This window comes from Pseudaeromonas pectinilytica, assembly GCF_054780855.1.
In genome coordinates this window covers 1-40,638 of the sequence record NZ_BAAGVN010000350.1, presented here as the reverse complement: position 1 = coordinate 40,638, position 40,638 = coordinate 1, and the positions used below count along the sequence as shown (strand labels likewise).

At 56.2% G+C, this 40,638-nt stretch carries 38 protein-coding genes; 14 read left to right on the top strand and 24 right to left on the bottom strand.

Features of this window, described 5'->3' with window-relative positions:
- Window positions 1–168: 168 nt before the first annotated feature.
- The 3 genes from ACYVG7_RS17655 to hpt form a co-directional block, all read right to left on the bottom strand.
- Window positions 169–942 (bottom strand): ABC transporter permease, encoded by a 774-nt coding sequence (locus tag ACYVG7_RS17655; protein WP_460884401.1) that lies wholly within the window; start codon window positions 940–942, stop codon window positions 169–171.
- Window positions 939–1,853, bottom strand: coding sequence for an ABC transporter ATP-binding protein (locus ACYVG7_RS17650; protein WP_460884400.1), 915 nt, complete (start codon window positions 1,851–1,853; stop codon window positions 939–941). The genes ACYVG7_RS17655 and ACYVG7_RS17650 overlap by 4 nt, the downstream gene beginning before the upstream one ends.
- A 142-nt stretch (window positions 1,854–1,995) precedes the next feature.
- A complete protein-coding gene (gene hpt, locus ACYVG7_RS17645; protein ID WP_460884399.1) occupies window positions 1,996–2,526 on the bottom strand; it encodes a hypoxanthine phosphoribosyltransferase in 531 nt (176 codons plus the stop codon).
- A 171-nt stretch (window positions 2,527–2,697) separates the two neighbouring features.
- Between hpt and ACYVG7_RS17640 the strand changes: the two genes are divergently transcribed.
- On the top strand, window positions 2,698–3,312 hold the full coding sequence (locus ACYVG7_RS17640) for a TetR/AcrR family transcriptional regulator (RefSeq protein ID WP_460884398.1): 615 nt from the start codon (window positions 2,698–2,700) through the stop codon (window positions 3,310–3,312).
- Between the two features lie 79 nt (window positions 3,313–3,391).
- On the opposite strand, the gene ACYVG7_RS17635 is transcribed toward ACYVG7_RS17640, so the two are convergent.
- The gene (locus ACYVG7_RS17635) at window positions 3,392–4,036 is read right to left on the bottom strand and encodes a flavin prenyltransferase UbiX (protein WP_460884397.1); all 645 of its coding nucleotides are present in this window, start codon (window positions 4,034–4,036) and stop codon (window positions 3,392–3,394) included.
- Window positions 4,033–5,415: a UDP-N-acetylmuramate:L-alanyl-gamma-D-glutamyl-meso-diaminopimelate ligase gene (gene mpl / locus ACYVG7_RS17630; RefSeq protein WP_460884396.1), complete on the bottom strand. Its 1,383-nt coding sequence runs from the start codon at window positions 5,413–5,415 to the stop codon at window positions 4,033–4,035. The genes ACYVG7_RS17635 and mpl overlap by 4 nt, the downstream gene beginning before the upstream one ends.
- Window positions 5,416–5,595: 180 nt before the next feature.
- On the opposite strand from mpl, the gene ppa reads away from it, so the two are divergent.
- On the top strand, window positions 5,596–6,129 hold the full coding sequence (ppa, locus tag ACYVG7_RS17625; protein WP_460884395.1) for an inorganic diphosphatase: 534 nt from the start codon (window positions 5,596–5,598) through the stop codon (window positions 6,127–6,129).
- Window positions 6,130–6,217: 88 nt separating this feature from the next.
- Here the strand turns inward: ppa and ACYVG7_RS17620 are convergent, their stop codons facing one another.
- Window positions 6,218–6,808, bottom strand: a complete 591-nt coding sequence (locus tag ACYVG7_RS17620) for a glutathione S-transferase family protein (RefSeq protein WP_460884394.1) — start codon at window positions 6,806–6,808, stop codon at window positions 6,218–6,220.
- Window positions 6,809–7,016: 208 nt separating this feature from the next.
- Between ACYVG7_RS17620 and ACYVG7_RS17615 the strand changes: the two genes are divergently transcribed.
- A complete protein-coding gene (locus ACYVG7_RS17615; protein WP_460884393.1) occupies window positions 7,017–7,868 on the top strand; it encodes an endo alpha-1,4 polygalactosaminidase in 852 nt (283 codons plus the stop codon).
- Window positions 7,869–7,934: 66 nt separating this feature from the next.
- Here the strand turns inward: ACYVG7_RS17615 and ACYVG7_RS17610 are convergent, their stop codons facing one another.
- Window positions 7,935–8,285 carry a gamma-glutamylcyclotransferase family protein gene (locus ACYVG7_RS17610; RefSeq protein ID WP_460884392.1) on the bottom strand — a complete coding sequence of 117 codons (351 nt, stop codon included), beginning with the start codon at window positions 8,283–8,285 and terminating at the stop codon, window positions 7,935–7,937.
- Window positions 8,286–8,400: 115 nt separating this feature from the next.
- Here ACYVG7_RS17610 and ACYVG7_RS17605 point away from each other — a divergent pair, with 115 nt between their 5' ends.
- Window positions 8,401–8,943: a YtfJ family protein gene (locus ACYVG7_RS17605; RefSeq protein ID WP_460884391.1), complete on the top strand. Its 543-nt coding sequence runs from the start codon at window positions 8,401–8,403 to the stop codon at window positions 8,941–8,943.
- A 348-nt stretch (window positions 8,944–9,291) separates the two neighbouring features.
- On the opposite strand, the gene cysC is transcribed toward ACYVG7_RS17605, so the two are convergent.
- The 4 genes from cysC to cysG form a co-directional block, all read right to left on the bottom strand.
- A complete protein-coding gene (gene cysC, locus ACYVG7_RS17600) occupies window positions 9,292–9,909 on the bottom strand; it encodes an adenylyl-sulfate kinase (protein ID WP_460884390.1) in 618 nt (205 codons plus the stop codon).
- 61 nt (window positions 9,910–9,970) lie between these two features.
- Entirely contained in the window at window positions 9,971–11,392 is a 1,422-nt protein-coding gene (cysN, locus tag ACYVG7_RS17595) for a sulfate adenylyltransferase subunit CysN (protein ID WP_460884403.1), read from the bottom strand.
- 50 nt (window positions 11,393–11,442) lie between these two features.
- Window positions 11,443–12,363, bottom strand: a complete 921-nt coding sequence (gene cysD, locus ACYVG7_RS17590; RefSeq protein ID WP_460884389.1) for a sulfate adenylyltransferase subunit CysD — start codon at window positions 12,361–12,363, stop codon at window positions 11,443–11,445.
- 65 nt (window positions 12,364–12,428) lie between these two features.
- The gene (gene cysG / locus ACYVG7_RS17585; RefSeq protein ID WP_460884388.1) at window positions 12,429–13,856 is read right to left on the bottom strand and encodes a siroheme synthase CysG; all 1,428 of its coding nucleotides are present in this window, start codon (window positions 13,854–13,856) and stop codon (window positions 12,429–12,431) included.
- Window positions 13,857–14,115: 259 nt separating this feature from the next.
- Here cysG and ACYVG7_RS17580 point away from each other — a divergent pair, with 259 nt between their 5' ends.
- Window positions 14,116–15,096 (top strand): SPFH domain-containing protein, encoded by a 981-nt coding sequence (locus ACYVG7_RS17580; RefSeq protein ID WP_460884387.1) that lies wholly within the window; start codon window positions 14,116–14,118, stop codon window positions 15,094–15,096.
- On the top strand, window positions 15,084–15,548 hold the full coding sequence (locus ACYVG7_RS17575) for an NfeD family protein (RefSeq protein ID WP_460884386.1): 465 nt from the start codon (window positions 15,084–15,086) through the stop codon (window positions 15,546–15,548). The genes ACYVG7_RS17580 and ACYVG7_RS17575 overlap by 13 nt, the downstream gene beginning before the upstream one ends.
- Before the next feature lie 66 nt (window positions 15,549–15,614).
- Here the strand turns inward: ACYVG7_RS17575 and ACYVG7_RS17570 are convergent, their stop codons facing one another.
- Window positions 15,615–16,250: a LysE family translocator gene (locus ACYVG7_RS17570; RefSeq protein WP_460884385.1), complete on the bottom strand. Its 636-nt coding sequence runs from the start codon at window positions 16,248–16,250 to the stop codon at window positions 15,615–15,617.
- 317 nt (window positions 16,251–16,567) lie between these two features.
- Between ACYVG7_RS17570 and ACYVG7_RS17565 the strand changes: the two genes are divergently transcribed.
- Window positions 16,568–18,061 (top strand): AGE family epimerase/isomerase, encoded by a 1,494-nt coding sequence (locus ACYVG7_RS17565; protein WP_460884384.1) that lies wholly within the window; start codon window positions 16,568–16,570, stop codon window positions 18,059–18,061.
- A 184-nt stretch (window positions 18,062–18,245) separates the two neighbouring features.
- Here ACYVG7_RS17565 and ACYVG7_RS17560 read toward each other — a convergent pair whose 3' ends face one another.
- The 4 genes from ACYVG7_RS17560 to ACYVG7_RS17545 form a co-directional block, all read right to left on the bottom strand.
- Window positions 18,246–19,880: a methyl-accepting chemotaxis protein gene (locus ACYVG7_RS17560; protein ID WP_460884383.1), complete on the bottom strand. Its 1,635-nt coding sequence runs from the start codon at window positions 19,878–19,880 to the stop codon at window positions 18,246–18,248.
- A gap of 281 nt (window positions 19,881–20,161) precedes the next feature.
- A complete protein-coding gene (locus tag ACYVG7_RS17555; protein ID WP_460884382.1) occupies window positions 20,162–21,709 on the bottom strand; it encodes an MltF family protein in 1,548 nt (515 codons plus the stop codon).
- Between the two features lie 54 nt (window positions 21,710–21,763).
- A complete protein-coding gene (locus tag ACYVG7_RS17550; protein WP_460884381.1) occupies window positions 21,764–22,573 on the bottom strand; it encodes a MipA/OmpV family protein in 810 nt (269 codons plus the stop codon).
- Between the two features lie 234 nt (window positions 22,574–22,807).
- The gene (locus ACYVG7_RS17545) at window positions 22,808–23,905 is read right to left on the bottom strand and encodes a protein kinase family protein (RefSeq protein WP_460884380.1); all 1,098 of its coding nucleotides are present in this window, start codon (window positions 23,903–23,905) and stop codon (window positions 22,808–22,810) included.
- Window positions 23,906–24,127: 222 nt separating this feature from the next.
- Between ACYVG7_RS17545 and ACYVG7_RS17540 the strand changes: the two genes are divergently transcribed.
- The gene (locus ACYVG7_RS17540; protein WP_460884379.1) at window positions 24,128–26,512 is read left to right on the top strand and encodes a LuxR C-terminal-related transcriptional regulator; all 2,385 of its coding nucleotides are present in this window, start codon (window positions 24,128–24,130) and stop codon (window positions 26,510–26,512) included.
- Window positions 26,513–26,588: 76 nt separating this feature from the next.
- Here ACYVG7_RS17540 and ACYVG7_RS17535 read toward each other — a convergent pair whose 3' ends face one another.
- The 3 genes from ACYVG7_RS17535 to ACYVG7_RS17525 all read right to left on the bottom strand — a co-directional run bounded on the left by ACYVG7_RS17535 (window position 26,589) and on the right by ACYVG7_RS17525 (window position 28,963).
- Window positions 26,589–27,632 carry an FAD:protein FMN transferase gene (locus ACYVG7_RS17535; RefSeq protein WP_460884378.1) on the bottom strand — a complete coding sequence of 348 codons (1,044 nt, stop codon included), beginning with the start codon at window positions 27,630–27,632 and terminating at the stop codon, window positions 26,589–26,591.
- A 253-nt stretch (window positions 27,633–27,885) separates the two neighbouring features.
- Window positions 27,886–28,191 carry a BolA family protein gene (locus ACYVG7_RS17530; RefSeq protein WP_460884377.1) on the bottom strand — a complete coding sequence of 102 codons (306 nt, stop codon included), beginning with the start codon at window positions 28,189–28,191 and terminating at the stop codon, window positions 27,886–27,888.
- 142 nt (window positions 28,192–28,333) lie between these two features.
- Complete coding sequence (locus ACYVG7_RS17525; protein WP_460884376.1) at window positions 28,334–28,963, bottom strand: alpha-ketoglutarate-dependent dioxygenase AlkB family protein; 630 nt, start codon at window positions 28,961–28,963, stop codon at window positions 28,334–28,336.
- A gap of 104 nt (window positions 28,964–29,067) precedes the next feature.
- Between ACYVG7_RS17525 and rlmG the strand changes: the two genes are divergently transcribed.
- Genes rlmG through ACYVG7_RS17510 form a run of 3 tightly spaced genes read left to right on the top strand, consistent with a single transcriptional unit; the run spans window position 29,068 to window position 31,363 of the window.
- Window positions 29,068–30,198, top strand: coding sequence for a 23S rRNA (guanine(1835)-N(2))-methyltransferase RlmG (rlmG, locus tag ACYVG7_RS17520; protein WP_460884375.1), 1,131 nt, complete (start codon window positions 29,068–29,070; stop codon window positions 30,196–30,198).
- An 8-nt stretch (window positions 30,199–30,206) separates the two neighbouring features.
- Window positions 30,207–30,779 carry a YajG family lipoprotein gene (locus ACYVG7_RS17515; RefSeq protein ID WP_460884374.1) on the top strand — a complete coding sequence of 191 codons (573 nt, stop codon included), beginning with the start codon at window positions 30,207–30,209 and terminating at the stop codon, window positions 30,777–30,779.
- Window positions 30,776–31,363 carry a peptidylprolyl isomerase gene (locus ACYVG7_RS17510; RefSeq protein WP_460884402.1) on the top strand — a complete coding sequence of 196 codons (588 nt, stop codon included), beginning with the start codon at window positions 30,776–30,778 and terminating at the stop codon, window positions 31,361–31,363. Before ACYVG7_RS17515 ends, ACYVG7_RS17510 begins: the two co-directional genes overlap by 4 nt.
- A gap of 66 nt (window positions 31,364–31,429) precedes the next feature.
- On the opposite strand, the gene ACYVG7_RS17505 is transcribed toward ACYVG7_RS17510, so the two are convergent.
- Window positions 31,430–32,671: an AmpG family muropeptide MFS transporter gene (locus ACYVG7_RS17505; RefSeq protein ID WP_460884373.1), complete on the bottom strand. Its 1,242-nt coding sequence runs from the start codon at window positions 32,669–32,671 to the stop codon at window positions 31,430–31,432.
- A 390-nt stretch (window positions 32,672–33,061) separates the two neighbouring features.
- Here ACYVG7_RS17505 and ACYVG7_RS17500 point away from each other — a divergent pair, with 390 nt between their 5' ends.
- Window positions 33,062–33,892 carry a nucleoside-specific channel-forming Tsx family protein gene (locus tag ACYVG7_RS17500; protein ID WP_460884372.1) on the top strand — a complete coding sequence of 277 codons (831 nt, stop codon included), beginning with the start codon at window positions 33,062–33,064 and terminating at the stop codon, window positions 33,890–33,892.
- A gap of 73 nt (window positions 33,893–33,965) precedes the next feature.
- Here the strand turns inward: ACYVG7_RS17500 and ACYVG7_RS17495 are convergent, their stop codons facing one another.
- Complete coding sequence (locus ACYVG7_RS17495; RefSeq protein ID WP_460884371.1) at window positions 33,966–34,448, bottom strand: YajQ family cyclic di-GMP-binding protein; 483 nt, start codon at window positions 34,446–34,448, stop codon at window positions 33,966–33,968.
- A gap of 274 nt (window positions 34,449–34,722) precedes the next feature.
- On the opposite strand from ACYVG7_RS17495, the gene ACYVG7_RS17490 reads away from it, so the two are divergent.
- Window positions 34,723–35,661, top strand: coding sequence for a ketopantoate reductase family protein (locus ACYVG7_RS17490; protein WP_460884370.1), 939 nt, complete (start codon window positions 34,723–34,725; stop codon window positions 35,659–35,661).
- 27 nt (window positions 35,662–35,688) lie between these two features.
- Window positions 35,689–36,255, top strand: a complete 567-nt coding sequence (locus ACYVG7_RS17485) for a DJ-1 family glyoxalase III (protein ID WP_460884369.1) — start codon at window positions 35,689–35,691, stop codon at window positions 36,253–36,255.
- Window positions 36,256–36,315: 60 nt separating this feature from the next.
- On the opposite strand, the gene ACYVG7_RS17480 is transcribed toward ACYVG7_RS17485, so the two are convergent.
- The 3 genes from ACYVG7_RS17480 to ACYVG7_RS17470 all read right to left on the bottom strand — a co-directional run bounded on the left by ACYVG7_RS17480 (window position 36,316) and on the right by ACYVG7_RS17470 (window position 40,102).
- Window positions 36,316–36,840 carry an MltR family transcriptional regulator gene (locus tag ACYVG7_RS17480; RefSeq protein ID WP_460884368.1) on the bottom strand — a complete coding sequence of 175 codons (525 nt, stop codon included), beginning with the start codon at window positions 36,838–36,840 and terminating at the stop codon, window positions 36,316–36,318.
- A 94-nt stretch (window positions 36,841–36,934) separates the two neighbouring features.
- Window positions 36,935–38,089, bottom strand: coding sequence for a mannitol-1-phosphate 5-dehydrogenase (locus ACYVG7_RS17475; RefSeq protein WP_460884367.1), 1,155 nt, complete (start codon window positions 38,087–38,089; stop codon window positions 36,935–36,937).
- A 63-nt stretch (window positions 38,090–38,152) separates the two neighbouring features.
- Window positions 38,153–40,102, bottom strand: coding sequence for a PTS mannitol transporter subunit IICBA (locus tag ACYVG7_RS17470; RefSeq protein ID WP_460884366.1), 1,950 nt, complete (start codon window positions 40,100–40,102; stop codon window positions 38,153–38,155).
- Between the last annotated feature and the right edge of the window lie 536 nt (window positions 40,103–40,638).

Below are 40,638 nucleotides of genomic sequence, written 5' to 3'. Positions count from 1 at the left end.
ACACCTCCAAGTCATCCCATCACCACCACGGTGACCGGATAGCGCCTGTCACGGCGCTGCGCGCCATGCCCGGCGCACATAAATAACAATGGGGAGCATTAAGCTCCCCATTTTTTTGTCCAAAATTTACGCATAGTTCTTTTTAAGAAGGCACAAATACCACTGCAATTAATGGCGTAAGCCGATTCCACGCGTGACTAAAAAATGGGCAACCCCGTATAGCACGACAATAAACCCGATGATAATGCCAAGCGCCAGACTCATGGGCACATCGCTGAGCCCCAAGAATCCGTAGCGAAACGCATTGACCATGTAAATGATCGGATTGCCGTGGGACAGCATCTGCCAGAATGGTGGCAACAATTGAATGGAGTAGAAGACTCCGCCGAGATAGGTCAAGGGTGTCAGCACAAAGGTGGGGATGATGCTGACATCATCGAAGCTCTTGGCAAACACCGCATTAATCAATCCTCCGAGCGAGAACAGGGTGGCGGTCAGCACTAGAGTGACGACTACGGCCAGCGGATCATGCACCTGTAAAGGAACGAAAAAGAGCGACACCGCGGTAACAATAGCCCCGACACAGATCCCCCGGGCAACGCCTCCGGCAACAAATCCCCAAATAATGAGATAGTTAGGAACCGGGGCGACCAGGATCTCCTCGATATTGCGCTGAAACTTAGCGCTATAAAAAGAGGAGGCCACATTGGCGTAGGAGTTGGTAATCACCGACATCATGATGAGGCCAGGGACGATAAACTCCATATAGCTGACACCGTGCATCTGGCCAATCCGGCTGCCAATCAAATTGCCGAAAATAACGAAATAGAGGCTCATGGTGATGGCGGGCGGCACCAGGGTTTGCACCCAAATCCGGGTGAAACGGGAAATCTCTTTAATCAGGATGCTCTTGAACGCAATCCAGTAGACAGCCGGGTTCATTGACGCCCCTCCTCGACCAGTTTCACAAATAGCTCTTCCAAACGATTGGCCTTGTTACGCATGCTCAGGACCTTGATCTGCTGGTCAGTCAGCGCGGTAAATAAGGGGTTCAATCCCTGACTCTTGGCAATTTCGACCTCGATACTGGTGTCATTGACATGCCGCCAGGTAAAGCCATCCAGCTGGATCCGCGAAGCACAGCAATCCAGATCCAGAATAAAGGTCTCGACATCCAGTTTGGCGAGCAGCTCGCGCATGGTGGTATTTTCCACAATCCGGCCCCGATCGATGATGCCGATATTGCGACACAACATCTCGGCCTCTTCCAGATAGTGGGTGGTTAGAATGATGGTCACCCCTTGCTCATTCAGCTGCTGCAGGAATTGCCACATGGAGCGCCGTATTTCGATATCTACACCTGCGGTTGGCTCATCCAGGATCAGCAACTTGGGCTCATGCATCAAGGCGCGGGCGATCATCAAGCGACGCTTCATGCCTCCGGAAAGAGTGCGGGCCTGTTTATCCCGTTTATCCCACAGATCCAATTGCTTGAGGTATTTCTCCGCCCGCTCATGAGCCAGCAAACGAGGCACGCCATAGAAGCCTGCCTGATTGACCACGATCTGCAGCACCTTCTCGAACTGGCTAAAGTTGAACTCTTGCGGGACCAGACCAATCTGTGATTTAGCCAATTCCAGCTGGGTGTCAATGTCGTAACCAAAAACCCGGACGCTGCCGGCGCTCTTGTTGACCAGTGAGCTGATGATGCCGATGGTGGTGGACTTGCCTGCGCCATTAGGCCCGAGCAAGGCATAGAAATCGCCTTGTTCGACGATCAAGTCGATCCCCTTGAGCGCTTCAACGCCCCCCTTATAGGTCTTGTGAAGACCCTGTATCGTCAGCGCCTGCATCTGGCTCACGCTCCCCTAGTAACATGGTATGGAAAAGCAAACAGTCGGTCATTATAACGGGCGATGGTGCAATAAAGCACAGACAAAAAAGGCGGCTTTATCGCCACCTCTTTGGAATGTCGCCCCGCGAAGAACGGGACTGTTATTTCAGCGGGATTACTTTGCCGATAAAACGCAGGTTCCGATACTTCTGGGCATAGTCGATGCCACAGCCCACGACAAACTCGTCGGGAATCGCAAATCCGACCCACTCCACGGGGACCTGAACCTCGCGGCGCGACGGCTTATCGAGCAGAGTGCAGATCGCCAGTGATTTCGGCTCGCGCAGGCTCATGATGTCGCGCACCTTGTTCAGGGTATAGCCGGTGTCGATGATATCCTCGACGATCAATACATCCTTGCTTTTGATCTCGTCATCGAGATCTTTGAGGATGCGCACTTCTCGCGAGCTGTTCATGCTGTTGCCATAACTAGACGCCGTCATGAAGTCCAACGAAACCGGTACCTCTATGTGTCGGCACAGATCCGCGAGGAACACGCAAGAGCCACGCAGCAAGCCCACCAGCACCAATTCGTCCGTCCCCTGGTAGCGGGCTGTGATGGCCTGTCCCAATTCGGAAATCCGTTGTTGAACCTCTTGTTCAGAGATCAGAACGTCGACCCTGTGTTTCATGACTTGCTCCTGACTACTTTCGCTTCGGAATATTGTTGAAAATGGTTAAGATGGTCACGGATTTTATCACCAATCCCTAAAATTGGCTCGACAAAGTCCGGGATAAAAAGGGAGCGCACTATCAGTTATAGGCAGGCTCTACAATAACAATTACAAGAGACACTAGTAGTTATGCAACATGCCACGGAACCACGTCGTCGCACCCGGCTCAGTCCAGATGCGCGTAGTCGTCAATTGATGGATCATGCCATCGCCGTCTTTGCTCAACGAGGTATCGGTCGTGCTGGTCACGCTGAAATCGCTGAACGAGCCAATGTTTCGGTCGCCACCGTATTCAACTATTTCCGCACCCGGGAAGAGTTGGTCGATGCGGTATTGGGCGAAGTTGAATCCTATCTCTACACTCTGGCACGCCAATCCCATAATCCGGAAATCAGTGCGCTGGCTTGTATCGAGCAGTTTATCGACCGCTATGTCGATGCCGCTTATGAGAAGGGTGACTACAATCTGATTGCTCTGGAGTGGGGAGCCTCCATCCGTGATGATGTCTGGCCACGGTTCACGCTATTTTGTGAACGCATGCTGGAGATCACCACAGGCACCCTGCAGCGCGGCGAAAAAAATGGTGAATTCAAGCTTCATATGGATACTCAATCGTTAGCCCAGCTGCTCAACAGCTTGTGCTTTCCGGCCAGCCAGATGATCTTCAAGACACCCCAACCACCCAAAGAGCAGGTCAAAGAGTTCATGCTGCGCGCCAGCCAGCTGGCTCTGGGGCTTCACTAACTCCTGGACTCCTCTTGTGTAACAGCGCCAGAACCGGTTATCCAACCGATTCTGGCTGGTTTCTTTGCGACATCATTTCCTAGACCGAAGCGCCCAGAGCCGCATCATCCATTCCCCAACGTTGTCCTATCGGCAGTTCGATACCGAGATGGTCCAGCACCCGCGCCACCATAAAGTCCACCAGATCCGACAATTGCCTGGGCTGATGATAGAAACCGGGAGAAGCGGGCATGATCACTACCCCTAGCTGGCTGAGCTTGAGCATGTTTTCCAAATGAATCGTCGAATAGGGGGTCTCCCGCGGCATCAGGATCAACTGTCCACGCTCCTTGATCACCACATCCGCCGCCCGCTCAATCAGATTATCCGACGCGCCATGGGCAATGGCGCTCACTGTCCCCATAGAGCAGGGGGCTATCACCATCTGTTTCGGCGCCGCCGAGCCCGAGGCGACTGGAGAGAACCAGTCGAAACGCGAACTCAGACGCACACGCCCTTCAGGAGCCTGGAAACGGCTCTCCAACCAGCGGGCGCAGGTATCCGCCTCGGTGGGCCACTCCTCGGATAATTCCGTGGCAATCACAACCCGGGCGGCATCAGACAGTAACAAATAGACCTGATAATCGGCACGCAGCAAACACTCCAGCAGCCGGACCCCATAGGAGGCTCCCGATGCTCCAGTCAGGGCCAGCGTAATCGTCTTGCGCGACAACGAGTGGCTCATAGCACCACCTGCTCATGGGCATGAGTCGTCTGAAGGCGTTCCAGCAACTTACTATGGATGCCACCAAAGCTGCCATTACTCATCACCAGGATCTGATCCCCCGATTTTGCCTCGGCCGCCAGATGTTCCACCAGTGCCGCAAGATCATGAAACACGCGGGTCGGTACCGGTGCCTCGGCCGCCACCTTGCCGATATCCCAGCCCAGATCGCTTGGCGCAAGCAGATAGGCTTTGTCGGCTCGAGCCAGGCAGGCCGACAGCTCTTTTTGATGCACTCCCAACTTCATGGTATTGGAGCGCGGCTCCAGCACCGCCAGGATGCGTGCCTGGCCGACCTTGGCCCGTAATCCACCGAGGGTAGTTTCAATGGCAGTCGGATGATGGGCAAAATCATCATAGATCTTGATACCAGCCACCTCGCCTTTAAGCTCCATGCGACGTTTGGGCATCACAAAGCGGCTCATGGCGGCCACGGCATCGACCGGCAGAACTCCGGCATGACGAGCCGCGGCTATGGCCATCAAGGCATTATGCACATTGTGCTGACCTAGACCGCACCAGTTGAGCTCGCCGACCAGAGCACCATCTAGCCACACCTCGAATCGTGAGCCATCCGCCACCAGTAATCTAGCCTGCCAATGAGCGCCATCACCATCCACGCGCTCGACCTCGCTCCAGCACCCCATCTTCAAGACCGCATCCAGCGCTCCACAGTGTGCCGGCGTCAGCAGGCGACCGGTACCCGGCACTGTTCGTATCAGATGATGGAACTGACGTTGGATCGCCGCCAGATCCGGGAAGATATCGGCATGATCGTATTCGAGGTTGTTGAGGATCAGGGTGCGCGGTCGGTAATGGACAAACTTGGAGCGCTTGTCGAAGAAAGCACAGTCGTACTCATCGGCTTCGATGACAAAAAAGGGCGAGTCGCCCAGTCGTGCCGAAACCGGGAAATTACCTGGCACGCCACCAATCAGGAAGCCAGGGTTGAGGCCAACATCCTCCAGGATCCAGGCCAGCATGCTGGCCGTGCTGGTCTTACCGTGGGTTCCAGCAACCGCTAACACCCAGCGCTGCTGCAACACATGGTCTCTGAGCCATTCAGGACCCGAGGTGTAGGGCAGATTACGATCCAGAACATACTCCACGCATGGATTGCCGCGACTCATGGCGTTGCCGATAATCACCAGATCCGGGGCAGGATCCAGCTGCGCAGGATCATAGCCCTGGATCAAGGTGATGCCCTGTTCCTCCAGCTGAGTACTCATTGGCGGATAAACATTGGCATCTGACCCGGTCACCTGATGCCCCAACTGCTTGGCGATGGCAGCAATCCCGCCCATGAAGGTGCCACAAATTCCCAGAACATGAATATGCATCGACAGCGTCCCCGAATGCGAAAGATAGGAGTATTGACGCCGCATTCTAGCAATGGAGACCCCCGTTGGGCAGTGATGGGATGCAGCCGAACGAAGAATATGCCGCCGAGGTAGCCATTTAATCGCTGCTGGCTATAATACGGGCTCACTCGTTATCAATGCTTGTAGAAAGGAAATGCCATGAGCCTGAACCTGGTTCCCGCCGGCAAAGAACTGCCGGAAGATATCTATGTTGTCATCGAAATCCCGCAAAATGCTGACCCGATCAAGTACGAGATCGACAAAGAATCGGGCGCCGTGTTCGTTGACCGTTTCATGGCGACTCCGATGTTCTACCCATGCAACTACGGCTACATCAACAACACCCTGTCTCTGGATGGGGATCCGGTTGACGTGCTGGTCCCGACTCCGTATCCGTTGGTTCCGGGTGCTGTCATCCGCTGCCGTCCGGTTGGCGTACTGAAGATGAGCGACGAAGCCGGTCAGGATGCCAAGCTAGTTGCCGTTCCCCACTCCAAGCTGACCAAGATGTATGACCACATTCAAGATGTGAACGACATCCCTGAGCTGCTGAAAGGCCAAATCAAGCACTTCTTCGAGCGCTACAAAGAACTCGAAGCCGGCAAGTGGGTCAAGGTTGAAGGCTGGGGCGATAAGGCTGAAGCCATTGCCGAGATCGAAGCTTCCGTGGTCCGTTACAACGAAAGCAAGTAAGAGACGATATCCGCCTCTGCGAAGCGGGGGATATAGAATAAACGCCACGCCTCTGCGTGGCGTTTTTTTTACAGAATAGCTGAATGAGCTACCCCAGCGGGATATGTCCCGGCTCGGCAGCCACGCGCTGCAGCCACTCCTGAATGGCAGGGTAACGGGCCAAATCAAATCCACCCTCTGCCGCAGCGTGGGTATAGGCATACAAGGCAATATCCGCCACCGTATACCGCTCGGCCACTAGATAATCATGACGCCGCAAATGTTGCTCTAGTACATCCAGCGCCAGATACCCCTTCTTCCACAGCGCAGGTAATTCAGCTTCACGCCCCGGAAAGAAACGTCGGATGGCGCGGGCCACGGCGATATAGGGTTCATGGCTATATTGCTCGAAGAACATCCATTGCAGCACCTGAGCCCGGGCAAAACGGTCAACCGGCCACAACGCCGATCCTTCCGCCAGGTAACACAGGATCGCATTGGACTCTGGCAGGGTACGGCCATCATCCAGCACCAGCAGCGGGACCTTACCCGCCGGATTCAACGCCAGATACTCCGGCGTGTGGGTCGCTCCTTGCCGGGTATCTGTTTCTTGCCACCGATATGCCAAGCCCAATTGAGTCAACAACAATTTGACCTTGTAACAGTTCCCTGACTCCGCCATACCGTAGACCTGATACATACCACCTCCTTGTTAACAATATGGTTACAATACTGAGTTCATATCCCCTTGCCCAGATAAAACTCAGTTTTGAAGGTCGCTTCTGGGCCAACTGTTGCCATGATGAAGCGGTTACGGCATCGGCCGCTGGTAAGCCTCACCCAACAAGGCGACAATTGGCTTATGATTCGTGCCGCTCGCTAAACCCGGCCCCAGGAAGCTGTATTCCATGAATAGACTCATCTCAACTCACAATCTGTGCTGCACCGGGATCGGGCTACTCTTGCTACTCCTCGCCGGGTGCCGCGTTCAGGTCTCGGTAGGGGATCCTGTGCCTCCGGACGATCCGGACCCCGAGCATTACCAACCCCCGGTAGACACCAGCTGGCACCTGCAGTTGCAAGGAACTCCCCGCCTGGATGTTTCAGCCGAACTTTACGAACTCGATCTATTTGATACCTCGAGCCAGACCATAGCAGCGCTACACGCCCAACAGCGCAAGCTGCTTTGCTATTTCTCTGCGGGGAGCCTGGAGGAGTGGCGCTCGGATGCCAGCAGTTTCCCATCATCGGTTCAAGGGGAGCCTCTGACGGATTGGCCGGGTGAAGTCTGGCTGGATATTCGCGCCAGCAAAGTCCGTGAATTGATGCGCAAACGCCTGCAACTGGCTCGGGATAAAGGCTGTGACGGCGTCGATCCGGATAATGTGGATGGCTATCTGCAGAATAGCGGTTTTGCCCTCTCGGCCGCAGACCAGTTGGATTACAACCGTTTCCTCGCCCGTGAAGCCCATGCCCTGGGGCTGAGCATAGCGCTGAAAAATGACCTGCAGCAGATCACAGCTCTCGTCGACAGCTTCGATCTGGCAATCAATGAACAGTGCCATGCTTATCAGGAGTGCCACTATCTGGCACCCTTTATCCAGGCCGGCAAGCCGGTGCTCAATATCGAATATGCGGATCGCTTTATGGCCGATGAGCAAAGTCAGCAGCAGCTCTGTGAAGAAGCAGCAAGTGAGGGGTTGCAGACTCAAGTACTTACACCGGCACTCGATGGCACAGTCAGGCTACGTTGTTTTTAAGGGCATCCAGATCCGAGTAACGAAACAGGAATAACAGCCGACTCGCACTCGTGTCAGCCCCCCAGACTAACACACAAAACGGCAACGCCAGTCACCGGAAGGGATAGCTGCCAGCCCACTGCATTCCATTCGGTAATGGTAATAGAAGGCCTCGCCCCAAGGCGTCAGCATCATCTCGCGGGTATATTCATGCGGCACTTCTTCAAGGGCATCCAGCTTGGCCATGGTTGGGGCATCGGCCACATAGATCTCACCCAGTACCGATTGTTGGCCCGAAATGATGCCCGGGTATTCCCCCAGATCAATGAGGTAAAAATTGGGCGGGCTCCACCACTGCCCGAGATAGGCACTCTCCCTGAGCAGCCGATGATGCGACTCCCCCCGCCGCAAGGTGCCATAGACCCAAATCAGTGACATCCCTTATCCCCTCCACTTGCCCCATTCCCGTCGACCAATTGTGAAAAATCCAGACTGCCTCTAGAATCCCGTCCACTTGAGCGACCCGCTCTGTTGATTATAGGAAGTTTTTGTCATGCGCTGCTGCCTGATCCTGCTCGCGTTGCTGCCATCGCTCTGTCTTGCGCACAACCTCAAAGAAACGCAATTACTCCCTTCCGTTTCCATCGCCGACCAGGGGGAGTTGCAACTCCATGGCAAGGATTTTGCCTACCAAAATTGGAACAGTGCCCAACTAAGTGGAAAAATCCGCCTCATCCAGCATATTGCCGGGCGCAGCAGCGCCAAGGCGCTCAATGCACCGCTCATTGAAGCGATCAAGGCCGCTCGATTCCCTCATTACAAGTACCAGACCACCACCATCATCAATCTGGATGATGCCCTGTTCGGAACGGGCAGTTTCGTGGTGAGCAGCGTCGAACAGAGTAAGCAAGAGTTTCCCTGGTCTTCCTTTGTGCTCGATGCTGACGGTCTCGTGCTACAACAATGGGGATTAGCAACCGGCAGTTCGGCCATCATCCTCCTCAACCCACAGGGGAAGATCCTGTTCGTCAAGGATGGGCAACTGACCGATGCAGAGATGAGCCAAGTCCTGGCGCTGATCCGTAGTCAACTCTGAATGCAAGCCACTGAACGACAAAACCCCGGTGCTAGGCCGGGGTCATAGATGTATCGAGTCAGCAAATAGTCAGAAGACGAAATGGCCTAACACTATCAAAATGGAGAGATAGGCAAGTAACAGGCACCACAACATGGGACTGGGTGTGCTCTTTTTCACGACATGGCACCTCCATGGATTACAACATCGCGTTAACAATATCACAACCATTTCCTAGGCCCCATAGTTGAGTGTCGATAGCCTCACATTTTTGCGGTGTTTTTAGAGCAAGAAATCCATCCGAGCCAGCTCCGGATGGGTTTCAGTCGTCATATGAAACTTAATTTGTGCTCGGTAGCACGCAAACATTCAGCCCTGGGGCAAGATCCCGCGAGCTTGCAACTGAGCCAACAAGATGGCAACGCCCTGCTCGATACCCTGCCCGTGGTTCAATAGATGAATATCTGCCTGTTCGGGGGCTTCATAGGGATCATCGATGCCGGTGAAATGCTTGATTTCCCCAGCCCGTGCCTTCTTGTAGAGCCCCTTGGGATCCCGTTCTTCACATTCACTCAAGGGGGTATCCACAAACACCTCGATAAACTCCCCTTCCGGCAACCGGGCTCTTATCGCCGCCCGTTCGGCGCGGTAAGGCGAGACAAACGCCGCCAGCACCACCAGACCTGCGTCCACCATCAGCTTGGCTACCTCGCCGACCCGGCGCAGATTCTCCTGCCGATCGGCGGTAGCAAAGCCTAAGTCCGAGCACAGACCGTGGCGCACGTTATCCCCATCCAGCAAATAGGTATGAATACCCCGTTGTATGAGTTCGGCTTCCAGAGCGCCAGCCAAGGTGGATTTACCAGAGCCGGAGAGGCCGGTAAACCACAGCAGAGCTGGCTTATGACCCTTCTGCGCCGAACGGGCCGCCTTATCGATAAAATGCTGATGCCAGACGATGTTGTCGGTGGTCACTTGCGTTGTCATGTACACCTCTTGTCAACCCCATCGCGGCCGGCATGGCCGCGATGGGGGATTCAACGGGACGTTACAGCTGGCTGATATCCAGTGCCTGCCAATGGGGGAAGTGCTTGCGCACCAGAGCATTAAATTCCAGCTCGAACTCGCTGAAGACCTGCTCGATTTCCACGGTGTCGGCCAAGGCTTCCACCACCATGCCCGCACCTATGGTGACATTACTCAGGCGGTCGATGACGATGAAGCTACCGGTATCCCGTACTTGCGTGTAAGGATCGACGCCCACGGCACTGGTCAAATCCAGTTCGACCAGACCGATCTCGTTGAGTTTGAGCTCAGACGCATCATGCTGTTCCAGGCTGTTTACATCGATACGATGACGAATGCTGGAGAACAACCCTTGCGTCTTTTTGGTTGCCAACTTGATGTCATACAGACGCCCGGTGGTGAGCGGGGATTCAGCCATCCACACCACATGGGCCAGCACCCGTTTGCTGACTGCGGTCGGCGCATCGGGCGCCACCAGCAGATCGCCACGGCTGATGTCGATTTCGTCCTGCAAGGTGACAGTGATGGCTTGGCCTGCCTGGGCTTGCGCCAATTCACCATCAAAGGTGACGATACGTTCAACCACACTCTGCTTGCCGGAAGGCAATACCTTCAATGTATCGCCCGGCTTGAGGATCCCAGCGGCGAGCGTGCCCATATAGCCGCGGAAGTTCAGATCCGGACGGCTGACCAGTTGCACCGGCAGACGGGCGGGCAGCTCGTTGTTGTGCGCACCGACTTCGGCATTTTCCAGCAGGGTCAGCAGAGGTTCGCCCTGATACCAGGGGGAGCGATCGCTCAACGTCACCAGGTTATCCCCATCCACCGCCGACAGTGGCACCACCTTGATATCGATAGCTGGCAGCGCTGCGGCGAAAGCCAGGTACTCGGCTTTGATGCGCTGGAAGGTTGCCTCATCGAAATCCACCAGATCCATCTTGTTGATGGCCACAATGAACTGGCGGATCCCCAGCAAACTGGCAATGAAACTGTGCCGGCGGGTCTGCTCCAGTACGCCCTTGCGAGCATCGATCAGGATGATCGCCAGATCACAGGTCGAAGCCCCGGTCGCCATGTTGCGGGTGTACTGCTCATGGCCCGGCGTGTCGGCAATGATGAACTTGCGCTTGGTGGTGGAGAAGTAGCGATAGGCCACATCGATGGTGATACCCTGCTCCCGCTCAGCTTGCAGGCCATCCACCAGCAAGGCAAAATCCAGCTTCTCACCCCGGGTTCCCACCTTCTGACTGTCAGAATGCAGGCTCTGCAACTGATCTTCATACACCTGACGGGAGTCATGGAGCAGGCGCCCGATCAGGGTGCTCTTGCCATCATCCACGCTGCCGCAGGTCAGAAACCGCAGCAGGCTCTTGTGCTGTTGTTGGTGCAGATATTCTTCGATGCTACCGCTTTGTTGGATCGCTTCGGCAATGGCGCTGTTCATCATCTTCTTCCTTTCAAATTCTGCTCTGGTGACTATCTATGCCTTGTGGATTAGAAGTAGCCCTGACGCTTCTTCAGCTCCATGGAGCCTGCCCCGTCATTGTCGATCACTCGACCCTGCCGCTCGGAGCTGGTGGAGACCAGCATCTCCTCGATGATCTCCGGCAGTGTGGTGGCATGGGACTCGATAGCCCCGGTCAGCGGATAACAGCCCAGAGTCCGGAAGCGCACCCACTCTTGCTTCGGCACTTCGCCCTCGGTCAGCGGCATACGGTCGTCATCCACCATGATGGTGACGCCATCGCGTTCCACCACAGGGCGCTGCTTGGCAAAATAGAGCGGCACGATCTCGATGTTTTCCAGATAGATGTATTGCCAGATATCCAGCTCGGTCCAGTTGGAGAGCGGGAACACGCGAATGCTCTCACCCTTGTTGACCTGACCGTTGTACAGACGCCACAGCTCGGGACGCTGATTCTTCGGATCCCAGGCATGGTTCTTGTCACGGAACGAGTAGACCCGCTCCTTGGCGCGAGACTTCTCTTCATCACGGCGCGCGCCGCCGAAGGCGGCATCGAAGCCATACTGGTTCAGCGCCTGTTTCAAACCTTCGGTCTTCATGATGTCGGTGTGCTTGGCACTGCCGTGAACAAAGGGATTGATGCCCATGGCCAGACCATCCGGATTCTTGTGGACGATCAATTCCATGTCGTACTTCTTCACGGTGGCATCGCGAAAGGCGATCATCTCGCGGAACTTCCAGTTGGTATCGACGTGCAGCAACGGGAAGGGCAGCTTGCCCGGATAGAACGCCTTGCGAGCCAGATGCAGCATCACCGAGGAGTCCTTACCGATGGAGTAGAGCATCACCGGATTTTCAAACTCGGCCGCCACTTCACGGATGATGTGAATGCTCTCGGCTTCCAGTTGCTTTAAATGGGTTAGTCTTGCTGCATCCAATGGTTGTGTCATGCCTTGCGACTCCTCTTGCATTCAATCCTGCGCAAACCGTGCGCTTAAATTCCGCGGTGATGGCTCTAGGCCAGATTCACCAGATGTTCCGAACCGCTAGCCCCCAGAGCACTACCCTGCTGACCGCTAAACCAACTCAGACTCTCGGCCAGCGCCGCCACTTCACCCACGACGATGAGTGATGGGCTGCGAGCGCCCTGAGCCAATTCAGCCAAATTCTGTAACTCGCCCCGGATCACTCGCTGCTCGGGCGTAGTACCCCGTTCGATCAGCGCCACCGGTGTGTCTGGCGACCGCCCATGGGCCAGTAATTTTTGCTGGATCACCGGCGAAGAAATCAGCCCCATATAGATCACCAGGGTCTGATTACTGGCCGCCAAGGCTGGCCAATCGGCCTCCTGACCATCCTTCTGGCAATGCCCGGTGATAAACACTGCACTCTGGGCATGATCCCGGTGGGTCAGCGGAATGCCGGCATAGGCGGTAGCTCCCGCTGCTGCTGTGATACCCGGTACCACCGAGAAGGGGATACCCGCCGCCTTGGCCGCTTCGAGCTCTTCAGCGCCGCGCCCGAACATAAAGGGATCGCCGCCTTTCAGACGGACAACGCGCTTGCCCGCGCGTGCATGTTCCAGCAGCAGCTCATTGATCTCATGCTGCGGCACGCTGTGTGCCCCGGCCTTCTTGCCTACACTGATCCGCTCAGCATCCCGGCGGATCAGGTTCAATACTTCCGGCGACACCAACTGGTCATAGAGCACCACCTCAGCCTGTTGGATCTGCTGCAGCCCCTTGAGGGTCAACAGACCCGCATCACCGGGGCCGGCACCCACCAGCACGATTTCACCACCTTGCTGCTCGGTATGAGCCAACTCGTTCGCCAGCCAGGCGCGACCACCGGCTTCGTCACCACTTTGCAGCAAGGCTGCCAGTCGGGAGGAGGCAAAGGCCCGCTCCCAGTAACGACGACGCTCGCTGATAGTACCGAGCGCCGCTTTGACCTTGCTGCGCAACTCGCCGGACAGGCGAGCGAGAATCCCCAGATGACTGGGCAACAAGGCTTCGAGTCGTTCGCGCAGCAATCGGGCTAGTACCGGAGCAGCCCCGCCACTGGAGACCGCCACCATGATGGGTGAACGGTCGATGATGGAAGGAAAGATAAAGCTGGAACGGGCCGGATCATCGACCACATTAACCCACAGACCTTCAGCTTCGGCGGCGGCGGCCACTGCCGCGTTCACGGCTTCATCATCGGTGGCGGCAATCACCAGCCGCTGACCGGCCAATTGTTCAGCGCTAAACTCGGCGGCCAGATGATAAAGAGCAGCTGAATCAGCCAGCTCCTGTAATTCCTCATGCAAGCAGGGAGCAACGATGGTGAGCCTGGCTCCAGCATCCAGTAACAAACGGGCCTTCCGCAACGCCACATCACCGCCACCCACCAGCAAGATGGGACGCTCAGCGACCTTGGCAAACAGGGGTAAGTACTCCATCGTTTTCTCTCCTACGCATTTTCAGTGTGAATATAAGGTTCGCAGTTAAGCGCATAAAATAATAAAAACGCACTTTTTATACTTATTGGTTATTAAGAACTTCCGCTTTGTCTCATTCCCATACTGAGCCAACCGCGATTGACGGCAAAAAAATCCAAATGATGGCTATTTTCTCAAGACAAACCACAACGTCGAGAACAGGAAAGGGAGTAGGATCGAGTCTCAACGAGCTCTCCCTTCACAGACTGAGGAACAAACCATGCTGCCAGATGGCAATTTGATCGGGATCATAGTGGTGGTTGCCGCCGTGATCATATTCATTCAAGCCGGCGTCAAGATAGTACCACAGGGCTTCAACTGGACGGTTGAGCGCTTCGGCCGCTATACCGGCACTCTGCAACCTGGGTTCAATATCTTGATCCCCTTTGTCGACAAGGTGGGACGCCGCATCAATATGATGGAGCAGGTGATGGATATCCCGCCCCAGGAGGTGATCAGTCGCGACAACGCCAACGTCACCATCGATGCGGTGAGCTTCGTACAGGTGATCGAGGCGCACAAGGCGGCCTACGAGGTGAGCGATCTGATGCAGGCCATTCGCAACCTGACTATGACCAATATCCGCACCGTGCTCGGCGCCATGGAGCTCGATCAGATGCTCTCCCAGCGCGACACCATCAACGAAAAGCTGCTGATGACCATGGATGCGGCCACCAGCCCGTGGGGTGTCAAGTTTACCCGGATCGAAATCCGCGACGTCAAACCGCCGCTGGATTTGATCGAGGCAATGAATGCCCAGATGAAGGCCGAGCGGCAGAAGCGCGCCGAGATCCTCGAAGCCGAAGGGGTACGGCAGTCACGGATCCTCAAGGCCGAGGGCGAAAAACAATCGCAGATCCTCAAGGCCGAAGGGGAACGTCAGGCCGCCTTCCTCGCCGCCGAAGCGCGGGAGCGACAAGCCGAGGCAGAAGCCCGCGCCACTGAGATGGTCTCCGAGGCCATTGCCAAGGGCAGTAGCCAGGCGATCAACTACTTCGTGGCGCAAAAATATACCGAAGCCCTGACCCGCATTGGTGACAGCCCGAATAGCAAGATCATCATGATGCCGCTGGAGGCCAGCTCCCTCATCGGTGCCATTGGCGGTATCAGCGAACTGTTCAAGTCGACCACGAATAATAAACCGAACCAGGCCACACACTCGGCCGCCCCCCATGAGGAGACCACTGGATGGCGTTCCTGACCGAACTGACCTGGCTTCACTGGCTGATCCTGGGCGGTGCCCTGCTCATCCTCGAGCTGCTGGGCGGGGCCGGTTACTTGCTATGGCTAGGACTGGCAGCACTCAGCGTGGCCAGCCTGGTCGCCCTACTACCACTAGGCTGGGTCGGACAGTGGCTGCTGTTTTCGATCCTGGCCTTGCTGTTTACCGGCGGCTGGTGGTACTGGCAACGGCAACGATTGCAAGGCAAGCACCATGACCCAGCCAGTCAGCTCAATCAGCGCCCCCAACAATGGCTGGGGCAAGAGGCCATCCTGCAACAGGACGTGGTGAATGGCTTAAGCCGGGTTCGACTCGGTGACAGCGTCTGGCCGGTTCGTTGCAAGCAACATCTGGTTGCCGGGGCGGCTGTACGGGTGACGGCAGTGGATGGGATTACCCTGATTGTGGAAGCCCTCGAGCCTCAGGACTAAAGGCCGAGGTGTATCTTTGCGCATCCCCTCGGTGGCTCACTGTCGAGGGGATAGCCGCTCAATGCGTCAACTGCCCTGCTCAACCAATGCCAGACGGATACCCAGCAGCACGAACATGCCGCCGACAGTACGATTCAGCCAGTGACTCCAGCCCTGACTCTGCCGTAGTCGGTGACCAGCCTTGGCACTGAACCACGCCAATACCGCGCACCACAGCATGGAATTCACATCGAAGAGCGCACCCAGAAAAATAAACGCCAGCATCTTGCTGGGAGCGTCATGGCTAATGAATTGGGGAACGAAAGCCAGGAAAAACAGCGCCACCTTGGGATTCAGCACATTGGTAATAAAACCCTGGCGAAAGATGCGCCACAGCGGCAAAGATAGCTCGTGCGAGGGCACTGCCTGGCTTTGCACCTTGGCCCGCAACAGGCCAAATCCCAACCATAGCAGGTAAGCAGCCCCCACCAGTTTCACCACCAGAAACGCCATGGCCGATGCAGCCAGCAGAGCGGCCAAACCAAGCGCAGCGGCTAGGACATGGACAAAAACGCCACAACCAATCCCCAGACTGGCCACCATACCTGCGCGCCAACCCTGTTGCAGGCTGCGTGCCGCGATGTAGATATTATCCGGCCCCGGAGTCACATTCAGAACAAACCCAGAGACGATAAATAACCAGAGATCATGAGTACCAAACATGGAGGCCATTCCTGTGACTGAACATTCCTGAAAATCAGTGCAACAAATTACCGCTGGCAGGGCAAGCGGATCCATACACATCTGGTGGGTGGATTTCGGGGGTCGAATACAGCCGCAGTGTGTCAGGACTCACATCAGGGCCTGAGCCCGACGCGTAACCTGAGTACAAATCAACCAGATAACCATCGACTGATGTCGCCGCATACTCACACAGCGATTGGCGCAACGAATCAAGTCCGGGGGTAGTCGTTACGGCACACTGTTCCTCGACCTCAGCCATCGGCATTGCCGATCTGTTCATGACCAAGGAGACCTGCATGACTCGACGCACGCTTATTCATTGGCGGCAACTCCCCCTGTTGCTACTCGGTATAACCCTCTCATTCACAACTCAGGCCGAGCTCTATGCCGGGCAGCAGTGGCTGAACCATGTGAAACAGGATCTGGCCCCCTTCTGGTATAAGGCCGCAGCTGCTGTGCCAGACGGCGCATTCCCCAGCTTTCTATGTAACGATGCCTCGGCGCCGAGCACCGAGCAGTTGCTTTCGGCGACCGCCACTCTGTGCCCGGAGCTGGCTCAGGCACCCGATTGGATCAAGGAGGGCTTCCCTTATCAGTGGACGCGGATGGTCTCCCGCCAGACGTTTGCCTATGGCGTCATCTTCCATATGACCGGTGATCCCAAAGCATTGGAGTTAGCGCGGCAAGGGGTAGATTTTATCCGCCATAAGGCACTGTTACCCAATGGCGATGTGATCGGAAAATTCAAGAATGGTCAGCCAGCCGATCAGCCCGAGGATCGCACCAGTCAGGATCTGGCCTATGCCCAACTCGGCATGGCGTTCTACTACTACCTGACCCGGGATCCGGCGGTATTAGCGGACGTCGAAAAAGTGCACAACTACATCTTCACTCACTATCGGGATGAAAAACAGCAACGCCTGACCTGGTATCCGGCCAGCCACCAGGCCGATCAGCAGGTGGAGCTGGTGGCGCAACTCGATCAGCTCAACGCCTACATGGTGCTGCTCACGCCCCTACTCCCGGCCAAGGAGCAGCAGCGCTGGAGCGATCAGATGGGCTGGCTCTGCACCGCCATAGTCCGCGACTTCTACTACCCGCAAGAGCAACGATTTTTTGGTTATATCCATGATGACTCAGGCCGTGCGGCTGATGCCCGCCACGCCGATTTTGGTCACACCATCAAGAGCTTCTGGATGCTCTATCTGGTGGCTCGGCAGCGAAATGACATCCTGCTCCAGCAGTTTGCCGAGGGCGGGATCTACAACATTCTCAAGCGCGCCTACCGCCAGGATCTGCTGAAAAATATCCCGCTGCCAGAAGCGGTCGATCCCCAGCATGCCAACGATGTGGTGGGCTGGTGGGGCAATGGCGATGGTCGAGATGGCAGTGCCTGGTGGGAATATGCCGAGCTGGATCAGGCTGCTGCCACTTTGGGTCTGCAGCAGGCCATGCCACGACAATATCTCTATCTGACCTGGCCAAGCTGGTTCAGCGCCTTTGTCGATCAGGAGCACGGCGAAGTCTGGGGCTGGATTAGTGACCGGGGCAGCGCCAAGGTCCATCTGTGGAAAAATGGCTATCACTCCCTGGAACATGCCCTGATTGGTTATCTGACTGGCAATGGCTTTCAGCATCAGGCCATGACCCTCTACTTTGCCACGCCCATCCAGATTGCACCGTCGCAACCCATCTATTACTACCGCGGTGACATTACGGATGCCAAAGCTGTCGGCACCTCGCCCTCAGGCTTGCCGCTGTGGCAAGCCACCATTAAACAACTGCACTAGAGGGAAATGGGGGCCCTCACCGGCCCCCTGCTGTTGAAATACACGGCGCAACAGATCCACCTAGTTGCCTCTCGTCAAACCAGCCGGCGGAGGAACACGAAACGATAAAAAAAGGAGCGCTTATGCGCTCCTTGTGGTTTGGCGGCGTCGAGACTCCGTCTGTCATACCGCAGCATAGCATGGGCTAAACCTTGAATTGACGGACTCGACTAGCCAACTGTTGGGCCAATTCGCTGAGGTCATTACCGGTCTGCATCACGGTGCCAGAAAGCGCGGCTCCCTCTTCGGTCAAACTATTGAGCTCGGACACACTGCGATTGACCTCATCCATCACGGCACCCTGCTGCTCGGTTGCCGATGCAATCTGGAAATTCATATCTAAGACCTGAGTCACCAATTGCTGGATCTCCGTCAGGGAATCCCGGCTCTTATCTACCATGCCCAAGGTTTCGCCCATTTGCTGGCTGCCTCGATCCATCGCCTGCACCGCGCTTTGCACTCCTTGTTTCAGCGACGCAATCATCTTCTGGATATCCTCGGTGGAGCGCTGGGTCCGGCTAGCCAGGGTCCGCACTTCATCGGCGACGACAGCAAATCCGCGGCCTTGCTCACCGGCACGAGCCGCCTCGATCGCCGCATTCAAGGCCAATAGGTTGGTCTGCTCGGCAATCCCGCGGATCACATCCAGTACCGAGGTGATTTTTTCAGATTCATCCGCCAGTTGGGCCACCATCTTGGCCGCATCCTGAATACTGCCGGATAACTGACGATTCATTTCAACGTTGCGATTCAGCAACTCCATCCCCTGAGTCGCGCTGCTCTGGGCGTGGTGGGTTTGATCAGAGGTCTGCTGGGCGTGGCGCGATATATCATGCACCGCTTGATTGATTTCATTAAATGCCGTGACCAGGGATGCCAGCTGGACTCGCTGACTCTCACTGATATGGTCCACCTGTACCGAAATCTGCCGTAAACCGCCGGTACTCTCTTCCAGACAGTTAACGTCACCGAGCAGCTCCCGAATCAAGCTCTGCAACTGATCCAAAAAGCGGTTGAAACCACGGGATAGCTTGCCCAACTCATCCTTAGAGGTCACCGGCAAGCGGCTGACCAAATCGCCCTCACCACGACTAATATCTTCAACCTTCTCATAGACCGCCAGAATCGCGTCCACAATCAGCTTGGGACCGAAGTAGATCAGTAACATCCCGATAACGAGTGAGAAGACCAGCAAAGCCAGGGTCCAGAATTGAGTGCTATCCGCCATCTCATCAGAAGCTTGATGCAATGTCTCGGCCAGTTTTTCATCCAGCTCACCGGCCAGATTGTATTGTTCACGCAGCGTGGAAAACTTGTCTCCCAGATCGTGATGCAACCTAGTGGCGTCTTCGAGGTTGCCTTGTTCCGCCAGCGTAAAGACCTGCTCAGCTCCCGCCTGCCAGCTGCTGAATAGTTCAAGAAACTGCTGCAGTTGCCCGGTCACCTCAGGATAATCCGCCATCAAGGTTAGAAATTTTTCCATCCGCTCTTTGGCTTGTTGAACATTTTCGGCAAAATCCTGCTTGTACCCCGCCGCCTTGTCGCCCTTGCCTTGCGCCAGCAGAAAATCTTGTTGTGCCGTCAAAGCTTGGTACAAATCCCGATCCGCGTTAATCACCACACCCTGTCCGGGCATCAAGGTGCCGGCAAATAATTGGGTATTGCCTTGTAACCGATCCAGCGCAAAGTAGTTGATCCCACCAATGGCCAGGATAAACAGGGTTAACAGCACCAGACCAAATGCCGCCTTGATGCGAATACTCATAGCGTTAAACAACATACCTCATCCCCTTTACTATCCGCTGACCTGATGAAACTGGTGCGAGAAAACCACCATTGACATCCATCATCCTGTTTTTACTCACACAACTGCCTTTACTATAGTTCAGCCGAACCAGATGGCAGGGCTGACGCACGCTATTTCTGACGCAAGACCTGCCTACTGGTGATCCCCAGCAACAAGCTACACGGCCAGAAAGCGTTGAGTGGACCCTCGATCATCAGCTAAAACAAAAAAGGACTCCATAGAGGCCACGCCAAACGGAGAGCCATGGCAACGACTTATCCGCGACGCGCTTGCGATTTAGCCGTCGTCCGTAATTGCTGGTGCCAGGTTATCTGTCGATAGGCGACATAATACTTCAGGATGTTCCGGACATAGCGCACCGGCTCAGCCCCCAGCTCACGGGCGACGACCACCTCGACCTGACCAAACCAGCGATTAGGATCCCGTCCCTGCTCTCGGGCCTTTTGCCGCATACGCGCAATGGCAGTTGGACCGGCATTATAGGCGGCCAACGAAAACAGGGTCTGATTCATCTCATCAATCTCGGGCGCCGCGAAATACTTGTCATGCATCTGGCGCATATACTTGACCCCGGCATGGATATTGGGCTCCAGCTGCCGGATATCGCCGACCTGCATCGCATCCCCGGTCGGTGGCATCAATTGCATGACGCCGATGGCACCACGAGCCGAACGTTGTTGCTGATCCAGCCGCGACTCCTGATAACCCTGCGCCAACAGCATCAGATGATCGAAGCGGTAATCCAGCCCGTAACGTCGAAACAGCTCATGAATGGGTTTGACCTTACGCCACTCGCTGATCCCATGTACCGGCCCCTGACGGGCAATCCGTTGCTGATATTCAGCAAACTTCAGCTCCATCAGGTGCTGTTTTTTCGCACTCTGCTGGAACCCAGCCAGCAACGCCGCCAACTTGGGGCTCTGGAGGCGAATGGCCCAGCCGATCTGCGCCTGTTCCCGCAACACAAGCTCAGGATAGATGCGGATTTGTGGATAGACCGATTGCCACAAACGAGCCTTCCAGTCATCCATGATAGAAAAATCGATGAGACCGGCATGCAGCATCTCCAGCAGATCCTCATCCTCCAGCGCTTCGGGAACAATCAAGGCTTCCGCCCGTGGCCGTCCCGCTTTGATCAAGCGTCCATTGAGTTTTTCGATGCTGCTGAAATAGCTACTGGAGCGACGAACCGCCAGCATTCGTGTTGCCAGATCCCGTTCATCTTGGAGTTGGGGGGCCGCAGCCGATGCCACCAGCACTTCATTCTGGTGATGGCCAAGCTGACGTACAAAATCGACCTCAGTTTGGCGCTGGGGCGTCACCGTCAGGTTACCAATCGCCACATCGCCCAACCCCTCCACCACCCCGGAGATCAGTTGGTCACGCTCGACAGGTATGGCCAGCACAGAAATCGGATGACGCCCGGTTTTCAGCGTCTTGTTGAGGTAAAGCTCCAGCTCTGCCAACACATCGGCGCTGATGCCACGAGTACGGCCATTATCGTTGTAGAAGAAGGTCCGACTGTAAGGCACCAGCACCCGTAAAATCCGCCGCTTGCGGATCTCGGGCCAGTCGCCAAACAACGGCTGAGCCAATCTGTCCCAATAGGCCGGGATGGATTCAGCCCGCCGGGTCACATCAGGATCGAGTGCCGACTCGCCAAGCGCAGACTCGGTAGCCAGAGCCACGGCCTCCGCAAACGCCTCCTCCTCCGGAGGGGCGACTCCAGGCTTGAGCAACCACCACAAACCGGCACCCAGCAACAGAACAACCAGCAATACCACCCACCGCTTACGCCACATCCACTGCAACTCCATTTGCCACACCACAGACCCCAAAGCCTCAGGATCAAAGGACTACCAGAGGTAACCGATGCCCACACCACCCGACCACTGATCCCGATCCCCACGTTCGCTGACAATCGGACTGTTCGCCGCATCCCCCAGCAGATGCTGGCAGAAGATGCCGCTCCCCAACATCCAACGCTCCGAGACACGCCACATCACGGCGGGCCAGAGATAGACCTGACGCAGGCCCGAACCCGCCTCGAACTGAGGCAGGCCACTGACGGCCGCATCCGCGCCATTGATACTGAACGACTGTTGCATATAGTCGTCATCGGACCAACTAAAGCCAGTTCCCAACCCCACAAACAGGGTATAACTCAAAGGCACCCAGACGCTGGCAAACGGGCTGATACTGCTGCCTTCGGTCTGACCCAGCACACTTTTGGTCGCCATCACGCCCGCGCGGACCCGATAGGGGATCCCGGACATCTGCAGATAGTGCCAGCCCACATAGCCACCGGCCTCCAAGCCCATGCCGATCTCCGGTAGGGTCGCCACCACGGGGTCCGTCACATCACTGCGCCCCAGGCGGATATTCAGCACTGGACCCGCTTCCCAATGATCATCCGTGATGAGATTGGCATCGGCATAGGGGCCATACCATTCGACAAAACGGCCGCCATCCAAGCTGATCCGGGCCCCCGGTACCGCACCCGCCATGCTGTCACTGGCACCGTACCACTCGGTGGTGACCCCAGCGCCGACGCCGAAAAAATTCGGTACCACATCATCCAGTGACATCCCTATCGCGACCACTGGCTGACTCGCCCCTGACAGGCAGGCCAAACCGATGGCCACTATTCGCATCATCCTTTGCATCTCAAACTCCTGTATTGGCATTATCGTCCTTGCTCGCCACTCATAGCGGCCACTCACCCGTGGTGGCGGAGGCACCTTTGACTCTCGTTAATGTACCCGATCTGGCCCCTATCCGTCCGATACCGATTCAGGATCTGTGATGATGAAATTCTCAGCCCGATGATTTATCCGGTACTAGCCCATTTCTATCATATTCGAATAAAAAAACGGCCTCGATAGAGGCCGCATGGGTGTTCAGAGTTGGTATTGCTGCGCCAGCCGTCGCTTCTGCGCGTATAACGTCAACAATTCCGTCTGACTCTTGCCGGCGTTGTCATAAAACAGGGCCCCACCCTCCTGTAGCGCCACAAACCGCGAGCGAATGCACTGCTCGACAAAATCCAGCCGCTGCAGAGTGAAACGCGAACAGCTCTTGCCGTGCAGGTCATCTTCAATATCCAGCACTTGCGAACGGAAGTTCTCGACCTCAAATAGGCTCTGCAGCGCGTCCGGATCCTGCAACGCCTGTTGCCAGCGGTTGATGAAAGAGAGCACCCAGGCTAATACCGCCGGAGAAGCATTCTGGCTCTGCAACCAAGCCAGCTTCTGCTGATACACCTCGAGAGCCACCTCTTTCAATTCTCGATACAGAGCCAGTTGTGCCGCTGTATCCATGGCCTGGCTATGCCGTAACAACCAGCCAAAGAAGTTTCGGGTCTCGAAGCGCTCACAGGCATGAAACAGCGGATCGCTCTGGCCATTGCTGTTGAAGTCCACCAAGGGATCAAATGGGTACATATAGCCGAAATCGAACAAGCCAATCTGGCCCTGCTCCTCGATGATATTCCCTGGACACAGATCCCATTCCATCAGTCCGGCCTCCTCACAGGCCACGACAGTGCTCAGGATCTGGCGAAAAATATCTGCATTGAAGTGATCGAGCGGCCGCCCCGGCAGCCAGGGCGAGAGGATGATCCCCAAGCGATAATCGGCATACAGGGTAGGAACTATGTGGGTCAGGCGCTTCGCCCAGGCCGGATCCGCTTTGAGACGGGTAAAATCGGCGCGACGCTGGACCTCGTTCAAAAACGAAGTCTCGCCATTGATGTTACGCACCAGAGCCTCGGACCGCCGCTGTTTCAGGGTGTAATGCACGCCACCGACACACAAATGCAGCACCTGCGCCGTCAAGCCGCCGCCAAAGTGTTCCAGCACCAGCGGCGAATCCACAGGCAATCGAGCGAGTTCGGCAGGCGTCAACGGGCAGTTAGCACTATCGCCCACGATCAGGTTCTGATCGCTGGCAACAAAGCCCAGCTGTGCTTGTTGGCGGGCATGGACATGAGCATTCATGGTAAAGATCCTTCCGGGTAATGACAGGGACAACGAGGAGCGGGATGACTTCCAATTCATCTTGCCACCTTCATTCTGGTCGTTCGCGACGGGAGGAGTATCCGCCACTGTGATGGAAGCTGAGGGTGGAAACAGGGCCTGGCGCATTGAGTCCATTGTTTATAGCGCTAAGATAGCCAATATTCGATTAACTCCGGTTCAATTCCGGCACCCGAGTCCACCATGATGATGCAGCCCTCAGCCCAGCCCCTGTCTCTCGCTCCTACGGCGGTCGATGCTCGGGTTGTCCCCCGTTTGTCGACGTTGCTGCATGCCTTAGAGCATCACACCCTCGTCTGTGTCTGTGCCCCTCACGGCTACGATCAGGCCACTCTGTGTCGGGATCTGACGGATCGATGGCCACACCCGGTGTCGCTATGGCCGCAGCTGCCGCAAGACCAAGGTCTGCTGTTGGCCGAACTCGATGCTCTGCCCACCGCGCAACAACAGGTGCTGGCCACCTGGCTGCTCAGTCATCCCTCGCAACCGGCTCTGCTGGTTTCTGCCCCCTGCGCCGCCCTGGAAGGACAACTCAGAACCGGCGGGCTGACCCCGTTACGATTGGATGCCAACTATCTGAGCTGGGGTGAGCCCGAGTTGGCGATGTGGCTGTCGAGCCAGGGGATCTCCATCGCCGAAGCAGAACCCTGGTTGCCGTTCCTGGACGAGTGGCCACTGGCCTGGCAGCTCTGGCAACAAGCCCGTGCTTGCGCAGGCAATACCGCAGCCTTGCTGGAGCGCTGGGGACTGGAGTATCTGGCACAAACCCTGAATCAGTTACCTGCTCCACTACCCGAAGCGCTAGCGCTCCAGGCCGACTATCGGCAACTGGATGAGGCGCGCTTGTTGCAGTTGGCCGGTTGTAGCCGCGGACAGTGGCAGCCACTGCGCTGCCTGTTGCTCAATGCCGGCTGGTTGCTCGAAGAGGCACAAGGCGATCGTTGGCAGCCCTGGATTGCCCAGCTGTTGAGGGTCTGGCGCGAGCAGCCGCACCTCGATTGGGAGCCGCTGAGTCAGTTACTGGCTGACCTCCCCTTGAGCGAGATTATCGAGCTGCTACCGGCCGAGCCTCTGCCGCAACTGGAGCTGTCTTTGCTCTCGCGCATCGGACTGAGCTGCCTGGAGCAGAGCCATGGTTCCTGGCTGGCCTCCCGTCTGGCCGCTCTGCCTCGACTCTGGTTACAGCAACAACCGGGGCTCTGTCTGTTGCAAGCCTGGCTGGAGATGGAAGTCTCGCGGCGTTCGGATCGCGCCGAAGAGCTGCTCAACCGTCTGATGGCGCACCCCTTGCCCGAGGCCGAAGCCCGCAGCGCCCGACTGCTCAAGGCAATGGTCAGCTTCAACTTTGATCATCTGCAATGCGCCATAACCCAGTTGGCCGCACTGGATGATCTGCCGCAATCCTTGCAAGCGCCCTATCAGCTGACCCAGGCCAGTTGTCTGCTCTATACCGGCCAACTGAGCCGGGCGCGCGCCATGCTGGAATTGCTGGTGAGCTGGGCCGATTGCCAGCAGCAATACCACCTCAAGCTGGTGGGCTGGTATCGCCTGGCCCAACTTCATTTCTATCAGGGGGATTGGCAGCAAAGCGGCAAAGTCCTGCAACTGGGGTTGGAGTTTGCCGAACAGCAGGCGCTGATCGAAGATCCGATCCTCGAATCCTATTACCGCTTACAGGCCGAGCTGGCGCTCTATCAGGGACAACCGGATCAAGCCGATTACTGGTTACAGCAAGGCAAATCCATGAGCGCTGGGCTCGGTGATTACTGGCAACTGCCCTATCTGGCCCACCGTTGCCTGACCCTGATCTGGCGCGGAGATATGGCCGAACTCCCCAGCCGCCTGGAGCAACTGGAGCAACAACGATTCAGTCAGCAATATTGCCGACTGTGGCGATTCCGGGTTGGTTATACCCTGGCTCTGGGTTATCAACAACGGGATGACCAAGCGGCACTGGAGCGGCTGGCATTACGCAGTCCCTGGCATACCCAGGTGGATGATCTCTATGATCTGCTGGATAACTTGCTCTATGGCTGGCTGGCTCAGTTACGCGGCACGCCCAAACCGCGCCAGGAGTTACAGCAACTGCAGACGTTGGCCGAGGAGTGGCAGGTGGTTTGGTTAGCCCAGCAATTCCAACTCCTGCAACTGCTACAAGGCGATGGCTCACTGGAATCATGGCAGCAACTACTGAGCTGGCTGGCTGGTCGGGCGGCCTTTATTCCGCTGCTGCTGGCTGGCCCCAAGGTGGTAGCCCCGCTGCAGGAGCTGGCGCGCTGGACACAGATCCGGCCCAGTCTGCTCAGCTTCATCCAGCAGACACTGGATCTGTTGACCCGCCCCTTGCGGGATCCGCAAGCACATTCCGCAGACGATGATCTAAGCCTCCGGCAATGGCAGATCCTGCGGCTGATCGCTCAGGGACTGAGCAATGAACAGATGGCGCAACAGCTGTTTGTGGCCCCCTCGACCATCAAGACCCATATCAATCATCTGTATGCCAAACTCGGGGTGCGCACCCGGGCCGAGGCCCAAGCCGTCGCCCGGCAGCGGCTGGTTGGGAAATAGCGACTCGAGTACCCAGAGCGCCAGCTCCCGATAACCAGCCGCCACAGCGGCATGGGTTATGGCTTAAAGTGATGGCCTAAGGTTTAGGTTGGTAAGCGGCAAATGCCCGGCTAAAGCGCACCTTGAAGCCGTCGTCAGTCTTGGTCAGGGTGTAAATGGGCAGATTATGCTCGTTGGCAAAAATTAGTGCCTTGTCAGCCCCCATCACCATCAAACCGGTATCCAACGCATCGGTATACAGAGCACTCGGCGCAATCACGGTCACTGACACTAGCTTGTGCGTCAATGGCTTACCGGTGGCCGGATCGATAATATGGGAGAAACGTTGGCCATCGAGTTCGTAGTAGTTGCGATAGCTGCCGGCGGTACTGATGCCGTTATCCCCGGGCGTCAACACGTTTTGTACCTGTCCCAGCTCGTCACCGGGTTTCTCGACCGCAATGCGCCACAAGTCGCCCTGGCCGTTGTGCCCCTTGAGTCGCAAGGCTCCGGCAATCTCAACCATGTAATTTTTGATGCCGCGGCCATCCAGCCAGGCCGCAACCTGATCGGCGGCATAGCCTTCGCCCAGGGTCGAGAGATCCACATACAGATCCGGAATATCCTTGCGTACCGTCGCTTTGTCGCTGCCGATCTCGACATGCAATTTATCCAGACCGGTCCGCAACCGAGCGGCGGCGATCTGTTGTTCACTCGGGATCTTGGTCGGACGCTTATCCGGACCGAACCCCCACAGATTCACCAGCGGCCCGACCGTAATGTCCATGGCGCCGCCCGTCATCTTGCCAACCCGCAGGCCTTCGATCAGCACATCGGCCAGATCCTGGGAGATTTCGACCGGTGTGGTGGCTTGATGCTGGTTGAATCGGGAGAGCTCGGAATCCGGCTTGTAGGTCGATAGCTGATGATCGATACGCTGCAGGATCTGCTCGACTTCATGCTGCAGTTGCGGCTCGCCACCCGGGTAGTCGCCGACCACCTTGACCGCATAGTGGGTCCCCATGGTCGGGCCGCTGACTTTCAACTCCGGCAACGCCGAAGAGGGTGCCTCCTTGCAGCCCAGCAACAACAACAGGCCGCAGAGGATCAGGCCACGCACACATACTTGATGACGGTTCACGTTATTCTCCTTACTGGGAGTGAGCAGCACCGAAGGGGCGCTGCACACTCGTTGAGCCTTGTTGCCAGCACATCGCCGCGACATGTTACGGGATGCCGAGCAAGGAAGGGGCCAATCAGCACCCAAGCCACAGATCGCCCATCAGCAGGCATTCCACCCGCCCTGACAGTGGTTTTCAGCTGGTTGATGCCAGCGATGACGACCGATTTGCCGCAAAGACGACAGGTAGTAATCCGACATTCTGCCGCTGGGCTCAGGGCTTACCGACACAAGAGGGGGTGCGCGGTGCCGCTCCCTGCTGCTCCCATTCTGCCGGGGTATAGGTATGCAGGGCCAGAGCGTGGATGATACCGGCCAACTCGGTGGCCAGAACCTGATTCACCGCGCGATGACGCGCCAGCAGGCGTTGCCCTTCGAAGGCTGAACTGACCAGAATCACGTTGAAGTGACTCTCGGAGCCCGGCTCGACACGATGCATATGGCTTTCGTTGAGAACCTCCAGATGGTTCGGGGTAAAAGCCTGCTGCAATTTTTGCTCTATCTGCTGCTGCATCGACATGGCAAGACTCCTGATAACGATGATGAGATGACGACGATGATAAACCAACTCTGGATCCGGACGCCCAGCACCATACCCAGAGCCATGGTCGGACTCAAGATCGGATCGACGCACAACATACAGTGATCACAGGCCGGATGCGTCAGTAGAGATACCGAAATGTCAGATTAATGCGCTCCGCACAGACGCGCCGGGTCTTGGGCAAGGCATGTTGCCAATGGTGCTGCATAGCACCGGCCATCACCAGTAGATCACCATGCTGCAGCAGAAATTCCCGTTTCTCGCCACTTTGTCGGTGCCGAAGCACAAAACGGCGACTCTGACCCAGGCTTAAGGAGGCGATTACCGGGTTCTCCCCCAGCTCCGCCTCATCATCGGCATGCCAGCCCATGCCATCCTGGCCATCCCGATAGCAGTTAAGCAACAGGCTGTTGAAGGGGCTTCCGGTCGCCTGCTCGCACGCCTGCTGGATCGGCAGCAAGCAGGCTGGCAGATCCTGCGCCTGCAAGGTCAAGCCCGAATAGCGGTAATCCCGTGCGCCAAACCAGGCGATGAGTCGAGGCTGCCAGTGCCAGCGGCCGAACAGCCGGATCTGCTCATGACGCCACGCAATCTCGGCCTGCAAACGCTGTTGCAAGGCACTGGCCTGCGGCGCGCCCAGAAACCCCGGCCACCACAGTAGGTCGCCATCCGGCAGCGACAGCCAGTTCCCGGGCTCGGCGCCTATTGTCAGCGGCTCTGCGGGTGCGAAAAGCGGATGTTCCAGCGTCATGCGCCCATTCCTCCTGTTATTCCCGAGACCAGGAACATTGGTGGATCCGGGCCGAGCAGGTAGAATAGCGCCCGTTAATCCATTCTGTCTGTAATGAGTGAGTCATGAACCAAGTTGAATTGGCAGGCCGATGCCTGACGCTGGAGCGCTATCCCGTCAGCCAGGATGCCAACCTGCAGGCGTGGGATGCCACCGACGAATATCTGATGCAGGAGTTGGCCCCCTGGTTGAGCGATGCCTCGACGGCCCCGGTGCTGATCTTCAACGACGGCTTTGGTGCTCTGAGCTGTGCCTTGCACACCTGCAATCCCGTCAGTATCAGCGACTCGTTCCTGAGCCAAGAAGCCACACGCCGCAATCTGCTGGCCAACGGGCTTACCGTGGAATCAGTCACACTATTAGGCTCCCTCGACCCGCTACCCGCGGTCCCGGCATTGGCGGTGATCAAGATCCCCAAGACGCTGGCTCTGCTGGAGCAGCAGTTGCTGGCTTTGCGCCAGGTGGTGACTCCGCAAACCCGGATACTGGCGGGTGGCAAGACCCGGGAGATCCATAACTCCACCCTGGCACTGTTTGAACAGATCCTGGGGCCCACCAAAACCTCTCTGGCCTGGAAAAAATCCCGATTGATCCACACCCAGGTGGTGGAGCGCCCGGCCTTGGCCAATCCCTACCCGACAATATGGGAATTGGATGACAGCGGCTATCGCATTCATAACCATGCCAACGTCTTCTCCCGCGGCAGTCTGGATATTGGCGCTCGCCTCTTCATGGCCCATCTGCCTAGTGGACTGGAAGGTACCATCGCCGATCTGGGCTGTGGCAACGGGGTGATTGGCTTGAGTGCCTTGATGAACAACCCGAATGCTCAACTGCTGTTTATCGACGAATCCCATATGGCCATCGCCTCCAGCCGGTTGAATGTCGAAACCAATCGTCCGACCGATTTGGCTCGCTGCCAATTTATGCTTGGCAATAGCCTGGAACAGGTCGCCACTGATTCCTTGCAAGCCGTGTTGTGCAATCCGCCGTTTCATCAGCAACAAACCATTACCGACCAACTAGCCTGGCAGATGTTCTGTGATGCCGAACGTTGCCTGGTTTCCGGCGGCGAGTTGTGGATCGTGGGGAACCGCCATCTGGGCTATCACATCAAGCTGCAACGTTTATTTGGCAAGGTCGACTGTATTGCCTCTAACCAAAAGTTTGTTATTTTACGCGCAACCAAATCTTAGGAGTTCACATGAAAAGCATACTGTTTGCCTTGCTCGCTCTGACTCTCGGTGGCTGTGCCACCACCTGGCCGGAAAGTGCCAGCCTGAACCCGCAAATCAATGATCAACCGGATAATATCTACAGCGGCAATACCATTGCCATCGACAATCAGGACACCCGTCTGGGTAGCCAGATCATCAAGATCAAAATCAAGAAAGATCCAGAAGTTCTGATCCCGAACAACATCACCCCAGGTGCCGTAATGGCCGATCGTCTAGGTAAAGGGCTTGCCGCCCAAGGCGCCCAGATCTCCGCACAAGGCGATACCCACCTGACACTGATCGTCGATGAGATGCAATCAGAAATCACCAAGCCCGGCCTGGTCTACAAGAGCCGGGTCAGCCTGAAAATCAAGCTGAAGGCTGAACGCAATGGCGCCTCCATCACCAAGGAATATCGCAAGTCGGCGATGAAAGAGAGTGCAACCCAGCCAGATATCGGCGATATCGAACTGCAACTAAATGAACACATCTCCTCCTTGCTCAACGAGATGCTGCAAGACAGCCAACTGCGCAACTACATCAAGGGAAGTAGCTACTGATGAAACACTGGTTACTGACCCTGTTACTGCTCCCCGCCCTGGCCTGTGCTGCAGCCAAAAACCCGGCGCCGGCTCATCCGGCAACACACAATCCCATCGTGTTGATGGAAACCAGCTATGGCACTTTGACCATCGAGCTGGATGCCACCAAGGCACCCAAGTCAGTGGCCAACTTCCTGAGCTATGTGCAGGATGGCAGCTACGACGGTTCACTGTTTCACCGGGTGATCCCGGGATTTGTGGCGCAAGGCGGTGGCTATGATGCCAACTTCCAGATGCTGGCAACCAAAGCGCCAGTGGTCAACGAAGCCCGCAATGGCCTCTCCAACCAGCGCGGCACCATCGCCATGGCCCGCACCCAGGATCCGGACAGTGCCACCCGCCAGTTCTACTTCAACCTGCGGGATAACCTGTCGCTGGATGCCGGCATGGGTGACGGCTATACGGTGTTCGGTCATGTGACCCAGGGGCTGGACGTGCTGGATAAAATTGCCCAGCAACCAACCGGTGATGAAGGGAAACTAGGGGCTAGCGATGTCCCGGTTGAGCCAATCTTTATCAAGCGAGTCAGTCTGAAGAAATAACGCACTGGCCAAGGTCGCAAACAAAAAACCGCCATCTCTGGCGGTTTTTTTATATCGACAACAAGGTCAAGGCTGAGATGACGCTTCCCGCCAGGGCGCTACCTTGAACAGCAACAGCATTCCGGGGACTGCCAATGCGGTGCAGATCCAGAAAAAACCGCTCCAGCCATATTGGGCGACCAGGTAGCCGGTACTGGCATTGAAAAAGGTGCGCGGCACAGCCGCCAGCGAGGTAAACAGCGCAAACTGGGTCGCGGTATAGCGCGGATCCGTGGTCCGGGCGATAAAGGCGGTAAACGCCGCCGTTCCAAGCCCCACCCCCAGGGCCTCGAAACCAATCACCAACCCCAACGCCACAAGATCCGGGCCGGTTCCAGTCAACCAGACAAATCCCAGGATCGACACCAGCTGCACCACCCCGAACAACCACAAGGCGCGGTTGATGCCCAATTTAATCATCCATAAGCCGCCGAGCAGCCCACCGATGACGCTGGCCCAGAGCCCAACGTTTTTGGCGATAATGCCGATCTCGGTCTTGGAGAAGCCCATCTCCATATAAAACGGCGTGGCCAGCGCCGTGGCCATGCTGTCACCCAGCTTGTAGAAGAAGATGAAGGACAAGATGAGCAAGGCGCTACGCCAGCCCTGACGGCTGATAAATTCATGGAAGGGTTCGACCACAGCTTCACGCAAGGTCTTGGGAGCTCGAGCCAGTTGCGGCTCCCGCACCCACACGGTCAACAACAGCCCCGGTACCATAAACAGCGCGGTAATAAGAAAAACCTGCGACCAGGGCAGATGATCCGCCAGGATCAGCGACAGCGAACCCGGCACCAGCCCGGCGATGCGATAGGCATTCACGTGCACCGCATTCCCCAATCCCAGCACCTCATCATCGAGAATTTCCCGGCGAAAGGCATCCAGCACTATGTCCTGACTGGCACTGAAGAACGCTACCCCGAGCGCCAGATAGGCGATGCTCCAGGTATCCATCTGCGGAGTGAAGCAACCAAAGCCAGCAATGGCCGCCAGCAACGCCACTTGGGTCACCAGCATCCAGCCACGACGCCGTCCCATCCCCAGGACTGGAAAGCGATCAATCAGCGGTGACCAGATGAACTTCCAGGTGTAGGGAAACTGGATCAAGGCAAAAAAACCGATGGTCTTGATATCCACCCCTTCGGTCTTGAGCCAAGCGGGGATGAGATTGATCAGCAGATAGAGGGGCAGACCCGAGCTAAAACCGGTGAAGACACAGATCAGCATGCGACGGGAGAACAGGAGTTCCACCCAGGATTTATCACTCATGGAGGCATTCAAATTAACGGTGGAAAGAGCCGCTTACCTTACCGCAAGCCTCCGGTTTGTGCCAACTCGAGTCCGGATGAACCCTTGTAGACACAGGGTCGGCGACACCGTTGTGCTTCAGGAAGGCATCCCCATCGACCACCTCGCCTATTTGACCTGCACGTTGATGTCACGAAGTGTGGAGGAAAACGTTTATTTAATAGCCACTTTTCAGCTTTCCTCTCGTTATGCTGGAAAAAAATGCAAAAATCGCGCGGTTCGCCAACGATTTTCAGGGGCTACGGCTTCTCATGAGAGGTGGCGCACAATAAAATGCCGCCGCGCTTTTGAGTTTAATAAAAATGAGCGCTACGGAATCCAACAAGAACGTTACGAGACGAGAGAAACAAAATGGCCAAATTCAACGCTACCCTGCTGGCGATCACTGTGGCTGCTGCCATGGCGACCCCGGCGTTTGCCGCCGATTACAGCGATGGCAATACCCATAAAAATGATTACAAGTGGATGCAGTTCAACCTGATGCGCAGCCAAGGCGCCAAGATCCCGTTCGGTGCCCAGGATGACACCTATGCCGAAATGGAATTCGGGGGCCGCTCCGGCATTTTCGATCTGTATGGCTACGTCGATTTCTTCGACCTGTTCCAGAGCAACAGTGATGATCGCCACGGCGGCGACAACATGTTCGCCAAAATTGCCCCGCGTATGTCTCTGGATGGTTTGACTGGCAAGGATCTCTCCTTCGGTCCAGTGAAAGAGTTATACATTGCCAACGTCAATAACATCGGCGACAAGGCACTGTTTGAACACTACATCGGTATCGGTTCCGATGTGGAGATGCCCTGGTTCGGTAAGATGGGTCTGAATGCCTATGCCCGTTATGTTCGTGAAAACTATGGCGCGGCCAATGAAAACCAGTGGGATGGCTATATGGTCTCCACCAATTGGTTCAAACCATTCGCCAACTTCAGTAACGGCTCCTTCATCGCCTATCAGGGTTACCTGGACTATAAGTTTGGCGCTAACGATGTAAGTGATGACGGCCTGCACAGCTCCACCTCCATGGAGTGGTTCAACGGTATTTACTGGCATTCCGACCGTTATGCCGTCGGTTACGGTCTGAAGTACTTCAAAGATATGGCACTGGTCAAAGATGGCAGCCCGATCGGGAATCAGGACACCACCGGCTTCGGTCACTATTTCGATGTGACCTACAAGTTCTAATCGCCCCGTTGCGATAACAAAAAACCGGAGCAGATGCTCCGGTTTTTTTTATCTTATCAGCCAGGCTTGAGGCTTAATCGCGGAAGTTGGTGAACTGGAAGGGTTGCCCCAGATCGGCACCGCGGACCAGCGCCATCACGTCTTGCAAATCATCGCGCTTCTTGCCGGTGACCCGTACTTCATCACCCTGAATGGCCGCTTGAACCTTGACCTTGGAATCCTTGATCAGCTTGACCAGCTTCTTGGCCATATCGCTTTCAATGCCTTCCTTGAGAGTGACTTCCAGGAAATAGCGGCGTCCCGAGTGTTCCGGCTCGCCAATATCCAGGCAACTGGCGTCAATATTGCGCTTGATCACCTTGTCACGCAGAATTTCAACCATCTGCTTGAGCTGGAAATCAGCATCCGCAGCCAGTTTAATCACCTCTTTATTCAATTCGAATGAGGCTTCCACACCACGAAAATCGAAACGGGTCTGCAGTTCGCGATTGGCATTCTCCACCGCATTCTGCACCTCGTTCATGGCTACTTCAGAGACGATGTCAAAAGAGGGCATGATAGGTTCCTGTGTTCATATAAAGGCCGGTAATCTATCAGAAAAGAGCACAACACTGAATGGGTCTCTCTGTTAGAATCCTGCAAAGGACACCATTCGGAACCATAATTCCTGACCGCTAGGATCCGGCACCAGGCCATGCCCCCACCGGGTACCGACGGGGGCTGCCGAAACAGTGGGGCCATACCGATTCTATGCCTAATATGGTAGAGGGTGACTTCGCCGATAAGTGCGCGCGAAGCCGACTGACGATGATAATCACGGGAGAAGGAAGATGAAGCACTGGACCCTGTTCGGCTGCGGAGCACTGGGAGGCGTCATGGCCGGACTACTGGCACAAGCCGGACATCAGGTCAGCCTGTTGCGTACCTTTCCTCCCCAGCAGGTGCCCCAAGAGGTGAAACACCCCCTGCTGCTGAGCTGGTGGGATCTTGAAGGCCAGCATCATGAATTCAACCCTGATTTCTTGCAAACCAAAGATGCAGCCAACATCAGCCTGCTCCTGGTCACCACCAAGGTGTACCAGGTGCAAGTTGCGATGGAGCCTCTCATCGGCCAATTGCCGGAGGCCACACCGATACTGCTGTTACATAACGGCATGGGCACCGAAGCCTGGGTCAAACGCGCCTTCCCTGCTAATCCGCTCCTGATCGGCATCACCAGTAATGGCGCCTTGCGTCTGAGCGCCGAGGAGTTTCGCCATACTGGCAGTGGGGAAACCTGGTTCGGAGCCGGCAACGCCGCAGGGAACGACTGGCGAGGTGTGGTGGATGTGCTGGCACAAGCCCTGCCCCACGCGGCCTGGAGTGATGAGATCCGCATGAAGCAATGGGAGAAGTTGGTCATCAACGCCATCATCAACCCGCTGACCGCCTTGAGCGGCGAAACCAACGGCTCTCTGCTCACCCGTCAGGAAGAGGTGGAAGCGCTCTGTCACGAACTCATGCCCCTGCTCCAGCGCGAAGGGTTCAACCTGCCCGAGGAAGCCTGGGTCTCCCGGGTGATGGCGGTCGCCGCAGCCACAGCGTCAAACTACTCCTCCATGCAGCAGGACTTAGTCGCCGGACGCCCCACCGAAATCGACTATATCACCGGCTATATCTTGCGCGAGGCCCAACCGCTGGGTCTGCATATGCCTTTGCACCAGCAGTTGTATGATGCCATCAGCCATCGGAGCCCTATTGCTTCGGGTATCTCAAATTTTTCCATCTGACAGGGCCGATACGGCCAAGGAGTCATTATGTCCCATCACGCGTTAGTGGTACTGGCCCCCGGCTGTGAAGAGCTGGAAGCCGTTGCCAGCATCGATACGCTAGTTCGCGGTGGCATCCAGGTCACAGCGGCCTCCATTTGTCCCCAGGGGCGCTTGCAGATCACCGCCTCCCGCGGCGTCAAGTTGGTCGCCGATGTACTGCTGGAGTCGGTTGCCGAGCAGCCGTTTGATCTCATCCTGCTCCCTGGCGGTCTGCCAGGCGCTGAATACCTGCGCGACAATCCGCTGCTTATCCACATGCTCAAGGCGCAACGGGCGCGCGGCGGCTGGCGGGCGGCTATCTGTGCCTCACCGGCGCTGGTGCTGGCACATCATGATCTGATTGGCCCGGCCAAGGTCACCGGCTATCCGGGCACCGAAGGACAATTACCAGCCAGCGGCTTCATCGCCCAGGCGGTCGTGGTGGATGAGCCTGAACGGCTGATTACCAGCCAGGGACCTGGCACCAGCATGGCGTTTGCGTTGGCAGCGGTACGGGTTCTGGAAGGCGATACCATAGCCGACAAGGTGGCAGCAGGCATGTTGTTGAAATAAGGCAAACAGCAGCGGCGGTGGAGACTCGGTTCGGTGCCGACTCCATCGCCAGCATCTTGTTCAGATAGGACTCTCTTTTCCCAGTTCCTGCACGATAGTGGCAATGCTCAATAGCAAAGCGGAACGAACCATCTGGTCCTGCCGATCCAGCTGCATCTGGTATAACAGCTTGTCATCATCGGCGGCCAGAGTCGGTAGTTCGGGGATCCCCAGACTCTGAAAGCAATGCAGACGTTTGAGACGGGTAAACAGCGCCTCATCACTGAAGCGGTAATTGCGAATATCATCCCCCAACCAGTCCCGTAATTTGATACAGAGCTCCAGGTCCTGGTAGGTCTCCAGAGAGAACATCCCCAGCGCCAGCATCAATTTCAGCCGTACGCTCAGCTCGGAAAGAGGCCCCTGTCGATTCAACAGCGGTTCAATCGCATATTTGACCGCAAACTCTTCCTGCCGAAACGCACTGCGTAACAGGTGGTCCGCGCCTTCTTCGATCACCGCAACCACTTCGAGAAAAAATCCTCGCGGGTTATCTGCCGGAGCCAGGCGTTCGAAGAGTTCATCTTCTTGGGTTACATAAGTCATAGATTGTTATTTTATTCGGGAAGACCAGTGATGATGGCGGCGGTTGCCATACCTGCCGCCATCCGATTCGGGCTATTCTTGCCCACGCTTTATCTCATCGATTTTTCATATCCTGATACAGGCGCACAATCTGCAGGATCTGCGGCTCATACAAGCCCAGTCCGGTTACTCGCACCAGTGTACTGGCAACGCCCTCATTCTGGATCATCTGTTGTAACTCAACCGCTTGCGGATCGGTCTCGTTGCGATAGCACAGCGCCGCCGCAATCCCTTCCAGCAGGGCATCATGCTCCAGACCGTATTCCAGAGTGCCCAGCAAGGGTTTGATCAACCGATCATCCGCACCCAGCTTGCGCAGGGGCTGGCGTCCGACCCGGTCGATCTCGTCCACCAGATAGGGATTGGCAAAACGACCGAGGATCTTCTCGATATAGGCATGGTGCAGCTGACGATCAAAGCCATAGCGACGGACCAGCACTTCACCACTTTGTTGCATGGCTCGGCGCACCTTCTCCTGAATAACCACATCGGCAATCGCCTCCCGAATGGTGCTGTAACCCGCCAAAGCACCGAGATAGGCGGTGATGCAGTGGCCAGTATTCAGGGTAAACAGCTTGCGCTCGACGAAGGCAATCAGATTGCCAGTCAATTCCATGCCCGTCACCGCCGGGACTTGTCCCTTAAACTGGGTTTGATCGACGATCCATTCACTAAAGCTTTCGACCGTGACCTCCAGCGGATCATCGTTCGCCGCCGCGGCAGGAGGCACTATCCGATCCACCGCCGAATCCACAAAGCCGACACACTGCTCCAACCGCTCATGGTAAGCCTCGGGCAGACGCGCCAGTACTGCGCTCTTGAGGTGGGTGGTACCGCGCACCATGTTTTCACAAGCAATAATGTTCAACGGTGTCAGATTGCCATCATCAAAACGTAGCTGCAGACCGCTGGCCAAGGTCGCCGCGATCTTGTCCAGGATCATGGGACCTACGGCGGTGGTGATGAGATCCGCCTGGCGGATCCGATCAATCACCTCACCGCTATTGGCGTTGACCGCTACTATGCGGCTGACCACATCAATCTGATGCTGGCTGCCGACCACATGCACCTTATATTGTTGGGAGTGGTTGAGCTGATCCACCAGCTCGGCATTGGCATCGGCGAAGGTGAGTTCCGCCTTCGACTCCGCCAGCAATTTACCGATAAAACCACGACCAATGTTTCCAGCACCAAAATGCAGGGCTTTCATATCTAGATTCCTTGAAGCAAAGAGAGTGACGGGTGTGGCACCCGGGGCACCACACCCCTGTAATCAGGCGGCGCGATGACCACTCAGCAGATCCAGCACAAACTGCGGATCCCGGGTTGTCGCCAGTTGCTCGATCAATGAGGGATCATCCAGCGCATTGGTCAGGTTGGTAATCACCTGTATATGCTCGTCATTGCCGGCCGCGATGCCGATGACCAGGCGGGCAACATCATCCTTATCCGCACCGAACTGCACGCCAGCCGGGTATTGGCAGATCACCACTCCAGTACGCTTGACCTTGTCTTTTGCTTCAATGGTGCCGTGGGGAACGGCAATCGATTCTCCCAGATAGGTAGACACCAACTGCTCCCGTTGCAGCATGGCAGTAATATATTCCGGCTCGACATAGCCTCCCTTGACCAGCATCTCGCCCGCCACCCGAATCGCGGTTTCTTTGTCCTTGGCATGCAAGCCCAGACGAATATTGTCCGCACTCAGAGTGAATAGCGGTGTCGTGGTCGCTTGGTAGTCATCGTCATTGGCGGCAATGGATAGCGTCTGCTGATACTGATCGTCATTGGCCGCCTTGAGGCTACTGATAAGCCCCTGATAGAGCCCATTATCCAGAAAATTATCCAGGGAAATATGGCGGGCGTGAGGTGCATGGCGACGAGCCCGCTCGGTCAAGTCCCGGTGGGTAATCACCAGATCGGCACTCTCGTCCAGATTGTTGATCGCCAAGTTGGTCACCTTGATGGGCAGACCGGCCTCTTGCACTTTCTTGCGCAGCAGGCTGGCTCCCATGGCACTGGATCCCATACCGGCATCACAGGCCACCACGATGCGTTCGATCCCTTGATAGTTCATCGGGCCCGAGGTGGCAGAAGTGGTTGCCGAAGACTTGGCGGCAGCCGGAACAGCACCCTTGCTGCCCGCCTTCATCGCCTTCATCTTGCGGGTGGCGCCATCCAAGTCATCCTCATGTTGGGAGCTCGGTTGTTGCACGCGCAGGAACAGCGCCGCCACCAGGAAGGAGACCGTCGTAGCGGCCAGGATTGCGGCCAGAACACCCAGCAGAGAATCTTTTGGCGTCATCAGCAACACAGCAAAGATGGAGCCTGGAGAGGCCGGAGAAACCAGACCGGCGTCAAACAGGGTCAGGGTGAAGACCCCGGTCATACCACCGGCAATCACCGCCAGGATCAGACGCGGGTTCATCAGGACGTACGGGAAGTAAATCTCGTGGATCCCCCCCAGAAAATGGATGATGGAAGCACCGGCAGCGGATTGCTTGGCATTACCACGCCCAAATACCATGTAGGCCAGCAGAATACCGAACCCAGGACCCGGGTTGGCTTCGATCAGGAAGAAAATCGACTTGCCATGCTCGGTCGCCTGCTGGATCCCCAGTGGCGAGAAGATGCCGTGGTTGATGGCGTTGTTCAGGAACAGGATCTTCGCCGGTTCGACAAAAATCGAGGTCAGAGGCAGCAGGTGGTTTTCCACCAACACCGCAACCCCACCCGCCAGCATGCCGGAGAGCAGTTTGACAAAGGGGCCTATGAGGTAGAAGGAGAGTATTGCCAGCAACATGCCGATAATGCCGGCCGAGAAATTGTTGACCAGCATTTCAAAACCGCTTTTGACTTTGCCATCAATCACACGGTCAAAACGCTTGATCACCCAGCCGCCCAGAGGACCAACCATCATGGCACCCATGAACATGGGAATATCGGTACCGACGATCACCCCCATGGTGGTCACGGCGCCGACGATACCGCCACGTTCACCACCGACCAGCTTACCGCCGGTATACCCAATCAGCAGCGGCAGCAGGTAGGTAATCATAGGGCCGACCATCTTGGCCAGTGCCTCATTGGGCAACCAGCCGGTCGGAATAAATAAGGCGGTCAGAAAGCCCCAGGCGATAAACGCCCCTATATTTGGCATGACCATGTTGGACAGGAAGCGGCCAAAATTCTGTATCTTGACCTTAGTATCTGGTGATAGCATAACAACACCCCGTTTGAAGCTTTGTTGAATGGTTGAGTGGTGGGGAGACCAGGTTTTGCCGAACCTGGAACTCCTGAACTTCGTGCACCTTGAATGTACCACTCTCCTGAAAACGTTGCCGATGACGGGTTTTTTTTGCGATCCGGGTCACCATACCGCAGGGTTAGCCCCGACAGAGCAGAGATCCAGATCACGAATTTAAGCCTGTGAATTGTAATGAAGGCGTTAAATCAGCACTTTTATGTGATGCGTATCACACACAACCCCTCCTGCCACGCACCCCGTCAAGGTGATCCGCGTCACGAAATCGACAAATATAGCCAATTGAGCACTATTTGAGCGCCCTCCTTTCGGGTCCGTTGCCATAGATTTCACTCAGAAGCTGTTTTCAAATGAATCGAAATATCGAATCGCGCACCATTCCCCGCAGGCATTGCGGATTTATCCCTGCGCCTGGCTAATAACATCATGTCGATCGGCCAATAACATCATGCCGATCACTATTTTTCTGCCCGCGTTTATAGCGTCTTTCTTTT

What these genes read in the sequence shown, in the direction of transcription:
- ACYVG7_RS17495 (WP_460884371.1), bottom strand. Translation starts at nt 34,448, where the DNA reads ATGCCCTCTTTTGACATCGTCTCTGAAGTAGCCATGAACGAGGTGCAG.
- ACYVG7_RS17650 (WP_460884400.1), bottom strand. Translation starts at nt 1,853, where the DNA reads ATGCAGGCGCTGACGATACAGGGTCTTCACAAGACCTATAAGGGGGGC.
- ACYVG7_RS17655 (WP_460884401.1), bottom strand. Translation starts at nt 942, where the DNA reads ATGAACCCGGCTGTCTACTGGATTGCGTTCAAGAGCATCCTGATTAAA.
- ACYVG7_RS17560 (WP_460884383.1), bottom strand. Translation starts at nt 19,880, where the DNA reads ATGTTGTTTAACGCTATGAGTATTCGCATCAAGGCGGCATTTGGTCTG.
- rlmG (WP_460884375.1), top strand. Translation starts at nt 29,068, where the DNA reads ATGAACCAAGTTGAATTGGCAGGCCGATGCCTGACGCTGGAGCGCTAT.
- ACYVG7_RS17610 (WP_460884392.1), bottom strand. Translation starts at nt 8,285, where the DNA reads ATGTCACTGATTTGGGTCTATGGCACCTTGCGGCGGGGGGAGTCGCAT.
- ACYVG7_RS17615 (WP_460884393.1), top strand. Translation starts at nt 7,017, where the DNA reads ATGAATAGACTCATCTCAACTCACAATCTGTGCTGCACCGGGATCGGG.
- ACYVG7_RS17575 (WP_460884386.1), top strand. Translation starts at nt 15,084, where the DNA reads ATGGCGTTCCTGACCGAACTGACCTGGCTTCACTGGCTGATCCTGGGC.
- ACYVG7_RS17565 (WP_460884384.1), top strand. Translation starts at nt 16,568, where the DNA reads ATGACTCGACGCACGCTTATTCATTGGCGGCAACTCCCCCTGTTGCTA.
- ACYVG7_RS17490 (WP_460884370.1), top strand. Translation starts at nt 34,723, where the DNA reads ATGAAGCACTGGACCCTGTTCGGCTGCGGAGCACTGGGAGGCGTCATG.
- ACYVG7_RS17540 (WP_460884379.1), top strand. Translation starts at nt 24,128, where the DNA reads ATGATGATGCAGCCCTCAGCCCAGCCCCTGTCTCTCGCTCCTACGGCG.
- ACYVG7_RS17500 (WP_460884372.1), top strand. Translation starts at nt 33,062, where the DNA reads ATGGCCAAATTCAACGCTACCCTGCTGGCGATCACTGTGGCTGCTGCC.
- ACYVG7_RS17545 (WP_460884380.1), bottom strand. Translation starts at nt 23,905, where the DNA reads ATGAATGCTCATGTCCATGCCCGCCAACAAGCACAGCTGGGCTTTGTT.
- ACYVG7_RS17640 (WP_460884398.1), top strand. Translation starts at nt 2,698, where the DNA reads ATGCAACATGCCACGGAACCACGTCGTCGCACCCGGCTCAGTCCAGAT.
- ACYVG7_RS17480 (WP_460884368.1), bottom strand. Translation starts at nt 36,840, where the DNA reads ATGACTTATGTAACCCAAGAAGATGAACTCTTCGAACGCCTGGCTCCG.
- ACYVG7_RS17620 (WP_460884394.1), bottom strand. Translation starts at nt 6,808, where the DNA reads ATGTATCAGGTCTACGGTATGGCGGAGTCAGGGAACTGTTACAAGGTC.
- cysD (WP_460884389.1), bottom strand. Translation starts at nt 12,363, where the DNA reads ATGACACAACCATTGGATGCAGCAAGACTAACCCATTTAAAGCAACTG.
- ACYVG7_RS17570 (WP_460884385.1), bottom strand. Translation starts at nt 16,250, where the DNA reads ATGTTTGGTACTCATGATCTCTGGTTATTTATCGTCTCTGGGTTTGTT.
- hpt (WP_460884399.1), bottom strand. Translation starts at nt 2,526, where the DNA reads ATGAAACACAGGGTCGACGTTCTGATCTCTGAACAAGAGGTTCAACAA.
- cysG (WP_460884388.1), bottom strand. Translation starts at nt 13,856, where the DNA reads ATGGAGTACTTACCCCTGTTTGCCAAGGTCGCTGAGCGTCCCATCTTG.
- ACYVG7_RS17635 (WP_460884397.1), bottom strand. Translation starts at nt 4,036, where the DNA reads ATGAGCCACTCGTTGTCGCGCAAGACGATTACGCTGGCCCTGACTGGA.
- ACYVG7_RS17485 (WP_460884369.1), top strand. Translation starts at nt 35,689, where the DNA reads ATGTCCCATCACGCGTTAGTGGTACTGGCCCCCGGCTGTGAAGAGCTG.
- ppa (WP_460884395.1), top strand. Translation starts at nt 5,596, where the DNA reads ATGAGCCTGAACCTGGTTCCCGCCGGCAAAGAACTGCCGGAAGATATC.
- mpl (WP_460884396.1), bottom strand. Translation starts at nt 5,415, where the DNA reads ATGCATATTCATGTTCTGGGAATTTGTGGCACCTTCATGGGCGGGATT.
- ACYVG7_RS17550 (WP_460884381.1), bottom strand. Translation starts at nt 22,573, where the DNA reads ATGCAAAGGATGATGCGAATAGTGGCCATCGGTTTGGCCTGCCTGTCA.
- ACYVG7_RS17580 (WP_460884387.1), top strand. Translation starts at nt 14,116, where the DNA reads ATGCTGCCAGATGGCAATTTGATCGGGATCATAGTGGTGGTTGCCGCC.
- cysN (WP_460884403.1), bottom strand. Translation starts at nt 11,392, where the DNA reads ATGAACAGCGCCATTGCCGAAGCGATCCAACAAAGCGGTAGCATCGAA.
- ACYVG7_RS17470 (WP_460884366.1), bottom strand. Translation starts at nt 40,102, where the DNA reads ATGCTATCACCAGATACTAAGGTCAAGATACAGAATTTTGGCCGCTTC.
- ACYVG7_RS17530 (WP_460884377.1), bottom strand. Translation starts at nt 28,191, where the DNA reads ATGTCGATGCAGCAGCAGATAGAGCAAAAATTGCAGCAGGCTTTTACC.
- cysC (WP_460884390.1), bottom strand. Translation starts at nt 9,909, where the DNA reads ATGACAACGCAAGTGACCACCGACAACATCGTCTGGCATCAGCATTTT.
- ACYVG7_RS17555 (WP_460884382.1), bottom strand. Translation starts at nt 21,709, where the DNA reads ATGTGGCGTAAGCGGTGGGTGGTATTGCTGGTTGTTCTGTTGCTGGGT.
- ACYVG7_RS17505 (WP_460884373.1), bottom strand. Translation starts at nt 32,671, where the DNA reads ATGAGTGATAAATCCTGGGTGGAACTCCTGTTCTCCCGTCGCATGCTG.
- ACYVG7_RS17475 (WP_460884367.1), bottom strand. Translation starts at nt 38,089, where the DNA reads ATGAAAGCCCTGCATTTTGGTGCTGGAAACATTGGTCGTGGTTTTATC.
- ACYVG7_RS17525 (WP_460884376.1), bottom strand. Translation starts at nt 28,963, where the DNA reads ATGACGCTGGAACATCCGCTTTTCGCACCCGCAGAGCCGCTGACAATA.
- ACYVG7_RS17605 (WP_460884391.1), top strand. Translation starts at nt 8,401, where the DNA reads ATGCGCTGCTGCCTGATCCTGCTCGCGTTGCTGCCATCGCTCTGTCTT.
- ACYVG7_RS17515 (WP_460884374.1), top strand. Translation starts at nt 30,207, where the DNA reads ATGAAAAGCATACTGTTTGCCTTGCTCGCTCTGACTCTCGGTGGCTGT.